Annotated in this window: 58 protein-coding genes and 1 tRNA gene (2 of these 59 cut by a window edge); 16 read left to right on the top strand and 43 right to left on the bottom strand. The window is 43.7% G+C overall.

From position 1 onward, the window contains the following. The 3 genes from I592_RS04125 to I592_RS04115 form a co-directional block, all read right to left on the bottom strand. On the bottom strand, positions 1–253 hold the start of the coding sequence (locus tag I592_RS04125; protein WP_010781480.1) for a YczE/YyaS/YitT family protein. The gene continues 368 nt to the left of window position 1, outside the view; only the first 253 of its 621 coding nucleotides appear in the window; it begins with the start codon at positions 251–253; its stop codon lies beyond the left edge, outside the window. A gap of 399 nt (positions 254–652) precedes the next feature. Further along, complete coding sequence (locus I592_RS04120) at positions 653–1,150, bottom strand: HD domain-containing protein (protein WP_010781481.1); 498 nt, start codon at positions 1,148–1,150, stop codon at positions 653–655. Between the two features lie 129 nt (positions 1,151–1,279). Continuing rightward, positions 1,280–2,041, bottom strand: coding sequence for a TrmH family RNA methyltransferase (locus I592_RS04115; protein ID WP_010781482.1), 762 nt, complete (start codon positions 2,039–2,041; stop codon positions 1,280–1,282). 139 nt (positions 2,042–2,180) lie between these two features. On the opposite strand from I592_RS04115, the gene I592_RS04110 reads away from it, so the two are divergent. Further along, positions 2,181–2,453: an acylphosphatase gene (locus tag I592_RS04110; RefSeq protein ID WP_010781483.1), complete on the top strand. Its 273-nt coding sequence runs from the start codon at positions 2,181–2,183 to the stop codon at positions 2,451–2,453. Positions 2,454–2,557: 104 nt separating this feature from the next. After that, entirely contained in the window at positions 2,558–3,493 is a 936-nt protein-coding gene (gene yidC, locus I592_RS04105; RefSeq protein WP_010781484.1) for a membrane protein insertase YidC, read from the top strand. Positions 3,494–3,621: 128 nt separating this feature from the next. Here the strand turns inward: yidC and I592_RS04100 are convergent, their stop codons facing one another. The 6 genes from I592_RS04100 to I592_RS04075 form a co-directional block, all read right to left on the bottom strand. Continuing rightward, positions 3,622–4,821 (bottom strand): ABC transporter permease, encoded by a 1,200-nt coding sequence (locus tag I592_RS04100; RefSeq protein WP_010781485.1) that lies wholly within the window; start codon positions 4,819–4,821, stop codon positions 3,622–3,624. Then, positions 4,818–5,504 (bottom strand): ABC transporter ATP-binding protein, encoded by a 687-nt coding sequence (locus tag I592_RS04095; RefSeq protein WP_010781486.1) that lies wholly within the window; start codon positions 5,502–5,504, stop codon positions 4,818–4,820. Before I592_RS04095 ends, I592_RS04100 begins: the two co-directional genes overlap by 4 nt. After that, a complete protein-coding gene (locus I592_RS04090) occupies positions 5,505–6,722 on the bottom strand; it encodes an efflux RND transporter periplasmic adaptor subunit (protein WP_010781487.1) in 1,218 nt (405 codons plus the stop codon). It lies immediately after the preceding gene. Positions 6,723–6,725: 3 nt separating this feature from the next. Continuing rightward, entirely contained in the window at positions 6,726–7,199 is a 474-nt protein-coding gene (locus tag I592_RS04085) for a hypothetical protein (protein WP_010781488.1), read from the bottom strand. A gap of 169 nt (positions 7,200–7,368) precedes the next feature. Further along, positions 7,369–7,806 (bottom strand): hypothetical protein, encoded by a 438-nt coding sequence (locus I592_RS04080; protein WP_010781489.1) that lies wholly within the window; start codon positions 7,804–7,806, stop codon positions 7,369–7,371. A gap of 250 nt (positions 7,807–8,056) precedes the next feature. Next, a tRNA-Glu gene (locus tag I592_RS04075) sits at positions 8,057–8,128 on the bottom strand. Between the two features lie 241 nt (positions 8,129–8,369). On the opposite strand from I592_RS04075, the gene I592_RS04070 reads away from it, so the two are divergent. The 4 genes from I592_RS04070 (at position 8,370) to I592_RS04055 (ending at position 12,935) form a co-directional block, all read left to right on the top strand. Further along, positions 8,370–8,999: a CBS domain-containing protein gene (locus tag I592_RS04070; RefSeq protein WP_010781490.1), complete on the top strand. Its 630-nt coding sequence runs from the start codon at positions 8,370–8,372 to the stop codon at positions 8,997–8,999. An 11-nt stretch (positions 9,000–9,010) separates the two neighbouring features. Continuing rightward, a complete protein-coding gene (locus I592_RS04065) occupies positions 9,011–9,823 on the top strand; it encodes a pyruvate, water dikinase regulatory protein (protein ID WP_010781491.1) in 813 nt (270 codons plus the stop codon). Between the two features lie 122 nt (positions 9,824–9,945). After that, on the top strand, positions 9,946–11,880 hold the full coding sequence (locus tag I592_RS04060) for a fructose-bisphosphatase class III (protein ID WP_010781492.1): 1,935 nt from the start codon (positions 9,946–9,948) through the stop codon (positions 11,878–11,880). 113 nt (positions 11,881–11,993) lie between these two features. Then, a complete protein-coding gene (locus I592_RS04055) occupies positions 11,994–12,935 on the top strand; it encodes an AEC family transporter (protein WP_010781493.1) in 942 nt (313 codons plus the stop codon). A 46-nt stretch (positions 12,936–12,981) separates the two neighbouring features. Here the strand turns inward: I592_RS04055 and glyS are convergent, their stop codons facing one another. The 11 genes from glyS to hisG all read right to left on the bottom strand — a co-directional run bounded on the left by glyS (position 12,982) and on the right by hisG (position 24,879). Then, entirely contained in the window at positions 12,982–15,060 is a 2,079-nt protein-coding gene (gene glyS, locus I592_RS04050; RefSeq protein WP_010781494.1) for a glycine--tRNA ligase subunit beta, read from the bottom strand. Position 15,061: 1 nt separating this feature from the next. Further along, on the bottom strand, positions 15,062–15,949 hold the full coding sequence (gene glyQ / locus I592_RS04045; RefSeq protein WP_010781495.1) for a glycine--tRNA ligase subunit alpha: 888 nt from the start codon (positions 15,947–15,949) through the stop codon (positions 15,062–15,064). An 839-nt stretch (positions 15,950–16,788) separates the two neighbouring features. Beyond that, positions 16,789–17,616, bottom strand: coding sequence for a histidinol-phosphatase HisJ family protein (locus I592_RS04040; RefSeq protein ID WP_010781496.1), 828 nt, complete (start codon positions 17,614–17,616; stop codon positions 16,789–16,791). A 24-nt stretch (positions 17,617–17,640) separates the two neighbouring features. Then, entirely contained in the window at positions 17,641–18,273 is a 633-nt protein-coding gene (gene hisIE, locus I592_RS04035; RefSeq protein WP_010781497.1) for a bifunctional phosphoribosyl-AMP cyclohydrolase/phosphoribosyl-ATP diphosphatase HisIE, read from the bottom strand. Positions 18,274–18,285: 12 nt separating this feature from the next. Continuing rightward, positions 18,286–19,044: an imidazole glycerol phosphate synthase subunit HisF gene (gene hisF / locus I592_RS04030; protein WP_010781498.1), complete on the bottom strand. Its 759-nt coding sequence runs from the start codon at positions 19,042–19,044 to the stop codon at positions 18,286–18,288. Next, entirely contained in the window at positions 19,041–19,763 is a 723-nt protein-coding gene (gene hisA, locus I592_RS04025) for a 1-(5-phosphoribosyl)-5-[(5-phosphoribosylamino)methylideneamino]imidazole-4-carboxamide isomerase (RefSeq protein WP_010781499.1), read from the bottom strand. The genes hisF and hisA overlap by 4 nt, the downstream gene beginning before the upstream one ends. Next, complete coding sequence (gene hisH / locus I592_RS04020; RefSeq protein WP_010781500.1) at positions 19,760–20,386, bottom strand: imidazole glycerol phosphate synthase subunit HisH; 627 nt, start codon at positions 20,384–20,386, stop codon at positions 19,760–19,762. The genes hisA and hisH overlap by 4 nt, the downstream gene beginning before the upstream one ends. 11 nt (positions 20,387–20,397) lie before the next feature. Then, entirely contained in the window at positions 20,398–20,991 is a 594-nt protein-coding gene (hisB, locus tag I592_RS04015; RefSeq protein ID WP_010781501.1) for an imidazoleglycerol-phosphate dehydratase HisB, read from the bottom strand. Further along, the gene (gene hisC, locus I592_RS04010; protein WP_010781502.1) at positions 20,988–22,046 is read right to left on the bottom strand and encodes a histidinol-phosphate transaminase; all 1,059 of its coding nucleotides are present in this window, start codon (positions 22,044–22,046) and stop codon (positions 20,988–20,990) included. Before hisC ends, hisB begins: the two co-directional genes overlap by 4 nt. Beyond that, entirely contained in the window at positions 22,043–23,323 is a 1,281-nt protein-coding gene (gene hisD, locus I592_RS04005; RefSeq protein ID WP_010781503.1) for a histidinol dehydrogenase, read from the bottom strand. Before hisD ends, hisC begins: the two co-directional genes overlap by 4 nt. Then, positions 23,320–24,879, bottom strand: a complete 1,560-nt coding sequence (gene hisG, locus I592_RS04000) for an ATP phosphoribosyltransferase (RefSeq protein ID WP_010781504.1) — start codon at positions 24,877–24,879, stop codon at positions 23,320–23,322. The genes hisD and hisG overlap by 4 nt, the downstream gene beginning before the upstream one ends. Before the next feature lie 216 nt (positions 24,880–25,095). Between hisG and I592_RS03995 the strand changes: the two genes are divergently transcribed. Beyond that, the gene (locus I592_RS03995; RefSeq protein ID WP_010781505.1) at positions 25,096–25,503 is read left to right on the top strand and encodes a hypothetical protein; all 408 of its coding nucleotides are present in this window, start codon (positions 25,096–25,098) and stop codon (positions 25,501–25,503) included. Next, on the top strand, positions 25,503–25,877 hold the full coding sequence (locus tag I592_RS03990; RefSeq protein ID WP_010781506.1) for a hypothetical protein: 375 nt from the start codon (positions 25,503–25,505) through the stop codon (positions 25,875–25,877). The genes I592_RS03995 and I592_RS03990 overlap by 1 nt, the downstream gene beginning before the upstream one ends. A 27-nt stretch (positions 25,878–25,904) precedes the next feature. Here the strand turns inward: I592_RS03990 and recO are convergent, their stop codons facing one another. The 9 genes from recO to I592_RS03945 form a co-directional block, all read right to left on the bottom strand. Beyond that, positions 25,905–26,684, bottom strand: coding sequence for a DNA repair protein RecO (recO, locus tag I592_RS03985; protein ID WP_010781507.1), 780 nt, complete (start codon positions 26,682–26,684; stop codon positions 25,905–25,907). A gap of 59 nt (positions 26,685–26,743) precedes the next feature. Next, positions 26,744–27,643 (bottom strand): GTPase Era, encoded by a 900-nt coding sequence (era, locus tag I592_RS03980; RefSeq protein WP_010781508.1) that lies wholly within the window; start codon positions 27,641–27,643, stop codon positions 26,744–26,746. A gap of 32 nt (positions 27,644–27,675) precedes the next feature. Then, positions 27,676–28,074 carry a diacylglycerol kinase family protein gene (locus tag I592_RS03975; RefSeq protein WP_010781509.1) on the bottom strand — a complete coding sequence of 133 codons (399 nt, stop codon included), beginning with the start codon at positions 28,072–28,074 and terminating at the stop codon, positions 27,676–27,678. Beyond that, on the bottom strand, positions 28,052–28,525 hold the full coding sequence (ybeY, locus tag I592_RS03970) for an rRNA maturation RNase YbeY (RefSeq protein ID WP_010781510.1): 474 nt from the start codon (positions 28,523–28,525) through the stop codon (positions 28,052–28,054). The genes I592_RS03975 and ybeY overlap by 23 nt, the downstream gene beginning before the upstream one ends. After that, on the bottom strand, positions 28,525–30,729 hold the full coding sequence (locus tag I592_RS03965; RefSeq protein WP_010781511.1) for an HD family phosphohydrolase: 2,205 nt from the start codon (positions 30,727–30,729) through the stop codon (positions 28,525–28,527). The genes ybeY and I592_RS03965 overlap by 1 nt, the downstream gene beginning before the upstream one ends. A gap of 15 nt (positions 30,730–30,744) precedes the next feature. Continuing rightward, positions 30,745–31,665, bottom strand: coding sequence for a PhoH family protein (locus I592_RS03960; protein WP_044926416.1), 921 nt, complete (start codon positions 31,663–31,665; stop codon positions 30,745–30,747). A 584-nt stretch (positions 31,666–32,249) separates the two neighbouring features. Then, a complete protein-coding gene (locus I592_RS03955) occupies positions 32,250–32,696 on the bottom strand; it encodes a GatB/YqeY domain-containing protein (RefSeq protein WP_010781513.1) in 447 nt (148 codons plus the stop codon). Positions 32,697–32,717: 21 nt separating this feature from the next. After that, complete coding sequence (gene rpsU, locus I592_RS03950) at positions 32,718–32,894, bottom strand: 30S ribosomal protein S21 (RefSeq protein ID WP_002356740.1); 177 nt, start codon at positions 32,892–32,894, stop codon at positions 32,718–32,720. Between the two features lie 138 nt (positions 32,895–33,032). After that, complete coding sequence (locus I592_RS03945; RefSeq protein ID WP_010781514.1) at positions 33,033–33,470, bottom strand: Fur family transcriptional regulator; 438 nt, start codon at positions 33,468–33,470, stop codon at positions 33,033–33,035. Between the two features lie 85 nt (positions 33,471–33,555). Between I592_RS03945 and I592_RS03940 the strand changes: the two genes are divergently transcribed. From I592_RS03940 to I592_RS03930, 3 genes are all read left to right on the top strand, one after another. Further along, the gene (locus I592_RS03940; RefSeq protein ID WP_010781515.1) at positions 33,556–34,410 is read left to right on the top strand and encodes a pyruvate, water dikinase regulatory protein; all 855 of its coding nucleotides are present in this window, start codon (positions 33,556–33,558) and stop codon (positions 34,408–34,410) included. Between the two features lie 77 nt (positions 34,411–34,487). Further along, complete coding sequence (locus tag I592_RS03935; RefSeq protein WP_010779997.1) at positions 34,488–35,186, top strand: helix-turn-helix domain-containing protein; 699 nt, start codon at positions 34,488–34,490, stop codon at positions 35,184–35,186. After that, positions 35,078–36,055, top strand: a complete 978-nt coding sequence (locus I592_RS03930; protein WP_244265182.1) for an IS3 family transposase — start codon at positions 35,078–35,080, stop codon at positions 36,053–36,055. Before I592_RS03935 ends, I592_RS03930 begins: the two co-directional genes overlap by 109 nt. A 78-nt stretch (positions 36,056–36,133) precedes the next feature. Here the strand turns inward: I592_RS03930 and I592_RS03925 are convergent, their stop codons facing one another. The 11 genes from I592_RS03925 to I592_RS03880 all read right to left on the bottom strand — a co-directional run bounded on the left by I592_RS03925 (position 36,134) and on the right by I592_RS03880 (position 48,395). Then, positions 36,134–37,060 carry a homoserine O-succinyltransferase gene (locus I592_RS03925; protein ID WP_010781516.1) on the bottom strand — a complete coding sequence of 309 codons (927 nt, stop codon included), beginning with the start codon at positions 37,058–37,060 and terminating at the stop codon, positions 36,134–36,136. Positions 37,061–37,063: 3 nt separating this feature from the next. Next, positions 37,064–38,335: an O-acetylhomoserine aminocarboxypropyltransferase/cysteine synthase family protein gene (locus I592_RS03920; RefSeq protein ID WP_010781517.1), complete on the bottom strand. Its 1,272-nt coding sequence runs from the start codon at positions 38,333–38,335 to the stop codon at positions 37,064–37,066. A 450-nt stretch (positions 38,336–38,785) separates the two neighbouring features. Beyond that, positions 38,786–38,923: a hypothetical protein gene (locus I592_RS22270; RefSeq protein WP_425268420.1), complete on the bottom strand. Its 138-nt coding sequence runs from the start codon at positions 38,921–38,923 to the stop codon at positions 38,786–38,788. 5 nt (positions 38,924–38,928) lie between these two features. Beyond that, positions 38,929–39,792 (bottom strand): homoserine kinase, encoded by an 864-nt coding sequence (thrB, locus tag I592_RS03915; RefSeq protein ID WP_010781518.1) that lies wholly within the window; start codon positions 39,790–39,792, stop codon positions 38,929–38,931. Continuing rightward, positions 39,789–40,847: a threonine synthase gene (gene thrC / locus I592_RS03910; protein ID WP_010781519.1), complete on the bottom strand. Its 1,059-nt coding sequence runs from the start codon at positions 40,845–40,847 to the stop codon at positions 39,789–39,791. The genes thrB and thrC overlap by 4 nt, the downstream gene beginning before the upstream one ends. Positions 40,848–40,849: 2 nt before the next feature. Beyond that, positions 40,850–42,139, bottom strand: a complete 1,290-nt coding sequence (locus I592_RS03905) for a homoserine dehydrogenase (protein WP_010781520.1) — start codon at positions 42,137–42,139, stop codon at positions 40,850–40,852. 127 nt (positions 42,140–42,266) lie between these two features. Next, positions 42,267–42,554 (bottom strand): ArsR/SmtB family transcription factor, encoded by a 288-nt coding sequence (locus I592_RS03900; RefSeq protein ID WP_010781521.1) that lies wholly within the window; start codon positions 42,552–42,554, stop codon positions 42,267–42,269. A gap of 13 nt (positions 42,555–42,567) precedes the next feature. Further along, on the bottom strand, positions 42,568–44,292 hold the full coding sequence (locus I592_RS03895; protein ID WP_010781522.1) for a phospho-sugar mutase: 1,725 nt from the start codon (positions 44,290–44,292) through the stop codon (positions 42,568–42,570). Between the two features lie 178 nt (positions 44,293–44,470). After that, a complete protein-coding gene (locus I592_RS03890) occupies positions 44,471–46,861 on the bottom strand; it encodes a DEAD/DEAH box helicase family protein (protein WP_010781523.1) in 2,391 nt (796 codons plus the stop codon). 189 nt (positions 46,862–47,050) lie between these two features. Continuing rightward, on the bottom strand, positions 47,051–47,965 hold the full coding sequence (gene trxB / locus I592_RS03885; protein WP_010781524.1) for a thioredoxin-disulfide reductase: 915 nt from the start codon (positions 47,963–47,965) through the stop codon (positions 47,051–47,053). 211 nt (positions 47,966–48,176) lie between these two features. Beyond that, positions 48,177–48,395, bottom strand: a complete 219-nt coding sequence (locus I592_RS03880) for a YneF family protein (RefSeq protein WP_010781525.1) — start codon at positions 48,393–48,395, stop codon at positions 48,177–48,179. Between the two features lie 297 nt (positions 48,396–48,692). On the opposite strand from I592_RS03880, the gene proB reads away from it, so the two are divergent. Both proB and I592_RS03870 read left to right on the top strand, forming a co-directional pair. After that, positions 48,693–49,493 (top strand): glutamate 5-kinase, encoded by an 801-nt coding sequence (gene proB / locus I592_RS03875; protein WP_010781526.1) that lies wholly within the window; start codon positions 48,693–48,695, stop codon positions 49,491–49,493. 5 nt (positions 49,494–49,498) lie between these two features. Beyond that, positions 49,499–50,746: a glutamate-5-semialdehyde dehydrogenase gene (locus I592_RS03870; protein WP_010781527.1), complete on the top strand. Its 1,248-nt coding sequence runs from the start codon at positions 49,499–49,501 to the stop codon at positions 50,744–50,746. A gap of 41 nt (positions 50,747–50,787) precedes the next feature. Here the strand turns inward: I592_RS03870 and I592_RS03865 are convergent, their stop codons facing one another. The 3 genes from I592_RS03865 to tyrS form a co-directional block, all read right to left on the bottom strand. Then, positions 50,788–51,678 carry a deoxyribonuclease IV gene (locus I592_RS03865; RefSeq protein ID WP_010781528.1) on the bottom strand — a complete coding sequence of 297 codons (891 nt, stop codon included), beginning with the start codon at positions 51,676–51,678 and terminating at the stop codon, positions 50,788–50,790. Positions 51,679–51,701: 23 nt separating this feature from the next. Then, positions 51,702–52,607 (bottom strand): AEC family transporter, encoded by a 906-nt coding sequence (locus tag I592_RS03860; RefSeq protein WP_010781529.1) that lies wholly within the window; start codon positions 52,605–52,607, stop codon positions 51,702–51,704. 103 nt (positions 52,608–52,710) lie between these two features. Then, a complete protein-coding gene (gene tyrS / locus I592_RS03855; protein WP_010781530.1) occupies positions 52,711–53,973 on the bottom strand; it encodes a tyrosine--tRNA ligase in 1,263 nt (420 codons plus the stop codon). A 333-nt stretch (positions 53,974–54,306) separates the two neighbouring features. On the opposite strand from tyrS, the gene I592_RS03850 reads away from it, so the two are divergent. From I592_RS03850 to I592_RS03840, 3 genes are all read left to right on the top strand, one after another. Then, a complete protein-coding gene (locus I592_RS03850) occupies positions 54,307–56,679 on the top strand; it encodes a transglycosylase domain-containing protein (protein ID WP_010781531.1) in 2,373 nt (790 codons plus the stop codon). Positions 56,680–56,829: 150 nt separating this feature from the next. Continuing rightward, a complete protein-coding gene (locus I592_RS03845; protein WP_010781532.1) occupies positions 56,830–57,051 on the top strand; it encodes a DUF2829 domain-containing protein in 222 nt (73 codons plus the stop codon). Then, on the top strand, positions 57,048–57,671 hold the 5' portion of the coding sequence (locus tag I592_RS03840) for a 3-oxoacyl-ACP reductase (protein WP_010781533.1). It continues 129 nt past the right edge of the window; the window shows 624 of its 753 coding nt (coding positions 1–624); the start codon lies at positions 57,048–57,050; its stop codon lies beyond the right edge, outside the window. The genes I592_RS03845 and I592_RS03840 overlap by 4 nt, the downstream gene beginning before the upstream one ends.

Raw genomic sequence — 57,671 nt, 5'->3', positions numbered from 1 at the left:
CGAAGCTATTGATGATACTTCCGATACCGATCATTTTTCGATCGTAAAAAAAGATGAACACTAAGACGATCCCACTGAACATCATACTCACCGTGCCGAACTGTAGGGAGACATGCTGAAGGATTCCTAACACCAATGTGCTGATCGCGTCTGCTCCCAATCCGCTGACGACGATCAATCGGACCCCCACCGCGGCGATAAATGTTCCGACGATGGCAAAAACTAACTGCTTTGCTATATTTGGTTTGATCACTTTGTTCCTCTCTTTCTTACAATCTAAATTAAGTCACGGCCAACACCAATGAACGATAAACGAGTTGATAAACTGTTTTACCTAAAAGAGCCCTTACATTTTTCCGTTTTACAAAGGGCATGGAAAAAAGCTTTTCCCACCTTCGTCCACTTACTCCATTCTACTAAACCCTTCGTTCAAATACGAAGAATACGTTCAAGAATACTCGTTCTGACCGCATACACTTCGAAAAATCTACCTAGCCGCTAACTTATATAATAGGTATTCATTTTTCTAAAAACCTGAAAAATGAGGGATCTTCGTACGCATACCATTTTCCTAACCTGCTGAAGCAGGAAGGAAAACTGGCAAAACAAAGGCACCAAACAATTTTTTTGTTTGGTGCCTGGAATTGTTCTGTTAGTTCCACTCTTTCTTCAAGCGTGCTTTGTAGGAATTGAAGCGGTCTACTATCGGCACAGCGGCTTCTTTGATGGCGCAGTATTTATCGACCATCGTTACGATGTAGCTTTCTTTGTATTTAGGGGGAGTGATCGTTGCGCCCCACATATGCTTAATAATAATATCACGTTCTAAGTCTGACAACTCCGTGATTTTTTCTGCGTTTTTAACAGCGATTCGTGGATGCATGTAGGCATGCGATCCTTCGTCGAATTTCGTTGTGCGCCAGTCGTAATAGAACAGATCGTGTAATAGACCTGCACGAGCAGTGGCTCTAGCATCGCCGTTGAATTGTTTTGCTAATTTGTAGCTATTATAAGAAACACTGATTGAGTGTTCCAACCGTGTTGAATGCATGTGTTGGATGTAATTTGCTAATTTTTGTACCTCTTCGGTAGCTAATAAATCTTCTATATAAGAAACGTATTCTTCATCATCACGCCAGTTTTCTGTCATGGATATAAAGCCCCTTTTCTTTGTCTCTGTCAAATAGTATAGCACGTGGCAGATTCATTGAATAGGCTTCCATGAGTTTGTGAATAAAGTTTAACAGTTCCTTAATATCGATTACCAAAATGTGAATTTTTACTTAAGTAAGTGGAACATTAACACGCCAGCCGCGATTCCAACGTTTAAAGATTCAGCTTTTCCTTTAATTGTAATGTACACATTTTGGTCTGTCATGGCTAATAGTTCGGGCGACATCCCCTGACCTTCATTTCCCATGACCAAGGCAAAATCACTCATCTTCTCAACGGATAAGTAGTCTTTGGCTTGTTTGTCCAAGGCTGTGCCTACCACTGGATAGCCCTTCTCCTGAAACTGAGGAATGATGGCGGAAAGGTCACCGCTTCGAACAGACAGATGGTAGAGGCTTCCTTGTGTGCTGCGCAAGGTCTTTGGATTGTATAGATCGGCGCTCCCCTGCCCTAGAAGGACGCCTGAAAAACCTGCCGCATCGGCTGTGCGGATCATAGTTCCAACATTGCCGGGGTCTTGCACATTGTCCAATAGCAGCCAAGCACCTGAAAAATCATCATTTTCTTCTTGCGGCATCTCCGCTACAGCGATCATGCCTTGGGGTGTAGGCTGACTAGACAGGGCCTTCAGTACATCGTCAGAAACAAGGGAATAATCTGTCAGATGGGCTTCGATCCATTCAGACCATTCATTCAGTCCGCGTTGGCTGATGAAAACTTCTTTTAAGACCACCTCTGCGGCCTGTGCTTCTTGGATCAAATGGAAGCCTTCCAATAAATAGGTTTGGCTTTGTTGACGGTATTTTTTTTGCAATAATTTTTTTGTTTCTTTGATAAGGGTATTTTTAGTTGATTGGATCTCTTTCAAACTGTTTCCTCCACTTTTTTAGCTAGTTGTTTTCTAACATATGGCTCCGTCTGCCATTATAGCACGCGAATTCTTGTATCAACCAGCAAAAGTCGTTATCATAGTGAATAAGAGAAAAAAAGAATCAGGAGGGTTTCATATGAAGAAGCATATAAATGTTACCGGACGTGTTCAGGGCGTGGGCTTCCGCTATACCACCTATCAGCTTGCCCTTGAGATTGGCTTGACCGGTACGGTGAAAAATGAAGAGGACAGCAGTGTGACGATCGAAGCTGTTGGAACAGAGGCTCAGATGGCTCAGTTTTTAGAGAAGTTGGAGCAGCCGCAAAATCCTTTTGCAAAAGTGTCCCATATCAGCCAATCGGAAGACCCTGGGATCAAGGACTACGATCAATTTCGCGTGGTCTATTAAAAAAATGACAAGGTTCCCTGATTTCCTCGAATTTCATTGAAAAGGCTTGAGTTATCTAGTATAGTATTTCCTGTATAAATTTTTATTAGCAGAGGAAGAAATAAATGACAAAATTTAAAAATTGGCTCTTAGGCTCCGGCCTCTTGGGCGTTCTTTTACTATTATCCGGCTGTGTTAAATCAAATAGTGATGGTACCCCAGATACATCAGGTCTTGTCTATCGAATGCTCGTTGTGCCATTGGAGAACTTTCTTAATTGGATGGTTCAAAACTTCAACTGGTCTTACGGATTAGCGATCATTGTATTAACGATCATCGTCCGCTTGATCATCTTGCCTTTGGGAATCAATCAATCCAAGAAATCATTGGTCCAATCGGAAAAAATGCAATCGATCAAACCACAGGTCGACGCAGCTCAAGCAAAAGTAAAGCAAGCAACGACGCAAGAAGAACAAATGGAAGCACAGCGTGAAATGCAAGCTGTCTACAAGGAAAACAATGTCAGCATGATGGGCGGCATGGGCTGTCTGCCGTTGCTGATCCAAATGCCGATCTTCTCCGCGTTGTATTACACGGCACGTTTTTCTCAAGGTATCCAACATTCGACCTTCTTAGGGATCGACTTGGCAAAACCAAGTATCGCTCTCGTGGTCGTCGTAGGGATCGCCTACTTGCTCCAAGGGTACATCTCACTGATCGGTGTGCCGGAAGAACAAAAGAAAACGATGCGCAGCATGATGATCGCTTCACCATTGATGATCGTCTTCATGTCCTTCACCTCACCTGCTGGGGTGGCATTGTACTGGGTAGTCGGCGGTATCTTCAGTTGTATCCAAACCTTCATCACCAATGTCTTGATGCGTCCTCGTATCAAAGCGAAGATCCAAGAAGATTTGAAGAAGAACCCACCGAAACAAGTAGTAACGAAGCCAATCAAAAAGGCTGAGCCCGTGCAACAAAAACAAGTGTCACAGCCTAAGAACAAAAATAAAAACAAAAACGCCAACGGACGCAACTCCGGGAAGCAACAACGTAAATAACCAATAAAAAGAGTGTCCACATCATCACAGCCTAGACTGGATGATGTGGACACTCTTTTTTTGTTCCTTATAGCTGATTGAAATGGCTCTCGATTTCTAGCGAAAGACCGATAGCTTTTTCGACCTATTTATCTAAGGATATCGATCAAATCTTTCTTCGCTGCTTCAGAGGCGGGCATCACTGAGAACACCAACCCGATTCCGCTTGAAACGCCGACTGCTAAACAAACTGTAAACAAATCCACGGATACCGAGATATCCATGACATTTCCGATCGCATAGGCCACGATCATCCCTAGAAGATAGCCGATGATCCCGCCGACAAGTGTCAAGGTCATGCCTTCCAGCAAGAATTGCAGGCGGATCGCGCCACGCGTTGCCCCTAGTGCCCGACGTATCCCGATTTCTTTTGTTCGCTCAGAAACGGAGATATACATCATATTCATGACGCCGACCCCTGCGATGAAAAGAGAGATCCCTGCTACCGCGCTGATGAAGAGTGTGATACTGCTTAAAACTTCACTGATCCCATCTGTCATCATCGCCATATTAGACACTTGGTATTCCCCTTGCTGACGCATCGCTCCGGCGTCTTGCAGTTTTTTGATGGCTTTGTCAGCGACTTTGTTCAACTGACTGCCGTCTGCTAGTGTCAGGACGACCGAGCTTGTGTAGCGTTCATTCCCAAAGAAATGGACGTAGGTTTGTCGAGAGATCTGGATTTTCGTAGAGCCCATGGAGAACATCGTCTCTTCCATCCCAGATGGAAATACCCCCACGATGGTGAAGACTTGATTGTCTAACGTAAAGCCGCGTCCGACCGCGCTTTTTGCTGTACCGAACAGGTCTTTTGCCAACGACGAATCGATGGTCACGACTTTGCTTTGTGTCTGGTTGTCATACATGGAGATGCTGCGTCCATGGCTGACTGCTTTGCCTTTTTTCGAGACCACGCCGACACGGTAATTTTTCTTCTTATCCTTTACTTGAACGTCTTTATAAATATAGGACAAATCGTTCTTTGGATAGTTGACCGACTCCACGCCATCGATCGTTCTTAATATACTGAAGTCAGAATCTTGGATCATATCGATGTTGGAAGAATACAAGGCATCGTTGCTGGGGGCAAAATCAATCGTGACCTCCAGCTTGTCTGAGTCACTCGCAGTCAGACTCTCGATCGTGTCACGCTCAAACCCGCGGCCAATCGACAGAATCGCGATCACCGCAGCGATCCCGATCACGATACCGAACATCGTCAGTGCGCTTCGTTTTTTGTTCTTAAAGATCGAGCCTAAGGAAGAACGCCAATTGACATAGAATTTCATTCGTCATTCACCGCCCTGTCTTCTGTGATCGCGCCGTCTCTGATCTTGACTAATCGTGTGCAATAGGGAACGACCTCCGGATCATGGGTCACTAGAAAAATCGTGACTTTGTCTTGGCGGTTCAGTTCTTGGAATAGCTCCATGATCTCGTTGGAGGTATGGGTATCAAGTGCCCCCGTTGGTTCATCCGCGATAATGAATTTTGGCTGATTGATCAGCGCTCGTGCGATGGCCACACGTTGCTGCTGCCCACCGGATAGCTGTCTCGGACGTTTTTCTGCCTTGTCCGAGAGACCGACTTTTTCTAAGACTGTCATGACTTTTTTCTTTGTTTGATGGAAGCCGTAGCCGTTATAAAGAAGCGGCAATTCAACATTTTCATAGACCGTATAATTCTCGATCAGGCTGAAATTTTGAAAAACGAAGCCGACGATTTGATTCCGCGTTTTAGACAAACGGTCATCGGTGGTCGTGATCAGGTTTTCATCTTCAAATAAATACTGCCCCTCAAACTTTGTATCGATAAAGCCTAATAGGTTGATCAGTGTGGATTTTCCTGAACCGGAAGGACCCATGATCGCGATCATCTCCCCAGCATCGGCCTTCAGATTGATGTCTTTCAGCACGTGCAAAGATTCCTCGTCGTTGCGGTAGTACTTGTTGATGTCTTTGAGTTCGATCATCTAATCCACCGCCAATTCCTGACCATCTCGCAAGGATTTATCAGGATTTGAAATGATGCGGTCGCCTTCTTTTAGTCCGTCCTTCAAGAGATAATAATCGCCTTTGTCCTCGACTTGAACCGTCACTTCCCGAACTTTTCCTTTGCGGTAGGCAAACACATAATGGGTGTCCCCTGTTTTTTTGACCGCCTTTTTCGGCACACGGATCTCGTTTAGCGGCATCACGACTTGAACATTGTAACCATATTGCAGTGTTTCTGTCGGTTTGACAATAAAGCTGTAATTTGAAACCGAGCTTGTTGTTCCCCCACCTGCGCCGGCTGCTTGTCCTGCGGCTTCACTGGCCCGATCCGGCAGCTTGTTGATGTGTGTGATCGTCCCTGCAATTTCTTGGTTTGTCGTGATTGGCTTGATCGTTACAGGGGCATCTTGTTTCACTTGCGGATAATCGTATTCTGACGCCTTCGCTTCGACCGTCACTTCATTGCTGACGACTTTTACGACTGGGACGGATGCTTCATTTTTCCCTTTTTCGTCGATATAAGCGGTGCCGCTCGTGGCGCTGGCGATCGTGGAGCTGACCTTTCCTCGGATCGTATTGACACTTTGCGACGCTGCGTTTAACTCCGCGTTGGCGCTGTTTAGTGCTTGGCGGGCTTGGACGACACCGTCACTCGCCGCATCCAGGGTGCTTTCGTATTGGGCCTTTTCCTGTTTGTATTGCTCTTTATTGGCTGCGCCTTCTTCGCTGTTGCCATTGGTGTTGTTGTAGTTAGCGGTGGCTTCGTTCACTTTCTGCTGCTCTTTGGCTTGCTTGTCTTGCGCGATCGTCAGCATTTCCTGTGCATTCGCCACGGCTAGGTACAATTTATCTAAATTGGTGCTCTGTTCATCTGCCTGCTCTTGATATTGGGTATTTGTATAGCTGAGCAGTGTCGTTCCCTCTGTGACTTCTTGCCCATCTTGAACATTGATCTCAGAGATTTTGCCTAACGTTTGATCCAAATAATAATCCTGCGTATGGGTCGCTTCCACGATCCCATTGAAGGTCAGCGGATCAGATTTTTTTAAGGTGATCGTTTTGAATTGATTCTCTTCTACTTTCGTGCCGCGTGTTTGTGAATAGACGAAGATCCCGATAAAAAGGACCAACGCCAACACACCAGCTAAAATACTCCAACGGACTCTTTGCTTTTTCGTCATTTTTTTCTTTCTCATGCGCTACTCCTCGGGTTCTGCTTTAAATAAATGGACGATCACCAGTAATGCAGGCAATAAGAAGATCACCTGAAATACCGTCATAACGATCGTCATGATCGTATTGATATTCGTTCCTTCGATCTGCATCGTTGGCTGCGTGATCAACGATAAGGCTAAGCTCAGAAGGCTCCAGCCGATCGAAACATAATAGGGCACTTTTGAAGGTGCGATCTCATCGCTTAATTTTTTGTTGGCTTTAAAATAGAAGACGAGTAAAATGATCGACACGACCAATGACAGTACCGAGACGGCTTTTGTCAGCGGGCTGTTCATATAGTCCAACATCTGTCTCCCATAGTCTCCTAACATTTCATAATCCTTTGCATTCGGATTCAAGACTTTCGGCAACCCCATCACCCCAGTTGCTACCGAAAGGATTCCTAAAATAATTACTACTGTGTTCCACGTTTTCGCTTTTTTCAAATGCTTTTCCATTTAACCACTCCCATTCCACTTTTATTCATTCATTCATGAAATTGTCCATCCCCTAAGCAAAACATTTCACAAATTAATACCCATTATACTATTAAGTAACAGTCATTTTAAAGATTGATCTTGAAAAAGGCATTTTTTGTCCCAAACGTATAAGAATTGTTCCTAATAATTACATAAATATCAGTGTCGTTAAAAAGAAAATACAAAGGAGACTCAATAGAATCACGATAGGAACCAGGCGCTGCTTCTTACTGGTTAACCCGTAACGCGTGCTTCGAAGCCTGTAGCTGAGCCCAATGATCGCACAATCAAATAAGAAGCTATCAACGTGGACTGGGTCGTTGCTGATCAATCCGCCTGTAAGATACCTTCCTGGTGAAAGGATACTCACTATTTCTATAGGTACAGTGAATGACAACACAAGCTGGACAAGATGCACCACAAGAATGACCCCCATACTAATAGCGAACGCGTCCACCACTGTCCGTCGTTCCAGCTCGTCATAGCGATAAAACCGCAGAATGATTCGTATCAATGAAAACAATCCGATGAATGAATACAAGGAGATTCCCCAAAAAATCAGTGTAAAAATACCATAAATAATCATGTTGCCCCTCCTGTCAGTTAGATACCGTTTTTTCGTAGCCTCACGTATTTTTGGCGCGGGTACGCCTCCGCACCTGCAAGTAAAGATATCTTTACTAAATTGTACCTGTCCTTCTCGCCAAAGTAAAGATATCTTTACGCGAAAAAACGGTCTCTCGTTGGAGGAGAGACCGTAGGAGGATTTACTTTATTTTTTCCAAACAAAAAAGGCCTTCTACCGATAGCGATCAGCAGAAAGACTTTTATCCTAATAACCCGTACGGGATTTGAACCCGTGCCTCCGCGCTGAGAACGCGGCGTCTTGACCCCTTGACTAACGGGTTAATTTATCAACAGAAAAAAGTATACTGCTAAATGCTTTTTTTAGAAAGTATTTACACTTGCTTTTCGTAAAGAATTCAATATGTGCTTATTTATCCATTTATGTTGTTTATATGCTTATTACGTGTATAATAGACTGTGTATTCACGTCGTATTTTTTTAGGTTATCGAGAAAAGAACGGACGCATGAAAAGACAATCAAAGACTTTTTTATAGAAAATGAAGGCACCACTAGGAGGACTTATGAACTTATCACAAAGGCAAGAGAAAATCATTGAGATCGTGAAACGCGATCAACCCTTGAGTGGCGAGAAAATCGCTGAACACTTAGGAATCTCACATGCTACTTTACGGACTGACCTTTCCTTCTTAACAATGGCAGGCATTTTAGAGGCGAGCCCAAAGGTCGGCTATACCTACACAGGTGTGGGGATCGAGCAGTTTTTATTCGATAAAATCTTTTCCGTCAAGGTCGAAGAGATTATGTTGTCCCCGCTGTTGACACCGCAGGACACGTCGATCCATGACGCGATCACCAATATGTTCATGTATGATGTTGGTTCGATCTATGTGACTGATAAAGAACAGCATCTCGTCGGTCTTTTGTCCCGCAAAGATTTATTGCGTGCGTCTTTAAACAGCAATTTGCAAAACACCCCCGTTGCGGTGGTCATGACGCGTGCGCCGCATCTGCAAACATGTACGAAGGATTATACGATCTTGGAAGCTGGCGCTGTTTTGCTGGATTACCAAGTCGACTCTCTTCCTGTAGTTAGTGAAGACGATCCGAAAAAAGTGATTGGCAAAATTACGAAGTCTCGGATTTTTAATTATATTATGCAACAAGCCAAACAAACGGAAACCAATCGATAGGAGCGAAAAAAATGAAAAGAAGTGTACCATTATACATGATCTCTGATTCAGTCGGTGAAACCTCGCTGAAGTTAGTAAACGCCGCAGCAGCCCAATTTCCTTCAGTAGAATTTGATTTGTCGTATCGTTTTCCTTTTACGAAGGATGAAGACGAGTTAAAAAGTATTTTAGGGGATGCTCTAAAGGACGGCGCAGTCGTGATCACGACTCTGGTCAGCGACAATCTGACGAAGATCGTCACGGACTTTAGCGAACGAACAGGGCTTCAATGTATTAATTTAATGAATCCTTTCATGGAGATCGTTTATCAAAAAACGGGTGTGGCTCCTTTGCAGCAGGCAGGTGTCGTCCATAAATTGAATCAGGAATATTTTGACCGTGTCGCTGCGATCGAATTTGCGGTGAAGTATGATGACGGCAAAGATGCGAAAGGCTTTTTAGAGGCGGATCTTGTATTGCTCGGGATCTCTCGCACGTCGAAAACACCGTTAAGTATGTATCTTGCGAACAATCGCTTGAAGGTAGCAAACTTGCCGCTGATCCCTGAAGTTCCCTTGCCCGAACAAATCAAAGCAGTTCCAAAGGAGAAGATCGTTGGTCTGCTGATCGAACCAGAAGTTCAGAAAAAAATCCGTATGAGTCGGTTGAATTCCCTCGGCTTGGCTGAGAATTCTCGCTATTCAGATATCAATCGTATCAAAGAGGAAGTCGATTATGCCATGCGCGTTTACGATGAGTTGGGTGCCTTCACGTTAGATGTCACCAACAAATCGATCGAAGAATCTGCGACATTGATCTGCGAGCATTTAGACAATAATTTATAAGAACTATCCTTTCCCCGCATCGCAGACGTGTCTAAAGAAGTCCCTCGGTGACTTCTCTGCCTGCGTGGATTTTTTGAAGTTTATGCTGAAAAACGTTCTTACTATGGATAAGGAGCACATTTATGCTATCGACCCGCGAAAAGTATTATCAAATGTTGGAAAAAGAATTTCGCACCAGAGAGGCGGTCATGACCGAGTTGATCAACTTAGAAGCTATCATGCACTTGCCTAAAGGAACCGAACTTTACATTAGTGATATTCATGGGGAGTTCACCGCCTTCGACCATATTTTGCGGACAGGCGCAGGGAACATCAAAGAAAAGATCAGCCTGCTTTTTGGTGATCGGCTGACGGAGCACGAGAAGGACAAGCTGACGATCTTAGTCGCCTATCCAAAGGAAGCGCTGGCAGATCAGGCGTTTTATGCCTACCGTGACCGCTCATGGTATCGCAAAAAGATTCGCCAATTATTGGAGCTGCTGGCCTTTTGTTCAACAAAGTATACGCGCTCGAAAGTTCGGAAAGCGCTGCCCAAGCAATACGCTTATATCATTGAAGAATTGATGTATACTGATACGAATTATTCAGACAAGGCTGCCTACTTCGATCAAATTCTGGCGCACCTCCTCGACTTGGATCAAGGCAGACCGTTTATTGTCGCATTGTGTCAGAGTATCCAACGCCTAGTGGTGGACCACCTGCACGTCGTCGGCGATATCTATGACCGCGGACCGGAAGCAGACAAGGTGATGGACAGGCTTTGCCAGCACCCTTCCGTCGATATCCAGTGGGGCAACCATGACATTCTCTGGATCGGCGCTTACGCCGGGTCTCGTGCCTGCCTCATGACCTTATTAAGAATCGCCGCCCGCTACAATTATCTCTATGAGATCGAACAAGCCTATGCGCTGAACCTGCGTCCGCTGTTCATGCACGCAGAAGAACATTACGACAAAAATCCGATCTTCACACCAAAAGAGAAAAACAGCAGTGAAAGCTATTCGATCGAAAGCTTAGACAGTTTAGAAAAGGTTCACCAAGCGTTGTCGATCCTTCAATTTAAGCTGGAGGGGCAATTGATCAAGCGTCACCCTGATTTTAAAATGGAAGACCGGTTATTGCTGGAGAAGATCGATTACGACAACGAAACGATCTCGCTTAATGGCAAAAGCTATCCGCTGCAGGGAAGCTGCTTCCAAACGTTGCAAAAGGATGTCCACGCACTGACGGAGCAGGAAGAATACGTCGTTGATACCCTACTGACTTCCTTCCAGCAATCGTCGAAGATGCAGGAACACATCCAACTGCTCCTGAACAAAGGCTCCATGTACCGCGTCTACAACCAGCACCTGCTCTTTCATGGTTGTCTGCCCTTGAAAAAAGACGGCAGCTTTTTGCCGCTGACTGTAGAAGGGACTGATTACGGCGGGAAGGACCTGCTGAATTTCTTTGAAGATCACATCCGCTCAGGCTGTCAAAGTCAGAAAAAGGACAGTTCTTCCGCGGATTGGATCTGGTATTGCTGGACTGGAAAGATCTCCCCGCAATTTGGAAAGAGCGCCATGACGACCTTTGAACGCTATTTTATTGCAGACAAGGCGACGCATAAGGAAATCAAAAACCCTTATTATCACTATCGGGATACGAAGGAAACGTGTCAGATGATTTTGGAGGAGTTTGCGCTGTATTCCCCTAATTCACGGATCATCAACGGGCATACCCCTGTCAAGGTCCAGGATGGCGAATCTCCGATCAAGGGTGAAGGCATGCTGTTCGTCATCGACGGCGGGCTCTCAAAGGCGTATCAAAAGACGACTGGCATCGCAGGCTACTCCCTGCTGAATAATTCCTACGGCTTTCAGCTTGTGACCCATGATCCCTTTGAATCTGTCGAAAATCTCTTAGAAAAACAAGCCGACGAAACCTCGTTGAAGCGTGTGATCGATAAAGACCTGAAGCGGCTTTTGATCAAGGATACGACCGTCGGGGACAGCCTCGAAGAACAGATCGAAAATCTGACTGGCTTGCTTCATTATCAAGACAAAAACAATAGCTAACTCGTTATGAAAGAAGCGTCTTTCTAACTAGCTGAAGCAGAAAGAAAAACACGGGTGTCATCGATGATTGATGGCGCTCGTGTTTTTCTGTATAGTAGATGCGAGGTGAAAAAATGGTTTCTGCATATATCAATATCTTTTTTATTTTTGTCTTGATGTTCATCGGCTACGTGCTGACATATAAGCAATGGTTCTCCAATCAAATTGGCGATGCCTTCTCAAAGCTGGTCTTACAGATCGCACTGCCCTGTAATATGTTCCTGACGATCACGAAGAATTTTTCTCGTTCTGAATTTCTTCACTTGGTCAGCGGAATGGTGATCCCGCTGCTGTCGATGCTGCTGACTTTTGTGCTCAGCTTTGCCTATCGACGGCTCTTCAAGATCTCCTCTGCCCGCAAAGGGATCTTCTCTACGATGTTTACCTGCTCCAACACGATCTTCATTGGACTGCCCATCAACTTGGCGATCTTTGGTGAAAAGGCGGTGCCTTATGTACTGCTGTACTATATTGTAAATACTACGATTTTTTGGACGCTGGGCATTTATTTCATCGCTCGCGACAATCCGCAGATCGAACAGGCGACAGTTAATTTTCACCTAGTCCCCATTCTGAAAAAAATCTTTTCTCCTGCCCTGCTTGGGTTTCTGATTGGGCTTGCGGCGGTCTTGATCAATACTACCGTACCGGCTTCTCTTGCCACGTTTTTAGGGTATCTTGCGAATCTGACGACACCTTTATCCATGTTCGTGATCGGGATCATTGTCTATAACGTCGGGATCAAGAACCTTACCTTGAACAAAGACATCCTTGGTGTGCTCATCGGACGCTATGTGATCTCCCCCTTGGTCGTTTGGATTTTAGGTCAATGGATCATCGTGCCGCCGCTGATGCTCTCGGTCTTCATCATACAATCTGCGATGCCTGTCCAAAATTCTGTACCGATCTTGGCACGCTCCTACGATGCCGATCAACCGTTTGCGGCATCTTCTCTCGGCTATTCCGTCTTGCTTTATCTGGCGTATATCCCGCTTTTGCTAAAATTGATCCTATAAAAGAACCCCTTCGAGTCAGCACTCGAAGGGGTTCTCTCGTTAAAGCTTATTTTGTAATGATCTTGTCGATGCTTGCTAGGGCATTTGCCATGCGAGCGATGATCGCTAATTGATTCAAGCGATTGTCGCGAACTTTTTCGTCCTCTACCATGATCATCGTGTCGTTGAAGTAACGTTCGATCACTGGACGCAGATTCGTCAAGGTTTGATAGTTTTCCGCCATGCTTTGGTTTGCGAATTCATCTTCGGCTTCCTTCACCGCGTCATACAATTCTTTTTCACTCGCATTCTCGAATAACGTTTGATCCACTTTGAACGTGATAACGGACATATCCGCTTTTTTCGCCAAATTGATGACACGCGTCAAAGCTTCCATCGCTTCTTTGAAATGGGCATCCGTCACATGCTGATCAAAGATTTGCGCTGTTTTGAAGATCTGTACAAGATCATCTTGGCGTGAATCCACGACAGCATCGATCACGTCATGACGAATGTTTTGGATCTGCAGACGTTGACGCAGGCGCCCCTTAAAGAAGTCGATAAATTCTTTTTGGTCACGATTGAAGTGAATCCCGTAATCCAAGACATCCTCGTTGATCGCGTCGACGATCGCTCCTTGCATATCTGTGAATGGGAAGGTCCAGCCTTGAGCTTCCACGATCCGCACGATGCCGTATGTTTGACGACGTAATGCGTAAGGGTCATTTGAGCCGCTTGGGATCATTCCTACAGCAAAGAAACCTAAGACGCTGTCGATCTTATCTGCAATCGCTAAAACAGCACCGATCGCTGTTTGCGGCAGCGCGCCTTCTGATGAGATAGGCAAATAATGCTCGCGAATCGCTGTGGCAACAGCCGGCTTTTCACCCTTCAGCAACGCATATTTCTCACCCATGATCCCCTGCAATTCTGGGAACTCACCGACCATATTGGTCACGAGGTCGAATTTGTAGATTTCTGAAGCACGTTTCAAGTCCGTCAATTCTTCCTCACTCAAGCCGATTCGTTTTCCGATGACTTGGCTGATCTGACCCACACGCTGCATTTTTTCGTACATGCTGCCGATTTTTTCATGGAAAGTAACATTCTTCAATTTTTCAACACAGGCTTCGATAGACAATTTTTTGTCCTCTTCAAAGAAGAACTCGCCATCCTCTAAACGAGCGGCTAATACTTTTTGGTTCCCTTTGATGACATTATCTAATTTCACGCTGTTTCCGTTACGAACAGAAATGAAATGCGGCAACAGCATCCCAGCTTGGTTGCGCACTTCAAAGTACCGTTGGTGTTCTTTCATAGAAGTGACAAGAACTTCCTCCGGTATAGACAAGAAGCGTTCTTCGAAATCACCGACAAATGCCGTTGGGTATTCGACGAGGTTGGTCACTTCTTCTAACAAATCGGGATCAAGGGGGATCACCCATTTGTTTTTCTCAGCGATCGCTTCGATTTGTTCTACGATAAGCTGTTGACGCTTATGGGCATCCGCAAGCACAAATTGCTCTTCTAATTTGCCTTCGTATTCACTTGGATCAGACAATTCGACTTGGTCTCCCAAGAAACGATGGCCTTCAGTGGTGTGTCCTGTTTTCACGTCTAGCAATTCAAAAGGAATCACTTCGTCGTCCAGCAGTGCCACGATCCAGTGAATCGGACGGATGTATTCAAACATCGTGTCGCCCCAATGCATCATCGTTGGGAAATTCATGCTCTTCACGACATCTAAAAGCCCAGTCAACACTTCTTTGCTTTCTTTTCCGTGGATATATTTTGTGACATAGACATATTCCACGCCGTTCAATTCACGGAATGTGATGGCATCTGTCGTCAGTCCCTGGCCGCGGACAAAGCCTTGGGCCGCTTTACTCCAATTGCCCTCTGCATCCAGCGCAATCTTCTTGGCTGGTCCCTTCACTTCTTCTTGAACATCGTCTTGACGATCGGGGATCTTTGTTACACGGATCGCTAAACGCCGAGGCGTGGAGAAGGTCTCGATCGCTTCAAAGGTCAGGTTGTTCTCTGACAAAAAGTTTGAGACTCTTTCTTCTAATTGCTTGATACTTGGCCAAACCACGTGGGCTGGCATTTCTTCTAAACCGATTTCTAATAGTAGATTTTTCGCCATCTTATTTGCCCTCCTGATTCAATAATGGGAAGCCTAGTTTTTCCCGTTCAGCTACGAAGATTTTCGCCACCGAGCGCGCCATATTACGGATACGGGCTAAGTAGCCGGCACGTTCCGTTACCGATACTGCGCCGCGAGCGTCTAGTAAGTTAAAGGTGTGGCTGCATTTTAAAATATAATCGTACGCGGGATGCACTAAATTCTCATCCAAACAACGTTTCGCTTCTTTTTCAAATTTTTCAAAGTTATCTAAAAGCATCGCTTGGTCGCTTTCTTCGAAGGAATATTTTGAATGTTCATATTCCGGCTGCTTAAAGATTTCCCCGTATTTCACGCCTGTACTCCATTCCAAGTCATAGACACTGTCCACTTCTTGGATGTAAGACGCCAAACGTTCCAATCCATAGGTCAATTCAGAAGTCACTGGATTCACTTGCAGGCCGCCAACTTGTTGGAAGTACGTAAATTGAGTGATTTCCATGCCGTCAAGCCAGACTTCCCAACCAACACCGGCACAGCCCATCGAAGGGTTTTCCCAGTTGTCTTCCACGAAACGAATGTCGTGCTCTAAAGGATCGATCCCTAATAAACGCAGGCTGTCTAAATACAGCTCTTGGATATTTTTTGGTGAAGGCTTCATGACAACTTGGAATTGATGGTGTTGATACAGCCGGTTTGGATTTTCTCCGTAACGACCATCCGCTGGACGACGTGAAGGCTCTACATAGGCAGCGCACCATGGTTCAGGTCCGATCGCTCGTAAAAATGTATACGGGCTCATCGTTCCCGCACCCTTTTCTGTGTCGTAGGCTTGCATCAGCATACAGCCGTTGTCAGACCAAAACTTTTGTAACGTCAAAATCATTTCTTGCACGGTTAATTTACTCATTCTGTTTCCTCCTGTTTTATTATTGAAGTTTATTTATCTTTCGACTTGCAGAGCAGCTAGCTCTTATTAAGGAATTTATTTTTCAAAAAGCAGAAAAATAAGTTCCATTTTCACTACGCATACGATTCCACTAACCGTACCGAAAGTACGGAGTGGAACTCGCAGTCGACTCAAAAGCCTAATGAAAATAAATTTTTTGCAAAATTTATATTTATCGTCGTCGACATATCATCCAACTAAACAGCTTTTCAAGATATTCAAAACAAAGACCTTATTTAGCTTCTCAGCTAGAATAAACTGCGAAAAGTTGGACTTGCAGAGCAGCTAGCTCTTATTAAGGAATTTATTTTTCAAAAGCAGAAAAATAAGTTCCATTTTCACTACGCATACGATTCCACTAACCATACTGAAAGTACGAAGTGGAACTCGCAGTCGACTCAAAAGCCTAATGAAAATAAATTTTTTGCAAAATTTATATTTATCGTCGTCGACATATCATCCAACTAAACAGCTTTTCAAGATATTCAAAACAAAGACCTTATTTAGCTTCTCAGCTAGAATAAACTGCGAAAAGTTGGACTGACAAAAAAAGTCCCTATGCCGAAATAATCGGCATAGGGACGTATCAACGCGGTTCCACCCTACTTCCAAGCAAAGGCTTGGCAGCTTTCAATCGATGTGCTCACAAACGCCAACAAAATTTGTTTTCCCTTCAGGCTTCCACTGTCCCTGATTCGCTGTGTGTTCCACAAATTTTTAATTTGATCTTCGCACCTATTCAACTTGGTTCTATAATAGCGACACCAGACCCCTTTTGTCAAATCTTTCTGCTGAATAAGCTAGTTAAAAGGAATCGGCTGGAAAATGCCGTCTTTCAATTGCATCGTTTCAGTGAATCCGATCGACTGCAATAATTCAACGGTCTCAGGGAAATGACAGGTCAACGTGGTCGTTTCGTGGCTGTCGCTCGTAATGATGATTGGACATTCCCGTTGCTTCAATTGTTTTAGCAGAAATGGATTTGGATAGGGTGTCTTTCGCCAATGTCGAGAGATCGCCCCCGTGTTGATCTCCACCATGCCGTCATAGGTCTGGATAATGTCGATCACATCATTCAACGCCTTCGAGGCGATCGCCTGATATTCTGAACTGTCCTCATCCAACCATGGATTTTTCTCATTGAATTTCGTGATCAAGTCAAAATGCCCCACGATCTCCGAATGGTTTTGATCGATGTGTCTCACCACCGTATCGTAAAAATCTCGCACCATGTGCATTTTATCCCCTTGATACCAGTCATCCAGCGTCTTCATCAAGCTCTCAGGACTCTCATCTACGCTGCGGAATACTCCTTGTCGCGGCGGAAAATAGTGGACAGACCCAATCGTATAATCATACCCATAGATAGGATCAGCACTGTAATAATCCCATTCCAAGCCAATGCTGATGTTCAACTGACCCGCTAATTTTTCCTTTAAGTCCCGTAAAGCGGCTTGATACGCCCCTTCATTTTGGACACCGGGACAGCTTGGATCAAAAAGTGCCGGCGAATGACAGGTGAATCCTAAATCTGTAAACCCTAGAGCGATCGCGGCTTGCGCCATGTCCTCTAAGCTGTCTTTTCCATCACACCACGTGCTGTGGGTGTGGGCATTTGAATAAAACATCGCTAACCTCCAAAAAATTGACGTCTATTGCATCGGTTCTTGCTTCACTTTTTTATCGACAACATGGCGATTCGCTAATTCTTGGCGAACCTCTGTTACATCGATCCCCATTTCTACCATCAATACAAGAACATGATACACTAAATCGGAAATTTCGAAAACGGTTTCGCTGCGATCTTCCTTCATCGCACCGATCACGACTTCCGTAGACTCTTCTCCAACCTTCTTCAGGATTTTTTCGATGCCTTTTTCAAATAGATAACTCGTATAGCTGCCTTCTTGCGGCGCTTCTTTGCGTCCTTTGACTAATTCGTACAACGCATCGATCGTTGCCTGCTCGTCTTCGCCGTATAATACGTCATTGAAGCAGCTCTCAGCGCCTGTGTGGCAGGCTGGACCCTCTTTTTTGACCTTCGCGACTAAAGCATCCTGATCACAATCCAATTTCAGTGAGACCAAATGCTGATAGTTCCCGCTGGTTTCCCCTTTGCGCCATAATTCCTTGCGGCTGCGAGAATAAAAGGTCATCAATTGATCCTTTAATGTCAATTCATAGCTTTCTTGATTCATATAGGCTAACGTCAAGACTTCATTGGTCTCGGCATCCTGTACGATCACCGGGATCAAGCCTTGCTCGTTAAATTTCAACTCAGTCATGATGCTCCTCCTCTACACCATACGAACAGGAATCCCTGCCGTATTCAATTGTTTTTTCAGATCAGGGATCTTCACTTCACCATAATGGAAGATCGATGCACCCAAACCAGCTTCAATCTTCGGCAACTGAAAAAGATCAATGAAATCTTCCATTTTTCCAGCGCCCCCAGAAGCCACGATCGGCAAGCTGGTGATCTCGCTGACTGCTTTCAGCAGCGTCAAATCAAACCCTTGCTTCACACCGTCTGTATCCATGCTGTTGATGACTAATTCTCCTGCACCTAACTGCTCTCCCTGGCGAATCCATTCTAACGCCTCCAGACCGGTATCTTCGCGGCCCCCTTTGGCAAAAACATGCCACTCCTCGCCAACACGACGAATATCCACCGACAGCACAACACACTGGCTGCCGTAACGTTTCGCGCCTTCTTCGATCAATTGAGGCCGTCGGATCGCTCCCGAATTGACACTGATCTTGTCTGCTCCGCAATTCAAGACCCGTTCAAAATCAGAGACCTCATTGATTCCGCCGCCGACCGTCAAAGGAATGAACACCTCCGACGCCACGCCCTTCAAAATATCAGTAAACAACCCGCGTTCTTCTGCTGAAGCTGTGATATCATAAAAAACTAATTCATCTGCCCCCTGCTCATTGTAAAATCGAGCCAAAGTAACTGGATCGTTGACGTCTTTCAAGCCCGCGAAATTCACGCCCTTCACCACACGGCCATCTCGAACATCCAAACACGGAACAATACGTTTTGCGATCATTGCTCCTCCTCCTTACTGACAGCCAAAACCTCTTCCAACTTTAACCCGCCATTGTACAAGGACTTGCCGACGATCGCACTTGAAACGCCCAGCTTTTTCAATCCTTTGATGTCTTCCAAAGAAGCAACACCACCAGAAGCGACGATTTCGATCTCCAACTGATTGAGCTTTTCATATAGGGGCAAGTTGATGCCTTCCCCTGTCCCATCTCGGGAAATCTCCGTAAAGATGATCGTCTCTGCGCCCCAGTCTACCAACTGCTGGCAGAAATCAAAGGCATCTGTCTCTGTTTTTTCTAGCCAACCCTCTACAGCGACTTTTCCCTCCTTGGCATCCACACCGACCGCAATCTTATGGCCGTATTTTTTTAACATCGCTTGTGTGAATACTGGATCTTTTTGCGCGACCGTCCCCAGAATCACCCGATCGACACCGGCAGATAAGCAATGCTCAATCGTTTCTTCATCACGAATCCCGCCGCCAACTTCAACAAACAGGTTCGTATTCTCCACGATTTTTTTTGCGATCCCGAAGTAATGCAGTTTTCCCGCCTTCGCGCCATCCAAATCAACAAGATGCAGATACTTCGCGCCAGCTTTTTCAAAAGATTGCGCAAAAGCTACTGGATCGTCGCCAAACACTTCTTTTTGGTCGTAATCTCCTTGATACAGACGTACGACTTTTTCATCTAACAGGTCAATTGCTGGAAAAATTTTCATGCCGGCACCTCCGTAAATGCTTTTAAGATCTTCAACCCAACCTCGCCGCTCTTTTCCGGGTGGAATTGGGTTCCAAAGACATTCTTATTTTGAACGATTCCTGGAATTGAGAGCCCATACTCACTGTCGGCGACCAGATGCTCTTGGCAATCCGTCGCGTAATAGCTGTGGACATAGTAAACAAAATCATTTTCACCCAATGAGCGAACCAGTGGACTTTCAGGCTTTTTGACGTCCAAACGATTCCAGCCGATCTGCGGAACCTTTAGATCACTATTCCCTTGATCGAAAGCCTCTCGCATTGAAACGATTCGTCCCGGGATCAATCCAAGCCCCTCGTGTTCTCCAAACTCTTCGCTTTTATCAAATAGAAGCTGCATACCTAAGCAAATCCCTAAAAAAGGTTTGCCAGAAGCCGCCAGCTCTTGAATCGGTGTAACTAAGGAGAGCTCCTCCAATTTCTTTCGTGCATCGCCAAAGGCTCCGACACCGGGCAAGATGATCCGATCGGCCGCCTTTAATTCTTCGAGTGAACGTGTCACTTGGCATTCCACTCCCAAGTATTCCAATGAGCGCGACAAGCTAAACAAGTTGCCGACACCATAGTCAATAATCGCTATCATAGGCTTCCCCCTTAATTTATCGTTCCTTTTGTCGATGGGATCTCATCTGGTGCGGCTTGGTTGATCGCCACTGCTTCACCCAGTGCCCGCCCAAAACCCTTGAAGCAGGCTTCCACGATGTGGTGGCTGTTCTTACCGGCGATTTGATGCAAATGGATGGTTGCGCCGATCTCCCGAGCAAAAGCGATGAAGAATTCTTCGACCAATTCAGTGTCAAACTGCTGACCGATCTTTTCACTAGGAATGTCCAGCTCGACGACCGCCATCCCGCGTCCGCTGATATCGATCGCTGCCATGACTAGGGCTTCGTCCATCGGCAACAACATACTGCCGTAGCGTTTGATCCCGCGACGTTCCCCCAAGCTATCGGAAAATGCCCGACCGATCGCGATGGCTACATCCTCTGTCGTATGGTGTGCATCCACTTCAATATCACCGTCACAGACCAGATCAAGATCAAAGCGTCCATGGCGTACAAATAATTCCAGCATATGATCCAAAAAACCGACACCCGTTTTGATGGTTTGCTGTCCAGTACCGTCTACTGCTAAGATCAATTGAATCTTCGTTTCCGATGTATTGCGCGTTACTTCTGCTTGTCTCATGCCTTCACCTCTTCTAATATGCTTCTCAAAGCCGCTGCCAATTGTTCCATTTGTTCTTGCGTTCCCACAGTGATCCGCAAATATTCTTTCGTCCGTGGCTGATTGAACCAGCGGACTAAAATTTTCCGTTCTCTCAAGGCTTGGAAGAGTGCTTCCCCAGCCATTTTTGGATGCCTCGCAAAGAGAAAGTTCCCCTGACTGTCTGTTTGTTCAAAGCCAAGGGCCGTCAATTCCTGCTTGGTCCATTCTCTTACTTGGATCGTTTCTTGAATCTTTTCATTTACATAGGCCTGCTCCTGCAAGACAGCGCCACCCGCAGCTTGGGTCAGGCTATTGATATTGTAAGGATTCAAGCTGAAACGCAGGCGATTCATATCTGCGATCAGCGCCGCATTTCCGACACCAAAGCCTAAGCGCGCGCCAGCCAACTGACGTGATTTGGAGAAGGTGCCCACGACCAATAAATTTTTATAGCGATTGATCAAAGACACCATAGACTCGCCGCTAAAATCGATATAGGCTTCATCCACGATGACCAAACGTTCAGGGTGCTTTTCGATAAAGGCGCAGATCTCGGTTTGTGACAAATAAATTCCCGTTGGCGCATTTGGATTCGCAAAAATCACGGTTCCTGACAACGCATCATAATCCGTCAACTCAAGTGAAAAATCCTCCTTCAAAGGAACAACAGTCGCATCCACATGATACAAGCCGCTGTACACTTGATAAAATCCGTAGGTCACATCAGGGAAAGCGATGCCCTTTTCAGTAAAGCCTTGGAAAAGATACGAAAGGACCTCATCGCTGCCATTTCCTAGAAAAAGCTGATTCTGCTCCACACCTAAATATTCCGCCAATGGCTTGGCTACCGCTTCTACCGCGATATCGGAATACCGATTCAATGTTTGAGAAGCTTCGGCAACTGCTGCTTGAACACTAGGCGCAGGCGGATACGGACTTTCATTCGTATTCAATTTGATGAAGCTTTCCTCATCCACCTGTTCACCTGGCGTATAAGGAACCAGCTCCTGAAATTTTTGGTTCAAAAATGTCATGCCTCTTCACCTCTTCGTACTTTCATCGACCGCGCGTGCCCCATCAACTCTTCCGTCTCCGCAAATAATTCCACCGCGTGAGCCGCTTCTCGCATCGCCTCTTCTGTGTAATACAAATAGCTACTCTTCTTTACAAAGTCATCGACAGACAATGGCGAGTAAAAACGCGCCGTTCCTTCTGTCGGCAACGTATGGTTCGGACCAGCAAAATAATCCCCTAAAACCTCTGGCGTATGGTGCCCTAAAAAGACGCTCCCGGCATTTTCTACTTTTCCTAACAGCGCAAAGGGCTCTGCCACCGCTAACTCGAGATGCTCCGGTGCGATTTGATTCGCGATCGACAGTCCTTCAGCCAGATCCTTCACCAAGATGATCTTCCCGTTGGTTTCAATGGCCGCTTCCGCGATCGCTCTTCTCGGCAGCGTCGCCAATTGCTGAGCGATTTCTGCCTGGACATCGTCGATCAAGTCTTCTTCCGTTGTCACCAGAATCGCTTGAGCCAATTTATCGTGCTCCGCCTGAGCTAAAAGATCCGCTGCGACCCAACGCGGATTCACTGTATGATCCGCAACGATCAATACGTCACTGGGGCCGGCGATCATGTCGATATCGACTTCCCCGTACACCATCTTTTTAGCAGTCGCTACGTAAATATTTCCCGGTCCGACGATTTTATCGACTTTGGGAATCGTTTCTGTTCCATAAGCAAGCGCCGCTACGCCATGCGCGCCGCCAACCTTGTACACATTGTCCACGCCCGCGATAGAAGCCGCCGCCAAAATAGCAGCAGGGACATTGCCCTCATGGTCTGTAGGCGTGATCATGACGATTTTTTTGACTCCGGCTATTTTTGCCGGCAGTACATCCATCAACACCGTACTAGGATAGGCTGCTGTTCCACCAGGTACATACACACCGACACGTGCCAACGGACTGATTCGCTGTCCCATCACCACGCCGTTGGGTTCCGTCGAAACAAACCCCTGACGAACCTGCTTCTTATGAAACGCCAAAATATTCTCTTTCGCCTGCGTCATCACTTCTAGCAATTCTGTCGAAACCGCCGACTTGGCCGCCTCGATCTCAGCCTCCGTGACAGCTAGCGACGACAATGTCACCTGATCGATTTCTTCGATGAGCTGATACAATGCCTGATCGCCGTCTTTTTGCACGCGTGCAATAATTTTCGTCACTACCGCTGAAACATCTGCTGTCTCAGAATAGCTTCGCGACAAAATAGCCGTTAATTGATCCTTTTCCGTCGAATAAACTCTCATAGCTGCTCCCTCACCTTCTCGATCACTCGCTGGATGCGTTCCTGTTTGAAGCGCCACGTCGCATGGTTGATGATCATGCGTGCCGAAGACGGCGCAATATCCTGAATCACTTTTAGGTCATTTTCTTTCAGAGTGGTTCCTGTCTCGACAATGTCCACGATCACATCAGATAGTCCCAGCAACGGCGCCAACTCGATAGAGCCGTGCAGGTGGATCAGTTCCACCGAACGTCCCAGTCCTTCGTAGTATTCTCGAGTAATCTGAGGATACTTCGTTGAAACACGTAACGGTCGAGAAAAATCTTCCTCAAAATCATTATGCGCGGCAACCGCCAACCGGCATTCCCCCATGTGCAGATCGAGAAATTCGATGACTTCGGCTTTGCTTTCCAATAAAATGTCCTTGCCAACAACCCCGATATCCGCGGCTCCATGCTCTACGTAAATAGCAACGTCACTAGGCTTTACCAAGAAGAAGCGCAGTTTATTCTTCTCGTCGCAAAAAATCAATTTACGATTCTCTTCAAAGACACCCTCTGAAGCCACTCCTGCTTTGGTGAACAGGTCATAAACGGCATCGCCCATCCGCCCTTTCGGTAAGGCAATATTTAAATAATCCGAGTCCTGCGTGTCATCCGGCAGTTTCTGACCCACATGATTCAGCTTCATCCCAAAGCCGATCGCCCCTTGATCCTTGCCCTGCCGACTCATCAAGCGATCATAACGGCCGCCGTATAAAATAGTCTCCCGTGCTTCCTTGATAAAGCCTTGAAACAGCAAGCCGCTATAGTAGTCGGCATCGTTCATGATAGAAAAATCAAGCCGCAGACGAATCTTGTTGGAGAGGTTGTCCTCCTGTAAAGCCTTGTACAATTGCTTCAATTCTTCTAATCCAGCTTGTGCTTGCGGATAATCTGCCAATAATACTTTTGCTCGCTGGTATTTCGTTTCAAAATCTCCCGACAAACGCACCAGCTTCGCCAAATGCTCCGATTCTTCATCAGACAAGCCAGCTTTTTTCGTTAAGGTATCCATTCCGTGAGAACTCTTGTCCCGTAAACAATCCAGCACTTTCGGACGGTCCTCTTCTGGGAAGCGTTCGCAGATGCCATTCAAGATCCCCATGTGGGAAAGATCCAGCGTGCCTTCCCCCACCTGAGCCAAGCTCTCCCAAGCCAGCTTCAGTACTTCCAATTGGTCTTCCCAAGTAATCTCATCAATGATCTCTAAACCGATCTGATAAATTTTTTGGTATTCCCCCGCCTGGCGGTCGTGGCGATAGACATCCTCGACATAATAAACTTTCCGTGCCTCTCCCGCGGGTGTATTTTTCGCGATCGAAAGCGTCACATCGGGTTTCAGAGCCATGGTTCGCCCGTCATTTCCCGTAAACGTTATAATGGAAGAATTTCGTAAAAAGTTATAGCTTTGCTGATAGTTGCTATACTCTTCGAAATTATTTAAGTGATAGGGATGAAAATGATGCTGAGTATACAACTTTCTTAACTCTAATTCGATTTGTTCTTCTGATCTCAGGACTTCCCATAATTCTTCCACACTATCACTCCTTGATTTGATTGGATTTAGATTAGTTTTTTCTAACCATATTAATCACTTTATCATAAAATTGCAATGGAAACCTGTGAAGCTTTCTACTTTTAGGAAAATCACACAAAAAAAGAATTCTTTTTTCAATAGCCGATTCTCAGAATTTCTATCCGAAAGGCCCAGTATTTCTGCTATACTTTTAGCAATACGTTAGGAGGGATCATTATGTTTGCATCATTGAAAAGAGTACATCATAGATTTGAGTTATTTATTGCAGAGAATCCGAAGTTGTCTATCCTGCTACTGATCGTTACGTTGTCTGCCGTGCAAGGAATCGTAAATTTTTTCAGAGGTGCGCCTCTCCTTTCCAATCTCAGCTATATTTTTAGTTTGATTTGGTTCTACTCTATTGGCCTTCTCGCTTCAAACTTTACGAAAAAGAAAACTGGACAATTCCTTATTTGCTTTCTCCTTTCCTTCATTACATTGATCCTTCAAAGTATTTTTGAGAAAAGTCTCGTTGATCACACGTCGGTCTTCTTACTTGCGATCCTGGCACTTTTTATCGGCAGCTTATCTTGGCTGCTCACAGCTACTCTGTCATCCAAAAGAACTAGACAGGAGAATGTCTAATGCCACAGCGACATGTAAAACAAAGAACAGACCAAAACCTTTTATTAATTCTAGGGGTATTTGTTGCAGCACTTCTATTTGACTCGTTCCGCGACTTATTTCTACACGGCTGGTCAGCGAAACGTGCCTTTTCGATTGCCGTCGTTCTTTTTTTCTTACCCTTTTCCTATCTCATTGAGAAAAAGACGGATTGGACGAATAGAGCAAGGTTACTCGTTTACTTCTTTTACTTTTTGATCACTGGGACATTCGCCTCGGCTATCCTCTATCAGAATCACTTAACGGGAGAAATGCTTTTTCTCTATTGTTTCCTATCCTTCTTTGGCAGCCTTTCTTGGTTTGCTATTTGCAAACGATTGAAGACAAAAAAATAAGCTGCCGCACCGATTTGGTACAGCAGCTTATTCTTCCTCTTTTGGCTTTAAAACATCTTGCCATTCACTCATTTGATCAATGAATTTTTTACTTTTTAAATGCAATCCGATATATTCTTCATACAATTGATCCAGCGTTTGCCGGATCGCTTTTTTTGTTTCCGGTTTTAGACTGATCGTATTGATCGTTTCGTAGGTGATACTATTGAACATCCGAAGAAAATAAATTGCTCTCGGATCTGCATGGTAGCGATGAGGATCTAGATCCCAATGCTCCTGACACAAGATCCCGTTATACTTCGATGAAAAATCAAACGCGCCCGTTTTTTTGCCGCAGACTCCGCAAGCCTGCCAGTTCAATGAGACTCCAAAACGCTGCATGATCTGTATTTCATAGATGTTCATGATCGTCTCGCCGTCTTCACCATCATTCATTCGCTGCAACGCTTCTCTTGTAAAGCCATAAAGCGCTGGATCATAGACATGGTCTTCGATCGCCGCATCCGCTAGCCCTAAAATATAGGACCCATAGGCATTTAGAAAGATGTCCTCCTGCAGCTTCCGCAACGGATGGATCTCCTTTGCACTGTTGAGAAAGGACAGTCCGTCTGTTTTCAAATTCCCGATAAAGACAGCCTCGGTGAAGGGTTGAACAGCCGTCTGCAACGGATTATTCGCCCGATGAATGCCTTTGGCAAAGAACATCACCTTCCCAGCAGATTCAGTAAAAATCTTGATCAGCTTGTCCTTTTCCTTGTAATCACGACTGAATAGGATGATCCCCTTCGTCTCGCCGATTTGTGCCATAGATGTCCCTCCAATTTCATGAGAAAAGCTCCACGAAAAATTCGTGAAGCTTCGATCCATTAATAATCGTCTTTGCGATACCCGTAATCTTGCAGATACGTTTGTTTATCGCGCCAATCTTTTTGAACTTTGACCCATAACTCTAAATACACTTTATCAGCCAAGAGTGTTTCAATATCTTTGCGGGCTTGCGTCCCGATGTTTTTCAACATTTTGCCGCCTTTTCCGATAACGATCCCTTTTTGACTCGTCCGTTCCACGATGATCGTCGCTTGAATATGAACCTTATCGTTCTCGTCACGTTTCATCGACTCTGTAACGACCGCGACAGAATGCGGTACCTCGTCTCGTGTCAAACTCAAGACCTTTTCACGGATCAGTTCGGATACAATGAAGTATTCTGGATGGTCAGTGATTTGATCATCAGGGAAGTATTGTGGTCCTTCATCCATTTGATCTACCAAGACCTCTAGCAGATGCTCCACATTGTTTCCTTCCGTTGCGGAGATTGGAATGATCTCTTTGAATTCCATGATCGTACGATAATCATCAATGATCGCTAACAATTCATCTGGATGGATCGTATCGATCTTATTGATCACTAAGTAAACAGGCACTTGTTGTTTGCTCAAGCGCTCCAAAATAAAGTCGTCCCCACGGCCGCGCTTTTGTTCAGCACTGACCATAAACATGATCGCATCCACTTCTCTTAGTGCACTGTAAGCCATCTCCACCATGTAATCTCCTAAACGATGCTTAGGCTTATGGATGCCGGGTGTATCGATGAATACGATTTGTGCTTCAGGTATCGTGTATACCCCTTGGATCTTATTTCTTGTCGTTTGCGCTTTATCACTCATAATGGCGATTTTTTGCCCGACGATGCGATTCAGCAATGTTGATTTGCCCACATTCGGACGGCCAACGATTGCCACAAAGCCTGATTTATGTTCTGACATGTAAATGTTCCTTTCTGAACCTTAAGTACAGTTTACTTAAAGAAAAGCTCAATGATTTTTGGTAAAAAGATGATCACACCAACGATGATCGCAAATAGTGACGTCACCAACACTGCGCCTGCGGCCATGTCCTTGATCTTTTTTCCGATTGGATGGAAGTGGCAATCGGTCACCATATCCACCACATTCTCAAATACCGTGTTGATGATCTCAACGATCCAAACTAAGAAGACCGCCAAAAATATCCAGAGCCACTCCAACACGGAGACTCCTAATAAAAAAGCTACGAGAATCGCCATCAGCCCAAAAACGACATGGGCCCGCATATTGCGTTCTTCTTGGAAGACGGTTTTGATCCCCTGAATCGCAAATTCCAAAGAGGTAACAAAATGTTTGTTTTTTTCGGGTTTATCTTTTAAGTCCATAGGCATCTAATATCTCTTTCTGTAGACCAAACATCTCTTTTTCATCCTCAGGAGTCATATGGTCGTACCCATTGATATGTAAAAAACCGTGTACGGCTAAAAATCCTAATTCACGATCAAAACTGTGCCCGTAATCTTCTGCTTGTTCTCGCGCACGTTCTGTAGAGATCATGATGTCGCCCAGGTTCCGCGGCATCGGATTTTCTTCATCCATGATGATCGGAACCTCGTTTTCCCCTTCTTCTTCCAGTGCAAAACTAATGACATCGGTCGGTGCATCTTTGCCGCGATAGTCGCGATTGATGACTTGGATCGCCGCGTTGTCCATAAACGTCACAGACATTTCTGTATCTTCCGGTAGTTTTAAATAATCTGCCGCAAATTGCAGTACACCATCGATTTCTTGTATTTTTTCTTCAGAGACCTGCTCTGTTTCATCAATAAAAGTAATATCCATTACTCTGCCCCTTTTTTCTCTTGCTCTTCTTTCATCTTTTCAGCTTCTGATTGCATTCTTGGATACTTGATCCGTGAATGGAACGTGGAGCTCAATCCGCTGATCAATGATTTCTCAACGATTCGAATCTCTTTCAACGTCAACCCAGAATCATCCAGTTGTCCGTCGCTGATCCGTTCTTCGATTAAATTATGGACAAAATCCGTAATCTTATCAATCGAAGGATGGTCCATTGCTCTGACTGCTGCTTCACAACTGTCGGCAATGTTTACCACACCCGCTTCACGCGTTTGAGGCTTCGGTCCTGGATAACGAAATTCCGCTTCGGTTGTTTCAGGATTCCGCTCTTTTGCTTTAAAGTAGAAGAATTTCATCAACGTCGTTCCGTGATGCTGGTAACAAATATCAATGACCATTTGCGGCATTTTGTATTTTTTTAAAATTTTCGCGCCTTCGATCACATGACCGAAGATGATTTGCTTACTGTCTTCCGGCAACAGGAAGTTGTGGGGATTTTCAGCCCCCGTCGGAAGATTTTCAACGAAGAAATTCGCATGACGAATCTTACCGATATCGTGATAATAACAAGCCACTCGTGTCAGCAGTGAACGTCCGCCGATCTCTGCTACCGCATTGGCACTAAGATTGGCGACCATCATTGAGTGATGGTACGTCCCCGGCGCCTCCTCCAACAATTGCTTCAGCAACGGATGGTTCGGGTTGCTTAACTCATTCAGCGTGATCACACCACTGTCTGTCACTAGAATTTCTATATACGGTTGAAGCCCCATGCCCATGATAAAGGACAGCATGCTAGCAGCGAATGCTCCCAGCAACAGGCCCCATGTCTGACTGTCCATAAAGGACATCCCTTGGTAAATACTCAATATGATCGACCAAACAATCGGGAAGGCCACGATCCACAGCATCGCTTGTTTTACTTGGTCAGACAACCGTTTTTGTTTCACCATTACAGCCAATGTTCCAGAAAAGAGATACGTCATCAAAATGACAGGAAGCATGTTCGTACCGATGGCTTTGTAATAAATAAACAACGCAAAAACCGTTTGAAAAACTGCGGCCAAAGCGCCCGCCCGTCGATTGACAAAGACGGTCAAGATCAACGGCATGAAGGCTGCTGGGAAAAACAGCGCCAGATTATTCGACGTACTCCCTTGGAAGGATTGCAAGATCTTCATAATAATGACACCAATAGTCATTGTCGCACTATAGAATAAAATGAAGCGTACACGTTGAAACTCCACTTCAAATTGACGACTGTAAAACCATAGAAGCACCCCTTGTAAAACAGCAGCTAAAATCATTGCGATCAATGGAAAAACCGAGGTGCTTGAACTCGTCAAGCCTAGCAGCTTCAACTTGTTAATAGCATTCGCGTCGATTTGACTGCCTTCACGAACGATTACTTCCCCTTGAAAGATCATGACTGGCTGAACAGATTCACTGGCTTGTTCCTTGAGCTCGTCTGTTCGCTTCTGGTTCAAAGAGTCATTGATGACGATGCCTTCTTCCAATAAATAGCGCATCGCTTGGTTTGCTTCATCCGTCAGATTTAACGCTTGGATCTTATCGATCGCTTGCTGTTTGTATTCAGCAAGGTCGCTCTGGCGAATCCGCTTCATCATTTGTTCATCTAACAACTTCAAGCTTTCCGTTCCGACCTTGTTCAAATCACTCGTACCCAATTGTACGACCGCTTGGTAAAAGTCTTCGGGAAGCTCTTGGTAAAAGGATACAGTATCAGGGTCTAACCCTTCAAAATTTTTCTTCACTGCCGCTACACGTTCATCAACAGTAGGCTGAGGGACCTTTTCGCCGTCCTTTGCCTGAGAAACTTTGGTTTGATAATTTTTATCTAACTCGTTATTTGCCTTTTGAATAATCCCGATCAATTGGCTGATACGGTCATGCTGCGTCTGAGCAAGATCCGATTGGTACGTGTATTCAGGCGTTACCGCCTCGGCAGCAAGCTGACGTTTCTGATCCGTCTCCGCTTTGTTTTCAATCGTTTTGTTGGCCCGAATACTCTCCGTAGCAACTTGACCTTCTTTGTAGTCCACGCTCTTTTGAAGCACGCTAGTAAGCATCGTCAAGACCAATATCGTTGAAAAGATCACTAAAATGATCGGTATAAATTTTGAACCTAACTTTTTCAGCAAGTTATTGATTGGTTGATTTAACATTCAATTCCCTCCTGACTACTTTTCTTGGTGTCGTAGGTTCTCTTGTTCATAGGCTTCAATGATCTCTGCAACAACCGGGTGTCTTACAACATCCCCCGTTTCAAAGTTTACGAAGCGAATTTTTTTGATTCCCTTTAACGTTCTTTCCGCATGGATCAGACCACTGACTTGGCCTCTCGGAAGGTCCACCTGAGAAGTATCTCCATTGACGATCATCTTAGAATTAAACCCAAGGCGCGTCAAAAACATCTTCATTTGTGAGATCGTCGTATTTTGCGCCTCATCTAGAATAACGAACGCATCATCTAACGTACGTCCACGCATATAAGCCAAAGGCGCAATCTCGATGACGCCCCGCTCTAATAGACGGTTGGTATGCTCTACACCAAAAATTTGATGCAGCGCATCGTACATCGGACGCAAATACGGGTCTACCTTTTCCTTTAAATCGCCTGGCAAGAAGCCCAGACTTTCTCCTGCTTCTACTGCTGGACGCGTCAAAATAATGCGTTGGACTTCTCCCTTTTTCAACGCAGCAATAGCCATCACGATCGCCAGATACGTTTTCCCAGTTCCGGCTGGGCCAACACCAAATACTACATCTGATTTTCGTACGGCTGCAATATAGCGGCTCTGCCCAATATTTTTAGGGCGAATAGGCTTCCCATTACGATCCTTCAGCAATTCTTCTTCATACATCATAATAAATTCATCCAAGTGATCTTCGCGTGCGAGACGCAATGCGGTCATGACGTCAGGCGTAGCCACCTTGATGCCGCGATCAATCAGCAATTGCAATGTACGGATCACATCACCCACCAGCTTGGTTTCATCCTTTGGTCCAATAATCTGGATCATTTCACCGCGAGTATTGATCGTCGTTTCTGTATTGTCTTCTAAAAATTTTATGTGCTTATCATGGGTACCTAAAAGCATACTGATGTCATCTTTCCCATCAAGCTTTATTTCTAACGACTCAAAATCGTTGCTATTCAACAAGCGCTCATCCCTTCGTAAATCATTCCTTCTTATAATACCACACTCTAAATAAAAGAAAAATTGTCTAAACTTTAGTTAAAAACAACCTAATAAACAAGTGAGCTTACTAAAAAAATGAGTCATTTTCCAGCTAAATCCCGTCACTTACGAATAATGAGAGGGATTGACCAAATTTCTTTCTTGATTAGAGTTCCCCTATTATAATAGATGACTTCCATTTTTCAAGAGCCTAACCAAGATTTCTCCCTTTACATGCCTTTTTCTACACCTACCAATATCCATTCATGTTGCTCAAGTTATGCAAACTATAGAAGCATAACGAGAGCTAGCTCATTCCATATGAATTCATTTTTCCAAGGGCAGGAAAAAAGATTTTATTTTCGTACGCATATCATCCAACTAAACAGCTTGCTCACTGTTTGAATTTTATCAACTTTTTTTGACCTCATACTTTGTTAGACTGCGAAAAGTTGGACTGACAAAAAAAGCCGAGAGATTCTTCTCTCGGCTTTCATTATTGCTTACTTATTTAGAAGCTCTTTAACGATTGCATTGACTTGATTGCCATCGGCTTTACCTTTGACTTTCGGCATCACTGCGCCCATCACTTTACCAAATTCCTTTGGTGAAGTCGCTCCTGTTTTTGCAACTGCTTCTGTAACGATTGCACGGATCTCCTCTTCAGAAAGCTGAGCCGGCAAATAGTTTTCAACAATTACGATTTCCTTTTTGACTTTATCGGCCAAATCGGTGCGATCAGCTTTTTCAAACTCGGCTAAAGAGTCTCGACGCTGTTTCATCTCACGAGATAAAACTGTCAGTTCTTCTTCGTCGTTCAAATCCTGACCTTTTTTGATCTGCTCATTTTGAATCGAAGCTTTAAGCATCCGGATCACTTGCAAAGTCTCTTTGTCTTTTGCTCGCATCGCTTGCTTCATGTCTTCATTCAAGGTAGTAAGTAGTGACAATAGAATCACTCCGTTCACAGACTAGAATTTCTTACGTTTTCTAGCTGCTTCTGATTTTTTCTTACGTTTCACGCTTGGTTTTTCATAAAATTCACGTTTGCGAGATTCTTGTAGAGTCCCTGCTTTTGAAACGGAACGTTTGAAGCGACGAAGAGCATCGTCAAGAGATTCATTTTTACGAACCACTGTTTTTGACATATAAATTCCCTCCCTCCGGGCTTGAAATGTAACCGTTTTTGTTATTGAAATGTACTTCCAAACAACAAGACCGTCCATAAGTTATTATATCCAATGGGCTATTTTGAGTCAAGGCACTGAAGAATTTTAATTCTTAATTTATTCATTAACTTTTTGGCATTTTTCACATCGGCCGTATAGCTCAAAGCGATGTCCTTCAATTTCACAGCCATCCAGTTGTTCTTTAAAAAAGTTCATTGGGCACATGTGGATCTCTTTCGTCATTCCGCAAACAGTACATATAAAATGATGATGGTGCTCAAAATTTTCACTGCAACTGAATCGGAACTTCATTTCACCCTGTAATTCAGTATCCTCGATCAGGCCGATTTCACAAAATTCTCTCAAATTACGATAGACGGTATCATAGCTCAATCCTGGAAATTGATCGTTCAAATAATCATAGACTTCACGAGCAGCAACATAGCGATTGGATTTGATTAAATAATCGAGTAATGTTTCACGTTTTTTTGTGTATTTAAAGCCATTTTCTTTTACCTTCGACAAGGCCTTTTCTAATAAAGTCGTCTGTGTCATGGTATCCCTCGTTTCAAAGTGTAATGATTCCGAATAAACAATATGGTATAATAAATTATTCTTGATTGCAAGGGAGATTATTTTTATGAATAGCGAAAAACAAAATGAGTTAGTCACTATTTTCATCATCTCCGATTCTGCTGGGGAGACTGCATCTAAGCTTGCCCAAGCCTCGATGGCACAATACCCTACCGTAGAATTTTGTCTCTTCCGTCGTACCTTTGTTCACACGGAAGAATTATTGATGAAAGCTTTAAATGATGCAAAAGCCGAAAACGGTATGATCATTTATACATTGATCGATCCAAAATTAGCAAAAATCGCAAAGGAATTTTGTGAAGACAAAGACCTGTTTACAATGGACCTGTTGAATCCTGTCGTCAGTGAGATCGGCCGACGAGCACATCTTGAACCGACGGGCGAACGAGGTGCCTTGCACCATTTAAATGAAAATTACTTCAAACGGATCAAAGCGATGGAATTTGCAGTCAAATATGACGACGGAAAAGACCCCCGCGGATTTTTAGAAGCAGATGTTGTGCTGCTTGGCGTATCCAGAACTTCAAAAACGCCATTAAGTTTATATTTAGCAAATAAAAACTTAAAGGTCGCCAACTTGCCGTTGATACCGCAAGCGCATATTCCAAAACAACTCTTTGAAATTGATCCGAAAAAAATAGTCGGATTGACAAATGATCCAGAAGTGCTGATCGGTATCCGTAAAGAACGCATGCGTGCCTATGGATTGAACCCTGAAACAGCTTACTCCGATCGTGAAAAAATCCAAGCGGAACTCAAATTTGCCAATGAGCTTTATCACAAATTGGGCTGTGAAATCATCAATGTTGCAACACTCTCTATTGAAGAGACTGCTGCTATGATCATGAGTGCCTTAGATTTAGAAGACCATAGTTATTACTTTATGGAAGAAGAAAGCTGAGATCTTTATGATACGCTCCCTATAAAGTAGACAAGGAAAAAACAAAAATCCAAGTCTACTTTATAGGGAGTTTTTGTATGTCAAAGAGAAGTATTTATTCTCCAGAAGAAAAATTTCAAATTATTTCAGAAGTGATGGATAAACGTCGTAGTGTGAACAGTGTCGCTAAGAAGCATTCCCTTTCTTGGACGACGATAAACAATTGGATTCGTAAATATAATGATGACGGAATCGAGGGACTAAAAGAAGCAACAACGTGGAATCAGTACGATAGTGGACAAAAGCAGGAGGCTGTTTTGGCTGTCATAAATGAAGAAATGTCTCTCTATCGAGCAACGACGTTTTTTCAAATTTCTTCGACCTCTGTGTTAAGAAGATGGGTTTCACGCTATACTAATGGGGAAACACTAAAATCAACAAGTAAAGGCAGTGTACCCAAAACCATGAAAAAAGGACGTAAAACCACCTATCAAGAGCTTATCGAGATCGCTCAATATACAATCGCTAATGAACTGAACTACGCACAGGCGATCGAAAAATATGATGTCTCTTACCAACAAGTGTACTCTTGGGTAAAGAAATACCAGCAACACGGAGAAGAAGCACTAAAAGACAATCGTGGACGAAACAAATCAAGCGAGTTCTTAACCGAAGAAGAGCGGTTGAAATTAAGAGTAAAAGAACTGGAAGCACGAAACAAGCATTTAGAAATGGAGAACGACTTCGCAAAAAAGTTACAAGAGATTCAACGGCGAAACCGGTCCTCACGTTCGTAAGAAACGTGGAACTCTATCAAACGATTTCAGAACTGCATGAAGAGAAGCACTATTCAATCACGAATCTCTGTCAATTGGCTGGGATCGCACGCTCTTCTTACTATAAATGGTTGAAGTGGAAACCCTCAAAAAAAGAACTTGAAAACAGAAAACTGGCAAAAGAGATCCAGAAGAAATATGACAGTAAAAAAGGCGCTATCGGGTATCGGCAAATTCGTATTCAACTGAATCGAACATTCAAGAAAAACTATTCTAAGAAACGTTATTACCGCCTAATGAAAGTACTTGGGATTAAAGCAGTGATCAAGAAAAAGCGTCCGACCTATGTAAAAGCAACGGAAGCTAACGTTGCAGAAAACAGGTTAAACCGCAAATTTATCGCTGAAAAGCCCAATCAAAAATGGTGTACGGATATTACTGAATTGAGATACGGCAATGGCCGAAAGGCTTATTTGAGTGCGATCATCGATCTTTATGATCACTCGATCGTTTCTTGGAAGCTCGGTCATTCCAATAATAATCCACTTGTCATGGATACTGTAAAAAAAGCCATGCGTAAGAATCCTGGCGTCAGACCGCTGCTTCATAGTGATCGCGGGTTTCAATACACCTCTTATGATTACAAAGCACTCCAAGTAAACTATAAATTCACCAAAAGTATGTCTCGAGTCGGTCGCTGCCTGGACAATCAACCGATCGAACATTTTTGGGGAACATTTAAAGAAGAAAAATTCTATCAAGAAAGCTATCAAAGCTTTGATGAACTAAAGAAATCTGTCAGTAGTTATATGCGGTACTACAATAATTATCGCTACTCTGAAGCGTTAAATGAGCTTTCACCAAACGAATTCAGAAGGCAAGCCGCATAAAAACAGGAATCGAGTCACTCGATTCCTGAATAGTATAATTTTTGTTTTTTGGCTGTCTACTTGACAGGGAGCACTTCATTACGATCTCAGCTTTCTTTCTTCTTGTAATTCACGAATCCGCTCTAGACGATACGGAGTTATTTGATAGACGTCATTTAGCCAGTTGTGATAAAACAACTGTGCGTGAGCCCGCCAATAATTGTAGATTTTCCCGTTCTCATAATAATTTGCAGGCTTGGCCGTGTCCAATCCACGTTCATGATCCCGTAAGTATTCCTTTTCCAAGGTATCCGTTGCGTACTCGAAATGCCCCATTAGGAAAATGTCATGCTCATCTTCAGAGATCAAGATCGCTGATCGTTCGTTCTCATCTTTGGCGATTACCTTGATTTTTTTCTGACGAACTTGCTCTTCATTGATTCCCGTATAACGAGATTGCGGCATCCAAAAACGGTCATCAAAGCCTCTAAATAAACGAAAGTGGTGTTCAATGTCCTGTTTAAAGATTCCAAACAACTTCTCCTCAAAGGGAACCTTTTCCACTCCGAAGTGATAATACAAACCGGCTTGTGCTCCCCAGCAAATATGCACGACCGACGTTACAGAAGTCTGGCTCCATGCCATAATTTCTACCAGCTCCGACCAGTAATCCACTTCTTCAAACCTCATTTGTTCAATCGGAGCGCCCGTGATGATCAACCCATCATAGCAAGACTCTCTCACCTGTGAAAACTCCAGATAAAACTTATCTAAATGATTTTTACTTGTATTTTTATGCTCATGGCTTGCTACCTTTAAAAAGTCCACATCGATCTGTAAAGGGCTCTGACTAATCAATCGCAGCAGATGGATTTCGGTATCGATTTTATTCGGCATCAAATTCAAGATCACTAATTTCAGTGGACGAATGTCTTGATGCTCCGCTCGAGAATTATCGATCGCAAAAATATCTTCAGATTCTAAAACAGACGTTGCTGGAAAATCTGGCTTCAAACGAATCGGCATACATTACCCCTCCAATTTGTCAAAAGCTTGGCGCAAGTCAGCAAGAATATCCTTTACATTCTCAATCCCACAGGATACACGAACCAATCCTGGAGAAATTCCCGCTTGATGCAGTTCTTCATCCGTCAGTTGACGATGTGTCGATGTTGCAGGATGCAATGCGCAGGTTCGTATGTCTGCTACGTGAACTTCTAATGACACTAATTCTAGCGCATCTAACCATTTCGCTGCTGTTTCTTTCCCATCTGCAAACTCAACTGAGATCACCCCGCATAATCCGTTTGGAACATATTTTTGAGCCAATTCATAATTTTCATCGCTTTCCAATCCGGGATAATAAACCTTTTTAATCGCCGGCTGCTGGTTTAAAAAGTTCGCAATCGTCAATGCATTCTCATAATGACGATCCATCCGAACCGGCAAAGTTTCCATGCCAAGATTAAGTAGGAATGAATTTTGCGGAGACGGTGTCGCTCCTAGATCCCTCATCAGTTGAACACGCGCTTTCGTAATATAAGCAGCTTCTCCAAATTTTTCTGTGTATACGATTCCGTGGTACGTTTCATCTGGTTCCGAAAGCTGCGGGAATTTTCCGTTGTTCCAATCAAAATTTCCGCCATCCACAATCACGCCACCTGTTTGCACTGCATGACCATCCAAATATTTTGTTGTACTATGGATAACGATATTTGCACCAAATTCGATAGGACGACAGAAGTATGGCGTCGCAAACGTGTTATCAATAATAAAGGGAACAGCTAATTCTTTGGCGATCGTCGCAAATTTTTCTTGGTCCAAAACTTTCACCGCAGGATTAGCGATCGTTTCACCAAAAATAGCTTTAGTGTTTGGGCTCGCCGCCTTCAGTATTTCTTCTTTTGAAGCATCTTGATCGATAAAAGTTACTTCGATACCCATCTTTCTGAATGTATGGGCAAATAGGTTGTAGGTCCCGCCATAGATGTAGCTGGAAGAAATCAAATGATCGCCTGCCTCTAAGATATTTAATACCGCATAGAAGGTAGCTGCTTGACCAGAAGATGTACATAAAGCGCCCACCCCACCCTCAAGCGCTGCGATTTTTGCTTCCACTGCACCTGTCGTTGGGTTCGCCAACCTAGTATAAAAATAGCCGGCTGCTTCCAAATCAAACAATTTTCCGATCTCTTCCGTAGACTCATAAGCGTAGGTCGTGCTCTGAACAATTGGGAGCACCCGAGGTTCCCCATTCTCCGGTTGATAGCCTGCATGTAAACATTTTGTTTCAAATTCCATAATTATTTCCTCCTGTTTTCGATTGATTTTTTCATTTATTTTAATAAAATACTTGATTCTCATACGCATATGATTTCACTATCCTGCTGAGGCTCACAGTCGATTCAGAATCCAATTGAGGTATAAATTTTTTACAAAATTTATTCTTATCTTCTTCGACATATCATTCTGCTAAACGAGTTATTCCATACATTTTCTAAGGCCCAATTCCCTGGTCGAATTGTACTAAACTGCGAAAAGCAGAACTGACAGCTAATTCGAGTTAGAAGAGCCATTTTTCTAAAGAGCAGAAAAATGCATGATTCTCATACGCATATAATTTCACTATCCTACTGAAGCAGGAAGTGAAACTCACAAAAAACTCCCGTCTTTTCATATTGAAAGGACGGGAGTGCCGTGGTACCACCTTAGTTTACCAGTCTCTTGCAAGACTGATCTTGTGTCGTATTGCTACGAACTGCTGTAACGGGCATTCCCGTGTCTGGTAAAGACAATTGCTCCAAGGCCATCTTCCAATGAATCGCTGCTGCTTCTTCTCAATTCCCGAAGCTCTCTGTCAAGTCCGATTCCTTGTACTCTTCTCTTCAACGCAATTAAAATATTTGGACGCCTTCTTTTTCAACAGAAAGCACATCGATCATTGCTTCATGGTCAAAGGCTTTCAAGGCTGTGACCAGTTTTTCTGTATTCTCAGGCGGTGTCAAAACTAAGACTGTTGGACCTGCACCGCTTAAAAAGCTGCCGTACCCGCCATAAACTTTACAAAACTCTCGAATTTTCTTCAAATGAGGAACTAAATGCTGGCGGTGATTTTCATGCAAAATGTCTCGCTCCATCATTTTTCCAGCTAAGGGCAAATTGCCGTTTAAAACTGCTGCGATCATAACATTCCCGATTGAACTGGCTTTTACCGCATCTCGATAAGACATTTCTTTGGGTAAAACAGCGCGACTTTCCGAGGTCAATAACTCATGATTTGGAATGAAGGCAATCACATCGCAATCAGGAAAGGCATGTTTCACAAAATTCACTTCATTATTGTTATAACTCGCCACTACAAAATCACCGCATATTGCTGGGGCGACATTGTCTGGATGCCCCTCGATTTTTGTCGCGTAAGTCACTTTTCTTTGCGGCGTCATCCCTAGATTTCCTAGTCGATTCGCTAGTTCGATTCCCGCTACAACAACGGATGAACTGCTGCCCAGACCTCGAGCGATCGGAATGTCTGAAGTCATCGTGATCTGGTGCGGTGTCAAGTTGGGCGCAAGATCTAACGCCGTTTGGATCAATAAATTCTGTTCATCAGAAGGAATCTCACTGCCTAACTGATGCTTGATCTGCCATTTTTTTGTTTCTGGACCGATATCGATCGTCAAATACTGAGAGAGCGCAATACCACATGAATCAAATCCTGGGCCTAAGTTTGCACTAGTGGCTGGGACGCGGATTTTCATAGAGAAGCCACTCCTTCACGTAAGTGTCGGCGCATGTCCTCCAAGTCACTCATCTTATTAATCGTAATCGTTGTTTCGTTGATTGCTGTATCTGGGTCTTTCAAGCCGTTTCCAGTGAAGACTGTCACTACCGTTTCACCAGGCTTGATCCGTCCATTTTTCACGTGCTGGATCACACCTGCCAGTGAAGCCGCTGAGCCTGGCTCAACAAAAACACCTTCTTGTGCTGCAACTTTGCGATAAGCATTCAAAATTTCCTCATCTGTCACTGAATCAATATGCCCCTTCGATTCGTCGCGGGCTGCTTCGGCCAACTTCCAGCTAGCTGGATTACCGATTCGGATTGCTGTAGCAACCGTTTCCGGCGCTTCAATGACTTCACCTCTCACGATCGCAGCGGCCCCCTCGGCTTCAAAGCCGTGCATACGCGGCAAGGCTGTTCCTTTTTTCTCATGCCACTCTTTGAACCCTTTCCAGTAAGCAGAAATATTTCCAGCATTTCCCACAGGGATCGCCAATACATCTGGCGCTTTTTCTAGTTGTTCACAGATTTCAAAAGCGGCTGTTTTCTGTCCTTCTAAGCGGTATGGATTTACTGAATTGACTAACGCTACCGCTTCGGTCTCAGCAATATCACGAACTGCCTTCAGTGCTTCATCGAAATTTCCAGGGATCGAAATGATGTCCGCTCCGTAAGCAATCGCTTGGGCCAATTTACCCATCGCGATCTTGCCGTCAGGAATTACGACATACGCTTTGATACCCGCACGTGTGGCATAGGCAGCCGCGGCTGCACTCGTGTTGCCTGTCGATGCACAGATAATCGCCTTCGCACCATCCTCTACCGCTTTGGCAACTGCCATCACCATTCCGCGATCTTTAAATGATCCTGTAGGATTCAGCCCTTCATATTTTCCATATAAGGTAATCCCCAGTTCTTCTGATAAATTCTTTAAAGGAATGAGCGGGGTATTTCCCTCCGCTAGAGCAATCTGAGGCGTTTTATCTGTGATTGGCAAATATTCTTTGTATTGCTTTAATAGACCTTCGTACATGTTTATTCCCCCATAACTTTCATCAACGATACTACTTTATATGTTGTTTTTTCTTTGATTTCTTCTTGGATTTGGTTCATCTTTGTCTCTGATGTCTCATGTGTGACCACGACAACACGTGCATTTTCCCCATCCGCTTTTTCCTGAACAACTTGTTCAAAGCCTACTTGCGTCTGCGTCATAATCTCAGCAAGTTTCAAGAATTGTCCCGGTTCGTCCGGCATTTCCAGCGATAAAAAGTATTTACTAATATTTTCACTCGGCGATGTTAATTTAGTTGGCTGCGTATACCCTGTAAAACGATGGCCCACTGTATTTTTCTTCATCTTGTTAGCGATCGTCATCAGATCTGCCACGATACTTGTTGCTGTCGGACGTGCCCCCGCACCAGGTCCATAATACATGGACTCACCGATTCCTGAGCTCTTAACAAAAACAGCATTCATTTCATTGTGGATAGAGGCGAGTGGATGCGTATGAGGAACCAAAACGGGTCCGACTTCCACTGAGATCGTATCCTCTTTTTTGATGGTTGAACCGATCAACTTAACGGTGTAACCTAGCTGGTCCGCCACCAGAACATCTTTTGCAGCGAGTCCTCGGATTCCTTTGATTTTGACTTGATCCATCGTAATAGACATACCAAATGCAAATTTACTTAAAATAACCATTTTATATGCCGCATCAATCCCGTCGACATCGTTTGTTGGATCGCTTTCCGCAAAGCCGAGTACCTGTGCTTCCTTCAATGTTTCCTCATACGTACGATGCTCCTGCACCATCTTCGTCAGCATATAGTTTGTTGTGCCGTTGACGATCCCTAGGACTTCAGTAATATCATCCGCCGCTAAACTGTTGGCGATCGTCCGCAAGATCGGGATACCGCCAGCAACACTTGCTTCGTAGTACAAATTACGTTGCTGCTCACGTGCTAGATCCACTAGCTCACTGCCGTGCTGAGCCAACAAGTCTTTGTTCGCTGTCACCACATGCTTGCCAGCTACCAAAGCTTCCTTGATGAATGTCTTAGCGGGTTCGATACGCCCCATAACCTCTACGACGATATCGATCTCTGGATCATTCAGAATCGCATCCAATTCGGTAACGAGTTCCAAATGATACTTCTCCGCTAACGCACTTTTGTCCTCATTCGGTCGAATCAAGGCTTTCGTTACAAGCAAGGGGCCGCCAATACTTTTTTCAATTTTCTCTTGATGATCTGCCAAAATCTCTAAGACACCGGTACCTACCACACCTAAACCTAATAAACCCACCTTGACTGCTTTTTCCATATTCCGCCTCCGTTAAATTACATTCGTATTAAAAGTAATTTCATCGTATTCTAATAGTTAGCTATCAGTATAACAAAATTTTTGTAAAAAAAAAGAGCTTTTCCAAAAATTTTGGAAAAGCCTCTCTTTACTGATGCAAGACGTGTCGAAAGGTCTGCTCTAGAACATCTAAGACATGCTGATCGTCTAGACTATAAAGCATCGCCTTTCCATCACGACGCGCTTTGACTAATCGGTTATCACGCAATAATTTTAATTGATGAGAGACCGCGGACTGCTCCATCGCTAATGTTTCACTGATCGATGACACATTCCGCTCTCCCTCTTTTAGAAACATTAAAATTTTTAACCGTGTCGGATCACTCAAAACTTTAAAAAATTGACTTACTGCTTGAAATTCTTCGTGTTCCTTCATTTATAGCCCTCATTTATTCAGCGATTTTACGGATTGCTTCCTCATAGGTCGCAATTTTTTCTGCAGCAGCCTCATGAGAATCGCCCTTCACGCCGATATAGAATTTGATTTTTGGTTCTGTACCAGAAGGTCGGATGGCTAACCACGTTTCATCTGCCAAAGTATATTTCAACACATCGGAGGATGGCATATCGATGGATTTCTCTGATCCGTCAGCACTCACAGCTTTTGATGTTTTGAAATCTTCCGTTAATACAACTGCTGTATTGGCAAACGATTTTGGTGATTCGCTCCGCAGGTTCCCCATGATCGCTTTGATTTCTTCGGCACCCTTTTCTCCGCTAAGTGTAACCGAAATAGTTTTTTCTGCATAGTAGCCGTATTCTTCAAAAATATCCTGCAACCCATCGTACAATGTCTTGCCTTGCTTTTTGTAATACGCAGCTACTTCAGCCAATAACACCAATGCTTGGATCGCATCCTTGTCACGAACAAATGATTTGATCAAATAGCCGTAGCTTTCTTCAAAGCCAAACATGAACGTTTGAGAATGGTCTTCTTCGTATTGTTGGATCTTTTCAGCAATAAACTTGAACCCAGTCAAAACATCGATCATTTTTACTTTATAAGAATCTGCGATAGTCGTTGCTAATTCACTTGAAACGATTGATTTCAAAACGACAGCATTTTCAGGTAATGTCCCTGCTTGTTTGTGCGCTTCTAAAATGTAGCGAATCATGATCGCACCGATCTGATTGCCCGTTAAGACTTCATAGCGCCCATCTGGAAGACGAACAGCAGCGCCAAGACGATCGGCATCAGGATCTGTTGCGATCAACAGGTCTGCGCCTTCTTGTTCCCCCAATTTTATCGCATATTCAAACGCGGAATGCTCTTCAGGATTTGGTGATTTTACTGTTGAAAAATCTGGATCTGCAACAGCTTGTTCCGGTACCAGCACAAATTTTTCAAAACCAGCTTGCGCTAAAGCTTTTTCCCCCAGCATTTTCCCAGTGCCGTGTAATGGCGTGTAAACCAGCTTCAGTTCTTTGCCCATTTCGTTGATCAGCTCTTGATTGATCGTTACAGATTTGATTTCTTTCAAATATTCCGTATCGACCTCTTCGCCGATGATCGTGATCAATTCGCTGTCTTTGATTTCGTCATCAGATAATACTTCAATTTCTAACGGATTCTCCACATCTCGTACAAAACGAGTCAATGCATCTGCATTTTCTGGCGGCATTTGGCCCCCATCTTCCCCATAAACTTTGTAGCCATTGTACTCTGCCGGGTTATGAGATGCCGTGATCATGATCCCCGTGAAGGCATTTTCAAAACGAACGGCAAAAGATAATTCCGGTGTTGGCCGCAAGCTTTCAAATACAAATGATGGGATATCATGCTTAGCTAATGTTTTTGCTGCTTCCATAGCAAATTCTGGTGACATGTGGCGTGAATCATAGGCAATCGCTACACCACGACGTTTTGTCTCGGGATCTTGTGTATCCATAAAACGAGCCAATCCTTCTGTTGCTTGACGAATGGTAAAAATATTCATCCGATTGACACCAGGTCCTAAAACGCCTCGCATACCTGCTGTTCCAAATTCTAGCTGTTTATAAAATGCATCTTTTTTACGTTCTGGATCTTCCTCTAAATCTTGTAATTCTTTGCGCATTTTTTCATCTAATTTATCTGAATCAATCCATTGTTCATAAACTTGTTCCCAAGACATGAAACACACCTCTTTCAAAATTTTCTTACCATTTAAGTATACCATTAGTGTTATATTCAGCAAAGAAAACTTACATCATATTCGACTCGCTAGTAAAAAGAAATGCTATTTTTTGTAAAGATTCCCAGAAATACTCGTTTTGTTTATCCCCCTTATTATAAGAAAGATTCTTAAATTATCACCGCCAAATTTTCCGTTCGATAATGGCTAAGGTATCAGAAGCTTGCAGCGTATTCAATCGTGCACGGATCAACTGCTTCCGTCCAGAAATATTTTTTGTATAAAAGATCTCCGCAGATAGCCCCTGTTTTTTTACGGCTGACAAAAAGGTGTATGCTGCCTTTTTATTTTTACTGTAGCGGCTTGGTATTCCGAAGTATTCTTTTTTTATTTTTAGAAGATAGCGCGGCGTGTCGATCTCCCCCAGCAGTTCATCAGCCAATACATTGAATAATTTCTCTTGATGATAACTTGCGACGATTTCGCAGGAAAATGATGCTTCATTCCAATCAACGATCAGAGGTGTTTTCTCAGAAAGTATCCCTTCATCGAAGAGCAATCGATAAAGCGCTCGAATCAACTTCTCCCGCATCTGACAAGAGTTTTCCCAGCTTCTCCTTCTTTTTCTTTCTTTAAAATAGGATGGCAGAATCCCTCTAAAAAAGGCTTGGAACAGAGTTAACGTTTCGGTTCTCTTGACGTTCAACGAGAGTGCTTCACTCTGTCTATCCACTTCTTTCGGCTGACTACGAACAAACAAAGGCATTGCCAATCGAGACCCTTGCTTCAAGGCGGTCTTCCAAAGCAAGAACTGCTTCTGCCGTTCTTTTGCTCGGTAAAGATTGTTTTGTGTGTAACCAGTGATCGCCTGGCTATCTGGTACATCGGGCAATTCGAACCGTTCAATCCCTGTGGTGATCATAGGTGAATCTTCCATCGAACTTAAGCCTTCAATATAGGTCAAACGCTTCAAAACAGATGAAAAATGTGGCTGTTCTGTAAAGGGGCTATTGGGATAAATAGCTCCGATATGCCAAATATTAGTAAATTTCTCTTCTCCAAATCGACGCAATCCTCGGCCGCGAATCTGTTGCGTTTGAACATACGAACCGGCCGCATTTCCCATGATGATCGTATTGACAGCCGGACAATTCCACCCTTCACCTAGCAAGCTTACTGTCCCAATCAAAAGATGGATCTCCCCTGTGTTCAGCAGTTGCGTAGCCAGCGCCAATAAGTCACTGCGATTTTTATCCGTCATCGCTAGATACCTATAGTCACCAAGCACCTTTTCTCTTTGATATTCCTTGTACGCTGAAAAATAGGCTTGATATAGTTTTTCATTGATAATGAGAAACTCACCGCAGACCGCTGCCAAAGAGGTTTCCGGACGAATCAGGCCTTTTAGCGATAAGAAGGCCGGGGCAACCCCATATTCTAAATAAGCCTCTTTCCCAGCTAAAACTTCTTGCTTTATGTAATCAAAGAGGAGGACACACCGAAGTTCGGTTCCCAAATAGCTTTCTTCCTTCACCACGATATGTTCGATTGCTTCCTTCATTAACACGATAGTTGAATGATTCTTTTTTTCAAAATCAGGGAAAAGCTGGAGTTTTTCATCATACAGCCAACCTCTTTTCGCGAGGTATTGAAACACCTTTAATTCTGGTGCTGCCTGATATAGATACTGGTACAAATCAACGAGACTTTTTCTTGTCTGCTGAGGGATCGTAAACTTGTTTCGCTTAGTTCCTAATACCCGCCAATGATCCTCACTGAATTGATAATTTTGCTCATTTAAATAGAATAAACAGCTCAAGTAACTCTCAAAATTTTCATAGATAAATTCTGTTTGGGTGAGGGGGTGTTGGATAAACTCCTGAATCAATAAAAAATCCGTCACTTCTTGCTGGCTGCAAAGAACCTCCACGATTTGATTTTGCTTCTCTAAGAATTCATCATATTGCGCCTGCAATTCCTTTGTAACGGGAGCCAAATATACATAATCCTGATAGGGAGTAAGAACCTCTTCATTGATCAATTCAGAAACAGATATCTCTTCATCAATGGCTCCGGTCAGTCGAATGTACGTACGCCATTCCTTTTGATTTGCATCGAACGGCGGTGTCGCTGTCAGGGCCAGTGTCTGCAACCCCTCAGCCTCTTCTTTCAAATTCAGAAGCAGATCAGACCAGCTTTTCTTTAAATGATGTGATTCATCCATCACTAGAAAGCCGATTTCCTGTTGGGAAAAATAATCTTGAAGTTCCTTTCTTTTACTATATACATCTTGATAAGTGGTAACGGTGATTCTTTTTGAAGAAAAAAGGTCTTCTGAGAACTCCCATTGTGGAAAATCCTTCTGAATCACTTCGATCCATTGTTTTTTTAATAGTAATGAAGGGACGAGAATCAACGTTTTTCTTTGAATCTTCTCTACAAGCGCCATTCCTAAAATTGTTTTTCCTGATCCCGGTGGCGCAACGATGTGGATACTGTCATTATCCAAATAATGAGTCAATTGATCCATTACTCGTTGCTGGTATGCACGTAATTTTATCGTTGACACAGGCTTTCCTCCCGCCGTTCTAACAATTATTTTTAAATTTCTCGCTGAAAGCGCGTAATAGTTTTGGACAATTGTAGCATGATTTCCCTTTTGATGGTTATTTAGTCAAAAAAAAGCATCTAATCAATGATTAGATACTCTTTCCTTTTTCTGATCACAGCCGACTGTTTAGTCGACTATACTCATATGTTAATCTTGTGCTTCAATGTATTTATAGACTTGTTGGCCTGCGATCCCGCCTTCACCAACAGCCGTCGTGATTTGACGCAGATCCTTTTCACGTGCATCGCCGATAGCGAAAACACCAGGGATTTTCGTCTTCATTTCAGGATCTGTTTCGATCCATCCAGCAGCATTGGTGATCCCGCTAGCTTTAAACGGTTCTGTCAATGGTTCCAATCCTACATAAATGAAGGCACCATCCGCTGGTTCCAAATGAACTTCCTCCGTTTTAACGTTACGGATTTGCGCACCTGTCACCACCATCTCGTTTCCGACGATTTCTTCTACAACGCTGTCCCAAATAAATGAGATTTTTTCATTTGCAAACGCACGGTCTTGAATAATTTTTTGTGCTCGCAATTCATCCCGACGGTGAACAATAACGACCTCAGAGGCAAAGCGAGTTAAGTAGATCGCCTCTTCAACTGCTGAATCGCCACCGCCAACAACGATCAAACGTTTGTTGCGGAAAAAGGCACCATCACAAACCGCACAGTAAGATACACCGCGGCCAGCAAAAGATTCTTCTCCAGGCACACCCAATTTCCGATGGACACAGCCTGTCGCAATAATGATTGTTTTTGCTTCGTAGCTTTGTTCTTCCGTGATGACTTCTTTGTAATCCCCGTGATCTTTGATATCTTGGACAATTCCATAGGCATTTTCAGTCCCGAATTTCGAGACACCGTCATACATCTTCATCGCAAGTTCTGGACCCATGATCGATTCAAATCCCGGGTAATTTTCTACTTCAGCGGTATTGTTCATTTGTCCGCCTGGCGCACCACGTTCAATTAAAAGAACTTTTAAGTTCGATCGTGAAGCATATAAGGCTGCGGTCATCCCTGCTGGACCCGCGCCGATAATAATTACATCATACATTCAGACATTCCTCCCGTTCGCCTTTACTTTACAACCCAGAATATGTTCTGTCGACAAATCTGCTTACTTTTAGTAATTACATGCTTTTCTTCATCAGCCGTGCCTATAAAAGATTCACGCGACTTTGCTCCAGCAGATTTGTTTTGGCGATTCTTTTCAGTGCTAATCAAAAAAGAAGGGCAATCATCAAACGACGATTGTCCTTTCAAAATTACTGTTGGTTTTTCATTTGCTGCATCATTTGACGAATCTTTTTCTCTGAAGGCTTTTGACCCATCGACATCATCATTTGGCGCAACATATCCTCATTGATTGGAGGATTCTTTTTGAAATAGTCTTGCATATATTTACGAGCTAAGAAGAAACCGCCGACAGCACCTAATAGTGCAGCGATTACTGCGATCAATACTACGATTCCAGTTGATACCATTTTCACCGCTCCTTTCCTGACACATTCTCATACATTTTACTAGAAGAGCTCACAAAAGAAAAGCCGTTTTAATGAACTTCAAATGCCTAAGTGGAATTTTATTTCAATCTTATCGCTTGTTTTATAAAGAATCCAATTTTTTTAAATGATAAAAAAATAAAGCGTGTTAGATTTCTTAAGTCCCAGATAAATAAAAAAAACCGAGAATTCGTAAATAATTGATGAAATATTAATTAGAATATGATAAAATCCAAAACAATATCTTCCTCGCTGGTGGCTAAGTGAAGAGGTGGAAACATGAGAGACTTTTTAAGATCCGTGAATCGGATCGTGGTGAAGATCGGGACGAGTTCCTTGATCCATCCAAACGGCAAGATCAATTTTGCTGGTATTGATCAATTAGCATTTGTACTCACTGACCTTTGTAATCAAGGGAAAGAAATAATATTAGTTTCATCCGGCGCCATCGGTGTTGGGATGGACAAACTCAGTATTCCAGAACGTCCGCAAGACATTCCAATACAACAAGCGGTTGCGGCGGTCGGGCAATCTGAGCTGATGCACATCTATAATCAGCGCTTCTTAGTTTATAGTCAGCAGACTGCGCAAGTTTTATTGACACGTGACGTCGTAGACTTTCCTGAGAGTCGCAAAAATGTAATCAACACATTGGAGCAGTTGCTTTCAATGGGAATCGTTCCTATTATCAACGAAAACGATACCGTCGCGGTCGACGAAATGGACCACACAAGAAAATTTGGGGACAATGATGAATTGTCAGCGATCGTCGCGCAATTGATGGACGCGGATGTCTTGATCATGTTAAGCGACATTGACGGCTTTTATTCTGATAATCCTTCAAAAAACAAGCAAGCCGTCCTATACTCGACCATTTCAACGATCAATCAAACGTTGATGGAACAAGCAGGCGGTGAAGGCAGTCGCTTTGGCACAGGTGGCATGGCTAGTAAATTGAGAGCCGCTCAAAGAGTCCTAGACTCTAACAGCGCGATGGTTTTGGCCAATGGCAAACCTCCACGAATAATTTTTGATATCTTAGCAGGTGTAGACGTCGGAACATTATTTAAGGAGGCTTAGATTGCATGGATAATTTAATGAATACGTTAGGAAAGCAGGCCAAGCGAGCGGCTCAACAATTGAGTCAATTAGAAAGCCTGCAAAAAAATGATGTTTTGATACAGATGGCGCAAGATTTAGAAGAGCAAAGTGCTGCTCTTCTATCCGCAAACCAACAGGATTTGGATCGGGCGAAAGACCATGGGATTCCTGATCCTATGATCGATCGTCTGCGCTTGACGCCAGAACGAATCAACGAAATGGCTGAAGGCATCCGTCAAGTCGCCCAATTACCTGATCCCATTGGTGTGGTAGAAAAAATGTGGCGCACAGAGGACCAATTAACGATCGGGCAGCAACGTGTCCCTTTAGGAGTCATTGGGATCATCTTTGAGTCACGACCTAATGTCACGACTGATGCAGCCAGCTTGTGTTTCAAATCCGGTAATGCAGTCATTTTGCGTGGCGGCAAAGAAGCTTTCTTTTCAAATCAAGCACTCGTTGCCCTTATGCAAAGGACACTGCGCGATCATCAATTGGACTCGGCAATGATCCAATTTGTCAACGATACTTCTCACGAGGTTGCCGCTGAGATGATGCATCTGAATGACTATCTAGATGTCTTGATTCCGCGAGGCGGCTCAGGCCTGATACAACGCGTTAAAACTAGTGCGACAGTTCCCGTCATTGAGACAGGGACTGGCAATAACCATGTGTACGTTGATTCGGCTGCACAACTAGAAATGGCTCTTGAAATTGTCAAAAATGCAAAGGCGCAACGCCCTTCTGTCTGCAATGCGATTGAAACACTGGTGGTCCATGAAAAGGTAGCAGCCGACTTTTTACCCTTGGTCGAAAAAGAGCTGACACCACTTGTTGCCTTACGAGGAGACGCACATTCGCTGAAATATTTAAAACAGGCGGATTTGGCGACGGAATCCGATTGGTCTACAGAATTTTTGGATTATATTTTGGCGATAAAAATCGTCGCTTCTATTGATGAAGCCATCGAACATATCAATCACTACAACTCAAAACATTCAGAGGCTATCGTGACAGATAGTTATTCTAATGGACAAAAATTTCTAAAAGAAGTCGATGCGGCCGCTGTCTATATCAATGCGTCTACACGATTTACAGATGGGTTTAAGTTCGGCTTTGGTGCTGAGATCGGTATATCGACTCAAAAGCTTCATGCTCGCGGGCCGATGGGCCTAGAGCAGTTGACTTCAAGTAAATACATCATCTATGGTGATGGACAAATCAGAGAATAGCAAAAAGGGATGTGCTCGATTAATGAGCATACCCCTTTTTCTTATTGTGCTTGAATTTTTTCCAACAAATCTGGATCAAATTTTTGTGATTTCAACATCGCGATTTCAAAGCCATAAGGTGGTTTTTGGTTCTTTTTATCTTCCCCAACATAAGGCGTTTCTAGAATTTTAGCCAAATCTGTCAATTTTTCATGGTGGACGATACTATTTAACGCATCAAACCCAATCGTTCCAAAACCGATGTTTGCATGACGATCTTTATGGGAACCCATCGGATTTTTTGAATCATTCACGTGGATCACTTTCAAGCGATCCAAACCGATCACACGATCAAATTCTTCTAATACACCATCAAAATCTTCCTTGACATTATAGCCGGCATCGTTCGTGTGACACGTATCAAAGGTAACAGAAAGTTTCTCGTTCAATGTAACCCCATCAATAATATATGCCAGCTCTTCAAACGTCTTCCCTAATTCTGTTCCCTTGCCAGCCATGGTTTCCAGTGCGATTTGCGCGCGTTGATCTTTGGTCAGCACTTCATTCAATCCTTTGATGATTTGATCTAACCCAGCTTTTTCTCCAGCTCCTACATGAGCTCCTGGATGCAGCGTGATCTGCATCGCCCCTAAGGCTTCTGCACGCATGATCTCCTCTCTTAGAAATTGAACGGCAAATGGAAACATTTCTGGTTTTTTAGTATTTCCTAAATTGATGATGTAGGGTGCATGCATAACGATATTCGATAATCCATGTTCCTTCATGAATGCTTCCCCCGCTGGGATATTCATCTCCTCTACTGGTTTGCGGCGTGTATTTTGCGGTGCACCACTATAAATCATAAACGTCGAGGCATCATAGCTTGCCGCTTCTTGCGCCGCCCCTAGTAACATTTCTTTTCCCTTCATACTTACATGAGAACCTAATAACATAAAAACCTCCAGATTTTTTATTTTTATAGAACCAATAATAAACTTGTCATCAACGGTAAACTGATCAAAAAGCTGAGTGAGGAGGTGAACCCGACCACTTCTGCGCGCATTCCCGCGGTCACACTGTTGATCACGCCGAATGTCGTGATCGGTCCCACAGATACGAGACACAACGCAGCTTTAATGATCGTCGGCAGCGGCAGGAACATGAACAAAGCCGCTAATAAGATCCCACCTGCATACTTTATTATTAAGACGCGCCAAACTAAGGATAACTCTTTCTTCGGCAAGCGCAGCTCTAGAAACAAGCCGATCATAAACATTGATAAAAATGTATTCGCGTTCGCAATCGGTTCGACGACTTGGAAAACGGCTGCAGGTAGATCAATTTCAAAAATACGTAAGCACAACATGATCAAGTAGCAAAGAAACGGTACTGATCGCCCTAAACGGCCCATCACATTTTTCACACTTGGCCGCTTTTCATTGCTGCCGCTGATTCCTTCGATCACGACTGTTGATCCTCCTGCCAGCATGACACTGTTCCCAATATCAAAAAAGGATAAAATCGGGATCGCCTGCGGCATAAAGCTTTGAACAAATGGAATGGCAAAATTCCCAATATTGTACCCAGAAACACTGTACATCAAGAATTCTCGTTCGACCTGCTCCTGTTTTTTTGAAAAGAAATGTCCGATCACGATCATTACAATATTCAATAAGATTCCTGCTAAGATCAGCAATAGCAATTGATTTTCTACGTCAAGAGCTCGTAAATTAACAATGATCGCTGCCGGCAATGTCACATTCACAACGATTTTTGAGATCATCGAGCCGTCAGCCTTCACAAACAAGCTCAATCGTTTCGTTAAATACCCTATTAAAATAATACCAAATAAACCCAATGAGTTTAATAAAACTGCTCTCAAATACTCACTCCTAATCCGTATTAGCCGCTCTAAAACGCTTCCCTATCACTACATAGAAAGAGGATTGCTCCAAAAATTGGTACAATCCCTTCCACGAGTATAATTAAAATTGTAAAACAAAATATTTTTTCTTGCCGCGACGAACGACAACAAACGCATCTGCCAATTTATCTTCATCGCTTAATGTGTAAGACACATCCTGGACACGATCACCATTGATGTAGATCGCTCCATTGGTTATATCTTCTCGTGCTTGACGTTTCGATTTCTCGATCCCAGCAGTGAGCAGTATTTCAACTAGATTCAACTCATCTTCTGACTGAACTTCATAGCTCGGAACATTTTTGAATCCTTGTTTAATTTCTTCCGCATTCAAGTTCTTCACATCACCGCTGAACAGTGCTTCCGAAATATGCACGGCTTGATCATAGGCCTCTTCACCATGAACTAAGACCGTTACCTCTTTCGCTAACGCTTTTTGAGCTGCACGTTGTTCAGGAGCCGCTGTGAATTCTTTTTCGATGGCTTCAATGGCTTCTAAACTCAAGAAAGTGAAGTACTTCAAGAATTTAACAGCATCGCGATCATCGGTATTGATCCAAAATTGGTAAAACTCATAAGGAGAAGTCTTTTCTGGGTCCAACCAAACGGCATTGCCTTCAGTTTTTCCGAATTTCGTTCCATCCGCCTTTGTAATCAATGGCATCGTTAATCCAAAGGCTTGTTTGCCTTCTTCACGACGAATCAATTCGATCCCTGATGTGATATTTCCCCACTGATCGCTGCCGCCCAATTGTAACAAACAGCCATAGCGTTTGTTTAACTCATAAAAGTCATAGGCTTGCAGTAATTGGTACGCAAACTCCGTGTATGAAATCCCAGACTCGATACGGCGCTTCACGCTTTCCTTACTCATCATGTAATTAATCGTGAAGTTTTTACCAACATCACGTAGGAAGTCGATCAATTTTAATTCGCCCAACCACTCATAGTTGTTCGCTACGATCGCTGGGTTTTCTTTATTTTCGAAATCAATGATTCCTGAAAGTTGGTTTTTAATGCTTTGCGACCAGTTTTGAACAGTATCCAGCGTGTTCAATTGACGCTCTGCATCTTTAAATGAAGGGTCCCCGATCATTCCTGTACCACCACCAACCAACGCGATCGGCACATGGCCGTTTTGTTGGAAACGACGCAACGTCAAGATCGGTAGTAAATGACCAATATGCAGGCTGTCCGCAGTAGGGTCAAAGCCGATATATAGTTTAACAGACTCTTCGTTTAATTGTTTTTCTAGGGCTGCTTCATCGGTTACTTGAAAAATTAAGCCACGGGCTTTTAGTTCTTGAAAAAAGTCTGAATGCATGTTTTGTCCTCCTAATTATTATTGCTGTTTTCACTAAAAAAAGTGAAACAGATGCACATTACGCATATCATTCCTATAATGATTTATACTTTCCCATATTAACTGAAAAGACGTGGAAATAAAAGCTATTCACCAGATTTCTTCGAAGTTTTGTCTCTCGAAAAGGTGGAGCGAATGGCAAAAGCCGAACAATATAATAATGTTTGTTTTGTTTTACTTAACAATTAGTTGAAGTTTTGATTACAAACATTGCATCCGCTTGTTAATGGAAGTAAAACTTTGCTATAATTCAACAGATAATTAAAATGAATAGAATCTAATGAGGTGGACTTTTTGGCTCACAAGAAAAAAATAAAGAAGCAACCGAAAAAGAGCAACAGCAGAGCAAACGCTACTTTGGGCGGACCTTTTGCCCTGAATGTTTCGCTTCGAGTAATCAAGTCTCTCCTGCTCGGATTGATCGTTGTGCTTTTCTTAGGCGGTATGCTTGTAGTTGGTATTGGAGCTGGGTATTTTGCACACCTTGTTGAAGGTACGCCAACACCGACAAAATCAGAAATGAAGCAAAAGGTTGGCGATATCGCAGAATCATCTAAACTACTTTATTCTGACGATCGGGAACTGGCGACGATTCAAGCGGACCCCATTCGTGAAAAGATTAATTCAGATGAAATCTCTGAATGGGTAAAAAAAGCATTGGTTGCTACGGAGGATGAAAACTTCTATAAACACCACGGGGTCGTTCCAAAGGCTGTCGTACGTGCGCTGCTTGGTGAAGTGGTCGGCTTCGGAGCTGGTTCCGGCGGGTCGACGCTTACTCAACAATTGATCAAACAGCAAGTTTTGACCAACGAGACGTCCTTCAAACGGAAAGCCAACGAGATCGTCTTAGCATTGGACTTAGAGAAATATCTGAGCAAAGACGAGATACTAACAGCCTACCTGAACGTCTCTCCTTTCGGTAGAAACAACAAAGGACAAAACATTGCTGGTGTGGAAGAAGCAGCCATTGGGATCTTCGGAAAACATGCAAAGGATCTAAACCTGCCGCAATCTGCCTTTATCGCTGGATTGCCGCAAAGTCCGATTGTATACAGTCCCTACACCAACACGGGGGATTTGAAACAAGATTTTTCTTTAGGGATGGCTCGGAAAAATGACGTGCTTTTCAATATGTACCGCGAACAAATGATTTCTAAAAAAGAATATGACGATGCAAAAAACTATGATCTGTCCAAAGATTTCCAAGCTCGACAAGACATGGAAGTTCAGCAGCACGGCTTCTTATACTACACCGTTTATAATGAAGCAATCACGATCGTTGCTAAGCAGCAGGCCAAAGAAGACGGGATCAGTGATGCGGATTACGGCAAAGAAGAAGTTCGTAATCGTTACGTTGAACAAGCCAAAGTCAAAATGCAAAATCAAGGATTGATCGTAAAATCAACGATCGACAAGAACATCTATGACGCGATGCAATTAGGCGTTGCTGAATATGGACAATATCTTGACGATGGTTCTGGTGCAACGATTGAACCGGGAACAGTTATGATGAACAACAAAACCGGTCGAATCTACGGGTTCGTCGGCAGTCGCGATTACAATACAAACCAAAACAATCATGCCTTCGATACCGTTCGGCAAGCAGGCTCGTCCATCAAACCGATGTTGGTCTATGGACCTGCTATTGATCAAGGTCTACTAGGCAGTCAATCGCGGATCGCTGACTATCCAATGAAGTATCAGCATGGTGAGAATGCCGGAAAAGAATTGAAAAATGCTGAGAACAAAGGATCTAAAACCTTCCAAACAACACGGGAAGCATTGGTCCAATCTACAAATATCACAGCCTATCATGTTTATCAAGACATGCTGACTAATAAAGGCTCTGATCAATTTGCTTATGACAACTATCTGAAGAAGATGAACTACCCTACTTCAAACAACTGGGGCGTGGAGTCTGCGCCATTAGGAACGACAGAAGTCTCGACCCTGACTGAAGTAAATGGGTTCCAAACATTAGCAAATGACGGGGTGTATCAACAAGGATACCTGATCGACTCGATTACAGACAGTACCGGGAAAGAGATTTACAAACACAAAGAAAATCCTGTTCAAGTCTACTCCAAAGCAACGGCCTCAATCATGAATGATTTAATGCGCAGTGTGATCAATGAACAGCACACGACGCCATTTAAATCGATCTTAAGCGGTGTAAATTATCCGCTAAGTACGGCCGATTGGGTAGGGAAAACAGGAACAACGGATAATTATGCCGACAACTGGCTGGTCGTTTCCACTCCTACGATCACCTTAGGTACTTGGACTGGGCGAGACGACAACAAGCCGATGGTGGACGGTGCGGGAAATCGCACGGCGACCTATATGGCCTATCTCGCAGGACGAATCTATCAGGTAAATCCAAGCGTCTTCGGGGAAAACGAGAAATTCGAACTCTCTGGCGATGTGAAACAGACCAAAGTCTCTGAATTTACTGGCTTGAAACCTGGCAAGGTCAGTCACAACGGAACAACGTATCAAGTACCGGGTGGTGAGACCACCTCACTATGGGCTAAAGATGGTCCAGCCGACAATACTTATGAGTTTGGTATCGGTGGAAATGACGATGATTACAAAACTTATTGGAATTCTCGAAACAAAACCAGTACTAAAAACAAAGACGACGACGCAAAAACAAACGACTAGATTTTATCTCCTCTTTACTTTTTTAAGTAGAGAGGTTTTTTGTGTTCTGCGCGTATAAATAGAACCCTCACTCCTTTATCTACTTGTAGCGCTTCTGGCTTTTTGGTATTCTACCAACAGCAACTTTATTTTGAACGGAGGAAGAATAAAATGACTTTTGAAGCAATTTTACCTGAATTAAAAAAAGGCGCTAAAATCATTCGTGATGGCTGGGGCGGCTTTGAACTCTATGTAACATTGGTAGAAGGCGAGCAATTTGATGGCTCCCCCGTTACTCCTTATTTTTTGATCAAAACAGCCGACGAAGGATTCTCCAGCTTTGCACCAACGGTTTGCGATATTTTGGCAGATGATTGGAAAATCGTCGAATGATGACTTTTGATTTTTCTGATAAAACCGTCTTTGTCACAGGCGCTGCTTCTGGTATCGGGGCGGCTCAAGCCCACGCATTTTTAACTGCGGGTGCCCATGTTTTTGCCTTTGACCTGCAAGAAAAACCTCTTCTTGAACTACAAAAAAAATTCCCTGAACAGTTTTCTTTTTGTCTTGGGGATGTTCGTACTAAAACCGATTTGCAGCGAGCCATTCAAACCTGCCATGAGGTTTTCGGAACAATCGCTATTTTACTGAATACTGCAGGTGTTTTGGATGCCTACTTGCCCTTAGCAGAGACGGAGGAAGATTTGTGGGATCGAATTTTAAATACCAATATAAAAGGAACCTATACCCTCACTAAATTGGTGTTGCCTGAGCTCCTTGAAAACCAGGGGACGGTGATCAATATGGCTTCCATCGCTGGCCTTGTCGCTGGTGGAGGCGGCATCGCTTATACGACCAGCAAGCATGCCATCGTTGGCTTCACGAAACAATTGGCATTGGATTATGCTGCGGAGGGTCTTCACGTCAATGCTCTGGCACCGGGAGCGATCCAGACTCCGATGAATCAAGCGGACTTTGCTGGCGACGGCCACATGGCTAAGTGGGTCGCTGAA

This window comes from Enterococcus gilvus ATCC BAA-350 (genome assembly GCF_000407545.1).
GTDB classification, from domain to species: Bacteria; Bacillota; Bacilli; order Lactobacillales; family Enterococcaceae; genus Enterococcus_A; species Enterococcus_A gilvus.
This window is presented reverse-complemented; position numbering and strand designations above follow the sequence as displayed.

Bases quoted from the DNA above. Each gene is read 5' to 3' on its own strand.
- I592_RS04120 (WP_010781481.1), bottom strand. From the start codon at position 1,150: ATGACAGAAAACTGGCGTGATGATGAAGAATACGTTTCTTATATAGAA.
- I592_RS04110 (WP_010781483.1), top strand. From the start codon at position 2,181: ATGAAGAAGCATATAAATGTTACCGGACGTGTTCAGGGCGTGGGCTTC.
- yidC (WP_010781484.1), top strand. From the start codon at position 2,558: ATGACAAAATTTAAAAATTGGCTCTTAGGCTCCGGCCTCTTGGGCGTT.
- I592_RS04100 (WP_010781485.1), bottom strand. From the start codon at position 4,821: ATGAAATTCTATGTCAATTGGCGTTCTTCCTTAGGCTCGATCTTTAAG.
- I592_RS04095 (WP_010781486.1), bottom strand. From the start codon at position 5,504: ATGATCGAACTCAAAGACATCAACAAGTACTACCGCAACGACGAGGAA.
- I592_RS04090 (WP_010781487.1), bottom strand. From the start codon at position 6,722: ATGAGAAAGAAAAAAATGACGAAAAAGCAAAGAGTCCGTTGGAGTATT.
- I592_RS04085 (WP_010781488.1), bottom strand. From the start codon at position 7,199: ATGGAAAAGCATTTGAAAAAAGCGAAAACGTGGAACACAGTAGTAATT.
- I592_RS04080 (WP_010781489.1), bottom strand. From the start codon at position 7,806: ATGATTATTTATGGTATTTTTACACTGATTTTTTGGGGAATCTCCTTG.
- I592_RS04070 (WP_010781490.1), top strand. From the start codon at position 8,370: ATGAACTTATCACAAAGGCAAGAGAAAATCATTGAGATCGTGAAACGC.
- I592_RS04065 (WP_010781491.1), top strand. From the start codon at position 9,011: ATGAAAAGAAGTGTACCATTATACATGATCTCTGATTCAGTCGGTGAA.
- I592_RS04060 (WP_010781492.1), top strand. From the start codon at position 9,946: ATGCTATCGACCCGCGAAAAGTATTATCAAATGTTGGAAAAAGAATTT.
- I592_RS04055 (WP_010781493.1), top strand. From the start codon at position 11,994: ATGGTTTCTGCATATATCAATATCTTTTTTATTTTTGTCTTGATGTTC.
- glyS (WP_010781494.1), bottom strand. From the start codon at position 15,060: ATGGCGAAAAATCTACTATTAGAAATCGGTTTAGAAGAAATGCCAGCC.
- glyQ (WP_010781495.1), bottom strand. From the start codon at position 15,949: ATGAGTAAATTAACCGTGCAAGAAATGATTTTGACGTTACAAAAGTTT.
- I592_RS04040 (WP_010781496.1), bottom strand. From the start codon at position 17,616: ATGTTTTATTCAAATGCCCACACCCACAGCACGTGGTGTGATGGAAAA.
- hisIE (WP_010781497.1), bottom strand. From the start codon at position 18,273: ATGACTGAGTTGAAATTTAACGAGCAAGGCTTGATCCCGGTGATCGTA.
- hisF (WP_010781498.1), bottom strand. From the start codon at position 19,044: ATGATCGCAAAACGTATTGTTCCGTGTTTGGATGTTCGAGATGGCCGT.
- hisA (WP_010781499.1), bottom strand. From the start codon at position 19,763: ATGAAAATTTTTCCAGCAATTGACCTGTTAGATGAAAAAGTCGTACGT.
- hisH (WP_010781500.1), bottom strand. From the start codon at position 20,386: ATGATAGCGATTATTGACTATGGTGTCGGCAACTTGTTTAGCTTGTCG.
- hisB (WP_010781501.1), bottom strand. From the start codon at position 20,991: ATGAGACAAGCAGAAGTAACGCGCAATACATCGGAAACGAAGATTCAA.
- hisC (WP_010781502.1), bottom strand. From the start codon at position 22,046: ATGACATTTTTGAACCAAAAATTTCAGGAGCTGGTTCCTTATACGCCA.
- hisD (WP_010781503.1), bottom strand. From the start codon at position 23,323: ATGAGAGTTTATTCGACGGAAAAGGATCAATTAACGGCTATTTTGTCG.
- I592_RS03995 (WP_010781505.1), top strand. From the start codon at position 25,096: ATGTTTGCATCATTGAAAAGAGTACATCATAGATTTGAGTTATTTATT.
- I592_RS03990 (WP_010781506.1), top strand. From the start codon at position 25,503: ATGCCACAGCGACATGTAAAACAAAGAACAGACCAAAACCTTTTATTA.
- recO (WP_010781507.1), bottom strand. From the start codon at position 26,684: ATGGCACAAATCGGCGAGACGAAGGGGATCATCCTATTCAGTCGTGAT.
- era (WP_010781508.1), bottom strand. From the start codon at position 27,643: ATGTCAGAACATAAATCAGGCTTTGTGGCAATCGTTGGCCGTCCGAAT.
- I592_RS03975 (WP_010781509.1), bottom strand. From the start codon at position 28,074: ATGCCTATGGACTTAAAAGATAAACCCGAAAAAAACAAACATTTTGTT.
- ybeY (WP_010781510.1), bottom strand. From the start codon at position 28,525: ATGGATATTACTTTTATTGATGAAACAGAGCAGGTCTCTGAAGAAAAA.
- I592_RS03965 (WP_010781511.1), bottom strand. From the start codon at position 30,729: ATGTTAAATCAACCAATCAATAACTTGCTGAAAAAGTTAGGTTCAAAA.
- I592_RS03960 (WP_044926416.1), bottom strand. From the start codon at position 31,665: ATGCTTTTAGGTACCCATGATAAGCACATAAAATTTTTAGAAGACAAT.
- rpsU (WP_002356740.1), bottom strand. From the start codon at position 32,894: ATGTCAAAAACAGTGGTTCGTAAAAATGAATCTCTTGACGATGCTCTT.
- I592_RS03945 (WP_010781514.1), bottom strand. From the start codon at position 33,470: ATGACACAGACGACTTTATTAGAAAAGGCCTTGTCGAAGGTAAAAGAA.
- I592_RS03940 (WP_010781515.1), top strand. From the start codon at position 33,556: ATGAATAGCGAAAAACAAAATGAGTTAGTCACTATTTTCATCATCTCC.
- I592_RS03935 (WP_010779997.1), top strand. From the start codon at position 34,488: ATGTCAAAGAGAAGTATTTATTCTCCAGAAGAAAAATTTCAAATTATT.
- I592_RS03925 (WP_010781516.1), bottom strand. From the start codon at position 37,060: ATGCCGATTCGTTTGAAGCCAGATTTTCCAGCAACGTCTGTTTTAGAA.
- I592_RS03920 (WP_010781517.1), bottom strand. From the start codon at position 38,335: ATGGAATTTGAAACAAAATGTTTACATGCAGGCTATCAACCGGAGAAT.
- thrB (WP_010781518.1), bottom strand. From the start codon at position 39,792: ATGAAAATCCGCGTCCCAGCCACTAGTGCAAACTTAGGCCCAGGATTT.
- thrC (WP_010781519.1), bottom strand. From the start codon at position 40,847: ATGTACGAAGGTCTATTAAAGCAATACAAAGAATATTTGCCAATCACA.
- I592_RS03905 (WP_010781520.1), bottom strand. From the start codon at position 42,139: ATGGAAAAAGCAGTCAAGGTGGGTTTATTAGGTTTAGGTGTGGTAGGT.
- I592_RS03900 (WP_010781521.1), bottom strand. From the start codon at position 42,554: ATGAAGGAACACGAAGAATTTCAAGCAGTAAGTCAATTTTTTAAAGTT.
- I592_RS03895 (WP_010781522.1), bottom strand. From the start codon at position 44,292: ATGTCTTGGGAACAAGTTTATGAACAATGGATTGATTCAGATAAATTA.
- trxB (WP_010781524.1), bottom strand. From the start codon at position 47,965: ATGTATGATGTAATTATTATCGGCGCGGGTCCAGCAGGGATGACCGCA.
- I592_RS03880 (WP_010781525.1), bottom strand. From the start codon at position 48,395: ATGGTATCAACTGGAATCGTAGTATTGATCGCAGTAATCGCTGCACTA.
- proB (WP_010781526.1), top strand. From the start codon at position 48,693: ATGAGAGACTTTTTAAGATCCGTGAATCGGATCGTGGTGAAGATCGGG.
- I592_RS03870 (WP_010781527.1), top strand. From the start codon at position 49,499: ATGGATAATTTAATGAATACGTTAGGAAAGCAGGCCAAGCGAGCGGCT.
- I592_RS03865 (WP_010781528.1), bottom strand. From the start codon at position 51,678: ATGTTATTAGGTTCTCATGTAAGTATGAAGGGAAAAGAAATGTTACTA.
- tyrS (WP_010781530.1), bottom strand. From the start codon at position 53,973: ATGCATTCAGACTTTTTTCAAGAACTAAAAGCCCGTGGCTTAATTTTT.
- I592_RS03845 (WP_010781532.1), top strand. From the start codon at position 56,830: ATGACTTTTGAAGCAATTTTACCTGAATTAAAAAAAGGCGCTAAAATC.